The organism is Roseinatronobacter thiooxidans (genome assembly GCF_001870675.1).
GTDB classification, from domain to species: Bacteria; Pseudomonadota; Alphaproteobacteria; order Rhodobacterales; family Rhodobacteraceae; genus Roseinatronobacter; species Roseinatronobacter thiooxidans.
Genome location: NZ_MEHT01000018.1, coordinates 1 through 57,671, shown reverse-complemented (window position 1 = coordinate 57,671; position 57,671 = coordinate 1). Strand labels below are relative to the sequence as shown.

Sequence of the window (57,671 nt, the reverse complement as noted above, 5' to 3'; positions counted from 1 at the left end):
ATGACTGGCTGGCCGCGATTGGCGAGACATTCAATGTGGCACCGGCCCAAATTGCTGCCGCGCAAAACGCTTTTGTGCCAGCAGTGAAAGCGGCCCTTGCCAAGGCCCCTATCAAGGGACGGATCACGCTGTCGGGCTATGAAGGCTCGGAATTGCTGGTGGCGCGTCTGCTGATCGAAAGTGGCGCGGATGTGGCCTATGTGGGCACGGCATGCGCTGCGTCGAAATGGTCTGCCGCTGACCGCGACTGGCTGGAAGCGCGCGGCGTGGTGGTGAAATTCCGCGCCTCATTGGCTGATGATCTGGCCGCCGCCGATGGTCTGAACCCCGATTTGGTCATTGGCACCACACCAGTGGTGCAGCATGCGAAACAACGCGGCACGCCGTCGCTGTATTTCACCAACCTGATTTCCGCGCGCCCGATGATGGGGCCAGCCGGTGCCGGGTCCTTGGGCGAGGTTGTCAATGCCGCGATTGCGGGCAAGGAGCGCATGGACAAGATGCGCGACTTCTTCGAGGGCGTGGGCGAGGGCGACACCGCAGGCATCTGGGAAGGCAGCCCCAATCTGCGCCCCGATTTCCGCGAGGCGCATCAGAAAAAACTCGACAAGGCCGCACGCGCCGCCAAAGCGCAGGAGATGATCTGATGCTTATTCAAGATCATGATCGCGCTGGCGGATATTGGGGGGCAGTCTATGCGTTCTGCGCCGTCAAGGGCCTGCAAGTGGTGATTGATGGGCCTGTGGGCTGCGAGAACCTGCCGGTCACCTCGGTGCTGCATTACACAGACGCGTTGCCGCCCCATGAATTGCCGATTGTCGTGACGGGCCTGGGCGAGGACGAGATGTCTTCGGGCACCGAAGAATCGATGGCCCGTGCATGGAAAGTGCTGGACCCGGCCTTGCCTGCTGTGGTCGTCACAGGGTCCATTGCCGAGATGATCGGCGGCGGCGTCACGCCTATGGGTACGAATATCCAGCGCTTTTTGCCGCGCACCATTGATGAGGATCAGTGGCAGGCCGCTGACCGCGCGATGACATGGATTTTCACCGAATTTGGCATGACCAAGGGGCGCATGCCCCCCGAGAAGAAGCGCGAAGAGGGGGCCGCCCCCCGCGTCAATATCCTTGGGCCGATGTATGGCACCTTCAACATGCCAAGCGATCTGGCCGAGATCCGCCGTCTGGTGGAAGGTATCGGGGCCGAGGTCAATATGGTCATGCCGCTGGGTGCCCATCTGGCCGAGATGCGCAATCTGGTGAATGCAGACGTCAATATCGTGATGTACCGCGAATTCGGGCGCGGGCTGGCGGAATGCCTTGGCAAACCCTATCTGCAAGCGCCCATCGGCATGGACAGCACAACGCTGTTCCTGCGCCAGCTGGGCGAGATGCTGGGGCTGGACCCAGAGCCGTTCATCACCCGCGAAAAGCATTCGACACTGAAGCCGATGTGGGATTTGTGGCGTTCTGTCACGCAGGATTTCTATGCAACCGCCAGTTTCGCGGTGGTGGCAAATGAAACCTATGCGCGCGGCATTCGCAACTATCTGGAAAACGATCTGGGCATGCCCTGCGCCTTTGCGGTGGCCCGCACACGCGGCCAGAAAACCGACAATGACCGTGTGCGCACGCTGCTGGCCGAAAAGCGCCCGCTGATCGTGTTCGGGTCTATCAATGAGAAAATGTATCTGGCCGAGTTGAAGGCCGGGCACGGGCCTGCGCCTGCGTTCATACCGGCCAGTTTTCCGGGGGCGGCCATCCGGCGCCATACCGGCACGCCGATGATGGGCTATGCGGGGGCCACCTATCTGCTGCAAGAAGTCTGCAACGGGTTGTTTGACGCGCTGTTCCACATTCTGCCTTTGGGCAGCCAGATGGACGCGGCCGATGCAACGCCTGCAACGCTGAAACGGGATCTGCCCTGGTCCGAGGCCGCAAAGGCAGAGTTGGACCGCATCGTGGCCCAGCACCCCATTCTGACCCGTATTTCCGCTGCGCGCACCATGCGCGATGCGATCGAGAAGGCCGCGCTAGAACGCGGCGCTGATGAAGTTGATTCCGATCTTGTTACGGCGCTGCGCCGTGACCTGACACGCGCCTGATTTAAAGGAGGACGCACCATGGCTGACTATACTGTCAATGCCCCCCGCCCCCGCGCGGAACGCGCACGGGAATGGGAATACAAACTTTATTTCAGTGTGATCTTTCTGCTCGCACTTGCGACGGGCCTGATCACCTGGTCGTGGCGGATCGCTACAACGGGCAAATTGCCTGACCTTGGCCCCGTGGGCCGCGCATTGAATGATGCGAGTGTCATCGCACCGATTATTTTCCGCAGCTGACAGCTCGCGTGAACAAAGATTCCCGTAGGCAAAGTCTGCGGGTGCGGTTGTCCTGACTTTTCGGAGAAGGGGCGGCCATCCTCGCCGCAGGGTGTGCGGCGCAGTCTGATTATCCGGAGGATACTATGGCTGAAAACACTGATCTGTCTTTCACAGGTCTCACTGACGAGCAAGCTCAAGAGCTGCACTCAGTCTATATGAGCGGTCTTACGCTCTTTGTTGGCGTTGCTGTAGTTGCGCATATCGCAACATACATCTGGCGTCCTTGGTTCTGAGGAAGGAACAAAAATGTCCAAATTCTACAAGATATGGCTCATCTTCGACCCGCGCCGCGTATTCGTGGCACAGGGCGTCTTCCTCTTTTTGCTTGCTGCAATGATCCATCTGGTTGTGCTGTCCAACGGCATCAACTGGTTCGCTGCCGCAGCAGCCCGCGCAGCAGGAAGCTGAGCCGGCTCGGGGACTGTAAATGTCGCGGGCGGTGGGCGAGTTGTGTATCGCCCGCGACAATCTTCAAAAGGGTATTTCCCGACGCGGCCCGCCTGAACACGGCGTGACCGCCTGAGAGTGGAGAGGGAAGCATGGCACTGCTCAGCTTCGAACGAAAATACCGCGTGCCAGGAGGCACGCTGGTCGGCGGAAATCTGTTCGACTTTTGGGTTGGGCCATTTTACGTCGGCTTCTTCGGGGTCACGACGATATTCTTCGCCGTCCTCGGAACCTTACTGATTTTCTGGGGGGCCGTGCTGCAAGGCACTTGGAACCCTTGGCTGATTTCAATCAATCCCCCACCCCTGTCCTATGGGTTGGGTCCGGCACCGCTGCTTGAAGGCGGGCTATGGCAGATCGTGACCATCTGCGCCATCGGGGCCTTTGTGTCCTGGGCGCTGCGCGAAGTTGAAATTGCGCGCAAGCTGGGCATGGGTATGCATGTGCCGTTTGCCTTTGGTGTGGCGATTTTTGCCTATCTTACACTGGTTGTCTTTCGTCCCATCCTGATGGGTGCATGGGGACATGCATTCCCTTATGGCATCTGGACGCACCTCGATTGGGTGTCCAATGTGGGCTACACCTACGGCAACTTCCACTATAATCCGGCGCATATGATCGCGGTGACCTTCTTCTTCACCACGACACTGGCGCTGGCGCTGCATGGCGCGCTGGTTCTGTCAGCAGCCAACCCCAAGAAGGGCGAAGAGATGAAGACGCCCGACCACGAAGACACGTTCTTCCGGGACCTTATCGGGTATTCCGTAGGCACGCTGGGCATTCACCGCGTCGGTCTGTTGCTTGCGCTGAATGCCGGGTTCTGGTCGGCAGTCTGTATCGTGATCTCGGGTACCATCTGGTTTGACCAGTGGGTCTTCTGGTGGGATTGGTGGCTGGATCTGCCCTGGTGGCGCGATGTCGCAGGAGGCGTCAATGGCTGAGTATCAGAATATCTTTACACAGGTGCAGGTGCGCGCCGCCCCGGAAATGGGCCTGGTTGAAGGCGTAGAGCTGGGAAACCGCACCAAAGGCGCCAGCTTCTCTAACCTTCTGGGCTGGATAGGCAACGCGCAACTCGGGCCGATCTATCTGGGCACGATGGGCTTCATCTCGCTTGTAACCGGCACGATCTGGTTTGTGATGGTGGGCCTTTGGTTCTGGGATCAGGCGGGGTACAACCCGGCTGTGTTCCTGCGCGATCTGTTCTGGTTGTCGCTTGATCCACCCGCGCCCGAATACGGGCTAAGCATACCGCCGATGCGCGAAGGGGGCTATTTCCTGATTGCCTCGTTCTTCCTGCTGATCTCGGTTATGACGTGGTGGGTCCGGACATATCTTCGTGCAGAGGCGCTTGGCATGGGCAAACATGTGGCCTGGGCGTTCGCCTCTGCCATCTGGCTGTTCCTTGTTCTGGGCCTGTTCCGTCCGATGCTGATGGGGTCGTGGTCCGAAGCTGTGCCTTATGGGATTTTCACCCATCTGGACTGGACCAACCTGTTCTCGCTGCGCTACGGAAACCTGTTCTATAACCCGTTCCACGCACTCTCGATCGTGTTCCTGTATGGCTCTGCCTTGTTGTTTGCCATGCATGGGGCGACCATCCTTGCAGTCTCTCGCTTTGGCGGTGACCGTGAATTGGAACAGATCGTAGACCGCGGCACGGCATCGGAACGCGCTGCCCTGTTCTGGCGCTGGACGATGGGCTTCAATGCCACGATGGAAGGGATTCACCGTTGGGCCTGGTGGTTTGCCGTTCTCACCACACTAACTGGTGGTATCGGTATCCTGCTGACTGGAACTGTTGTCGATAACTGGGCCATCTGGGCCGAGGAACGCGGCTTCCGTCCGACCTATGACTAAGGAGCGACTTACCATGGTTGAACATGACTACATCCAGGAGACACCCACCGCGCGGTTGCGCAACTGGGTCTTGTCCGAGATGCTGCGCGGTGCCGGATATGCAGCCTTGTTGCTGCTGGTTATCGGGGTCAGCTACGGGGTGATCTGGGGGATCGGGCAACTCTTGCCAAGCGAGAGCAAGAACGCGCCCCCACCCATGCCCTATAGCGCGCTGCATGCGCCGCTGGTGACAGCAAAAGCGTAAATGAATCGGGGCAGGCCCGCAAAAGCTGGCCTGCCCCCACCAAGGTTTGGACCAAATAGCCGGTCCGAACGCGGGCTCGTGACGCCCGGTTCCCTTTCCTGTTGGCGACAGGAAACTGGTGCCGTGTGGGGCAGCCCCACGGCACCTCTTTTTTCAAATAATACCGAAAAAACGAAAGGGAACCCCATGTCACCAAAGCCGCATCTTGATCGTGTCGCAGGCCCTGCCGATCTGCGTGATTTCACCGATGATGAATTGGCCCTGCTGGCGCAGGAATTGCGCACCGAAACAATCGAGACTGTCAGCCGTACCGGCGGGCATCTGGGGTCGTCGCTGGGTGTCGTGGAACTGACAGTGGCCCTGCATGCAGTATTCCGCACCCCGTTTGACAAGCTGATCTGGGATGTCAGCCATCAATGCTATCCCCATAAAATTCTGACAGGCCGCCGCCACCAGATGGGCACCTTGCGCCAGAAAGACGGGCTGTCCGGCTTTACCAAGCGCAGTGAATCGGTGTTTGACCCGTTCGGCGCGGCGCACAGCTCTACCAGTATTTCCGCAGCCCTTGGTTTCACCATTGGCCGCGACATGGGCCAGCCCACGGGCGATGCGATTGCCGTTATTGGTGACGGATCGATCACCGCTGGCATGGCCTATGAGGCGCTGAACAATGCAGGCAGCGAAGGGCGGCGGCTGTTCGTCATCCTGAATGACAATGACATGTCGATTGCGCCGCCAGTGGGCGCGATGAACGGCTATCTGAACCGGCTGAACATGCCGCATGCGTCCTTGGGCGAAATTGCGCAGGGCTTTATGGCGGCATTGCCCGCATCCTTGCGCGAACAGGCGCTGGCCGCGCGTGCCCGCGCCTGCGGCGGCCCGCCAGACGCCACCATGTTCGAGCATTTGGGCTTTACCTATATCGGCCCGATAGATGGCCATTCCATGCCTGATCTGCTGGCAACCTTGCGCATTGCCCATGCCCGCGCCGAAGGGCCTGTGCTGATCCATGTGCGCACAGTCAAAGGCAAGGGCTATGCGCCCGCCGAAGCCGCAGATTGCAAGTATCATGGCGTGTCGAAATTCGATGTGGCCTCTGGCACCCAATCCAAGGGCCGCGCGAACGCGCCCAGCTATACGGCTGTGTTTGGCAATGCCCTGACGGATGAGGCATCGCGCGACCCCACCATCGTGGCCGTGTCTGCCGCCATGCCCAATGGCACGGGGCTTGATATTATGGGCGCGCGTTTCGCGCGCCGTGTGTTCGATGTGGGCATCGCCGAGCAGCACGCGGTCACCTTTGCGGCCGGTATGGCGGCCTCTGGCCTCAAGCCCTTCTGCGCGATTTATTCCACATTCTTGCAACGCGGCTATGACCAGATCGTGCATGATGTCGCGCTGCAAAAACTGCCTGTTCGCTTCGCCATCGACCGTGCGGGGCTGGTGGGTGCCGATGGCGCGACCCATGCAGGCAGTTTTGATGTGGCCTTCATGGCCAATCTGCCTGACATGGTGGTGATGGCCGCAGGGGATGAGGCCGAGTTGGTCCATATGGTGGCGACCGCTGCCGCCTATGACGAAGGCCCGATCGCCTTTCGCTATCCGCGTGGCGAAGGGTCTGGTGTGGAATTGCCCGCGCGCGGCCAGGTGCTGGAAATAGGCCGTGGCCGTGTGCTGCGCGAAGGCAGCAAATTGGCCTTCCTGTCTTTCGGCGCGCATCTGCCAGAGGTGATGCTGGCGGTCGAGGCATTGGAGGCGCGCGGCATCAGCTGCACTGTCGCCGATGCCCGCTTTGCCAAGCCGCTGGATCATGACCTGATCACCCAACTGGCCCGCCACCACCAAGCCCTGATTACGGTTGAACAGGGGGCCGAAGGTGGGTTTGGCGCGCATGTGCTGCACTATATGGCCAATAATGGCTTGCTGGAACGCGGCCTTGCCGTGCGTACCATGACCCTGCCTGACCGCTTCATTGAACAGGCCAGCCCCGCCGAGATGTACCGCGACGCCTGTCTGACCGCCGAGGATATTTCGCGCAAGGCGTTGCAGGCTTTGGGCGTTGAAGTTCTTTCCCGTGGACAGATCAGGGCTAGTCTTGTTTAAATAAGGTTCTTCTGAAATTCACCTTTCGCAACCAAAAGGAGCTTACAGAATGCCACATTCAGAAATCCAGAATGCCCCGCCCTTATATGGCTGGTCGATTGCCATTGCCGCCGGTGCCATCGCAACAGGCGTGTCATTTGTTGCAGTTGGCATCGAAGGAAATGGCTCTGTTGCGATTGGTGCGGTGATTGCGCTGGTGGTGGGGGTGATTTTCACCATTGCGGAAACGCCCCCTGCGCAGAACAAGGCCCGGCCAACCCAGCAGGTGACCGCGAAAACTGCCGCGCCACCTGCCGCAGCACCAGCGGCAGCGCAAGATGCGCCAGCAGTGGCCGAGGATGCAGGCATACAGCCGCAAAAGCTGGATGCGCCGGTTGGCACGGCTGATGACCTGAAGCAAATTTCGGGCGTCGGCCCTGTGCTGGAACGCAAACTGAACGAATTGGGCATCTATCATTTCTGGCAGATCGCGGGCTGGAGCGAGGATGAAATCACTTGGGTTGACGGATTCCTGAATTTCAAAGGCCGCATCCAGCGCGATGAATGGATCACGCAGGCCAGTAAGCTGGCAGCTACCAGCCCCTCGACGCGCCCCGCCTAAGCCATGATTCTGGACGGCGGCACTGGTCCCGGCCTTCGGGCCGAGAACGGCCAGATGTGGCGCTGTATTTGTGACAGCGTCATGGGCGGTGTCAGTTCCGCCACGCTGGAGCGCGCACAGATTGACGGTGTCAGCGCGCTTCACCTGATCGGCGATGTCAGGCTGGAAAATAACGGCGGCTTCGTGCAGATGTCGCTTGATCTGGCCGCGCCGGGTGCAGTGCTGGACGCATCGGGCTTTTCCGGCATCTCGCTTTGGGTGCTGGGGAATGACGCGCGCTACAATATCCACCTGCGCAGCCCCGATATGACCCGTGTGTGGCAAAGCTGGCGGGCAGAGTTTCACGCCCCCGCATCATGGACGCGGCTGGATATTCCCTTTTCCAGCTTTCACCCGCATCGCACCGATCTGCCCGTCAATCCCGCGCGGCTGGGCCGTATAGGTCTGGTCGCCATCGGGCGCGAAATGCGCGCCGATCTGGCGCTTGCGCGGCTGGAACTGACCGCGCAGGGCTGAACTGGTGGGTGCCATATGGCGCATGGTTCCAGCTATCTGTGTCGGCTTGCGCCTGTGGGGAGGAGGTGTTCAGGTCGGCTGGGGGGGCTTTATCCCATTATCCCATTGTCGCCAGAGCCGTCATTGGGTGCCTGCAGTCTTGTGGCCAACTCTGGCGGTCTTGCCGAAAATCGCCTCTGCCTCGGCGGTGCCTTTGGGGCGCAGGGTCAAAAGGCCCGCGCGCCGTTCTATCAGGTCGCGGTCATGCGCGCGCAGGATGGCGGCGCGGGCGCGCGGCTCTGCCCATCGCAGGTGATCGACCAGCGCGCGCAGGGTGTTTTCTTCCGCCATGGCGGGGGTGTTCTGATGGGTGAACAGATGCGCCACAAGCGCGCGGCAATCATGATCCAGCCGTTTGCTGCGCCAGCTGAAGGCTTGCGCGACCAATCCATGCCCCGGCGCGAATAGCAGCGCCAAGGCGAACCACACGCCGGTCATGCTGGCCATCATGCCCGCAATGGACACGTTCCAGCGCATTGCCAGCGCATAGCCCACCACACAGGCCGCGACAGCCAGCGCCACCGCCAGCACCACCATCAGCCACAAGCGCCGCGTCAGCAGATAGGCCGTTGAAGGGGGCACGATGACAAAGGCGATGAACAAGATTGCACCAACCGCGTCAAACGCTGCCACGGCTGTCACGCTGGTCAGGCTTAGCACGGCATAATGTAAAACCCCCGGCAAAAACCCGAGTGCCGCCGCAAGACCGGGGTCAAAAGTAGTCAGTTTCAACTCTTTCCACAGCACCAGCACAAAGGCGAGGTTGACCACCAGCACCGCGCCCAGCGTCACCACTGCCACGGGCACTGGCACACCCCAGAGTGTCAGCGTGTTCAGCCAGACAAAGCCAATTTCGCCCAAAAGCACGGTTTCGACATGAATATGCACATCGCGCGCATAGATCGAGATCAGTAGCACACCGGCCGCGAACAGTGCGGGAAACACAAGCCCGATGGCTGCGTCCATCTTGACCAGCCGCGAGCGTGCCAGCAATTCGGACAGCACCACTGTCAGCACCCCTGTCAGCGCCGCCCCCAACACCTGCACCGGCCCCGAGACTTGCCGTGTCAGCAGCCAGACCACGATTATGCCGAACACAATGGAATGGCTGATGGCATCGGTCAGCATTGCATTGCCCCGCAGCACCAGAAACGACCCCAAAAGCGCGCCGGACACGCCCACCAGAATGCCTGTCAGCAAGATCATTGCGGGGATTGATCCGAAAAAGGAAGCGATCATGCCGCGCCCCCGTCTTTGGGGCCTGCGGGTTTGCCGGACAGGGCCGCCGCCTCGGCATGGCCTGCGGTGGTCAGTTCCCAATGCGGTGTCGTCTCGGGCGGGTGGGTGACAGGATGGATCAGCCCGCGCCGTTCCAACGCGGCAATGCGGGCAGAGGGGGCGCGCGCGCCAAGGGCGGTTTCCAGCATTCCACGCTCGGCCGGATAGCTTGCATCGCGGTGCGCATTTGCCAGCCCTTGCAGCGTTGTCAGCACGCGACCGTCACTGATGCGCGCGCGGGCGCGCCGCGCGGCCAAAGCCTGCCACAACAAGCCCCGCTGTGGCGCGACAAACAGCGAAATCACGACCACCCCTGTTGCGATCAGCACCACCACTGGCCCTGTGGCAAGCCCGCGTGTCGTGGCGCTGACCAATGCACCCGCCGCGCCAGAGGCCGCGCCAAATGCCGCCGACAGTGCCACCATCGGCCCCAAGGTTGTGGTCCATTGTCGCGCGGCAGCCGCGGGCGCGATCAGCAGCGCCACCATCAGCACCACCCCCACCAGTTGCAGCCCCACCACAATGGCCAGCGCGACCATGACCGTCAGCGCCACTTCCAACAGCGTGACGGGAAAGCCTTGGGCGCGGGCGAAATCGGCATCGAAACTGACCAGCTTGAATTCTTTCCACAGCGCCAGCACCAGCGCCAGCGCCACCAGCCCGATGCCGCCCATGATCCATAGATCACTGCGCAAGATCGCGGCGGCCTGACCGAACAGGAAACTGGCAAGCCCCGCACTGGCCGCGCCCCCATGGCCCTGCACCCAGCTTAGCAAGACGACACCCACAGCGAAGAACACACTCAGCACGATCCCCAGGGCTGCGTCTGTCTTTAGCGTGGTGCGGCGCACGATCAGCATCATCGCAAGTGCGGCCAAAGCGCCGGTGACAAACGCGCCCAGCAGAATACTGCCCAGATCGCGCGTGCCAGCAAGGATGAAGCCAAGGCACACTCCGGGCAGGGCAGCATGGGACAGCGCATCGCCCAGCAGGCTTTGGCGGCGCAGAACCGCAAACGCGCCCAGCATCCCGCTGATAGCCCCCAGCATGGCCGCCCCGATCAGAACGGTCTGGACAATGCCACTGGACAGAAGGTCGGCCAAGCCACTCACATCGCGCGCCCTTCGGTTGGGGTGGCGATCATGGCAAGCTGGCGGCCATAGGCGGCGCGCAGGTTTTCGGGGGTGTAAACCTGCGCCATCGGGCCTTGGGCAATGATGCGGACATTCAGCATAACCAGCCAGTCGAAATAGCTTTGCACGGTTGTCAGGTCATGATGCACAACAATGATCGTGCGCCCCTCATTGCGCAGGCGTTGCAAAAGCGCAATGATCACCGCCTCGGTCGCGGCATCCACACCTGCAAGCGGTTCATCAAGTATCAGGATCGGCGCATCCTGCACCAATGCGCGCGCGATGAACACGCGCTGTTGCTGCCCGCCAGAGAGCTGGCTGATCTGGCGGCTTGCATAATCCTGCATGCCCACCTCTGCCAATGCCGCCTGCGCCTTGGTGCGCGCCTGCGCGTCGGGCCTGCGGAACCAGCCAAGCTGGTGATACAGCCCCATTTCCACGACATCGCGCACAGTGGTGGGGAAATCCCAATCCACGCTATGGCGCTGCGGCACATAGCCGATTTTGCCGCGCATCTGTGCGACGGGTCGGCCCAGAAAGCGCACATGCCCCGCCACAGGCCGCACCAGCCCCAGTGCGGTTTTGATGAGCGTGGATTTGCCCGCCCCGTTCGGCCCGACAATGGCACACATCACGCCGGGCGGAATATCCAGATCTATATCCCACAGCGCCGGATTTGCGCCATAGCTGACGGTAATATCCTCGATATGCAGCGCCTGTCCGGGTTCGTGCAGGGTATCGTCACGCATATGTCGCACCTCCAAGGCTGCGGGCGGTTCGGCTGTGTCTTACATCACTTAGTCGGAAATGTCCCATTCCTGCGCCCAGTCCTGCAACACCTCTGGCCAATCGGGCAGGGTGCCGCCAAGGGCCGTTGTCACTGTGGCTGTATTGGCGCGGATCATGCCGATATAGGTGCCTTCCGCCGTGCCAGTATCGCCCATCGCATCCGAGAACAGCGCGCCACCGATGACAACATCATGGCCTTGCGCCTGTACTTCCGCGACAAGCGCTTCAATCGTGCGGGGGTTGATGGTGGTTTCTACGAATACAGCAGGCACGCCGCGTTCAATGACAAAACCAGCAACCTCGCGGATATCGCCGATGCTGGCTTCAGAGGCGGTGGAAATCCCTTCAATCGCCTCGGACGCTTCGATCCCATAGGCATCGGCGAAATAGTAGAAGGCGTCATGCGCGGTGACCAGCATGCGCTGGCCTTCGGGGATGGTGGCGATGGCATCGCCGACCCAGCGATGCAGGGCGTCCAGTTGCGCGGTATAGTCCGCGACATTTCTGGCCAGGTCCGCAGCACAGTCGGGGCGCAGTTGCGCGATATTCTCGGCAATAACGGGCGCAATTTGTGCCCAGCGGCTGACATCCATCCATAAATGCGGGTCCAGCGCGCCGTCTGCATCCGGGTCTTGCAACAGTGCGTCTGTGTCGAAACTGGCCCCCGCCAGCCCCACAGTTGGCGTGCGGTTGCGGAAATTATCCAGCACATCGGCAAGCCGTTCTTCTAGGGCGCGGTCCACATAAAAGATCAGCTCTGCCTGTGCGAGTGCATCGACATCGCGCGGGGTGGCAGAGAAATAATGCGGGTCGGTGCCTGCGCCGATCAGGGTGGTCACATTGGCACATGCGCCCGCCACATTTTGCGCAACATCTGCAACCATGCCGACAGTTGCCAGCACATTCAGCGGGCCATCTTGCGCATTGGCAGGGGCGGCGAAGGCCGCACAGCTTGCGATTATGGCTACCTTGGTTCGTATCATCGGGAGTCTCCCCTTTCGGCTGTGTACTCTCTGGCCCCTATATATGCTAATGATAATCGTTTGCAACAAGAGTGTATGATAAACCAGAACCTTTCCACCGTTGCTGATACAGGATGCGGCGGGAACGGGTTTTGCCCTGTGGCAGAGACTAAAAAACCGCGCATCAGATGTGACGCGCGGCTGGTTGATTTGGGATGTGCCACTGGCAGATGCGTGGCGTCAATCGGCAGCGTGCTGCAAGGCGCGCACGCCGATTTCTCCCTCTTCGCGTGCCTTGATCGCCATGACAGCGGCATGGCTGCCTGCGGCGGTCGTGTAATAGGGGATCTTGTCATATAGCGCGACCGCGCGAATTTCGCGACTGTCTTCAATGGCCTGCGCGCCTTCGGTGGTGTTCAGCACCATGACAATCTCGCCGCTTTTCAGCAGATCAACGATGTTTGGCCGCCCTTCATACACTTTATTGACAATCTCGCAGCTGACACCCTGCGCGCCCAGCCAATCCGCCGTGCCGCGTGTGGCAACGATGGAGAAGCCCAACTCGTTCAGCGTTTGCGCGGCTTCCACCATCAGGGGGCCTTTGTCGTAATCCTTGATCGACAGGAACACGCGGCCCGATTCCGGCAGGGTGACGCCCGCGCCAAGCTGTGCCTTGTAGAAGGCACGCGCGAAGTTGCGCGCCCAGCCCATCACCTCGCCGGTCGAACGCATCTCGGGTCCAAGCAATGTATCCACGCCGGGGAAGCGTGCAAAGGGCAGCACCGCTTCCTTGACCGAGAACCAGGGGGTTTGCGGGTCGGCCAGTGTCATCGGGTCGCCCATCGGCATCGGTTCTGAGGGGGCGACATTGGCGACAATAGGCGCGCGCAGCGGGAAGTTCGACAAAGGCTCTCCCGCCATCAGGCGTGCGGCGATCGACGCGATTGCGCTGTCTGTCGCCTTGGCCACAAAGGGCACCGTGCGGCTGGCGCGCGGGTTCACCTCTAGCACATAGATGACATCATCCTTGATGGCGAATTGCACATTCATCAGGCCCACAACATTCAGGCCAAGCGCCATCGCTTCGGTCTGGACGCGCAATTCTGCAATAATTTCAGGACTTAGGGAATAGGGTGGCAGTGAACAGGCGCTGTCACCGGAATGCACGCCCGCTTCCTCGATATGTTGCATGATGCCTGCGACATGCACATTTCTGCCATCACACAAGGCATCCACATCCACCTCGACCGCGCCGACAAGGTAGCTGTCCAGCAGCACAGGGTTCTTGCCCGACACCACCACAGCCTCGCGGATATAGCGTTCCAGATGCGCGTCATCGCGCACAATCTCCATCGCGCGCCCGCCCAGAACATAGGAAGGGCGGATCACCAGCGGATAGCCCACGCGCTGCGCAATCTCGAACGCCTGTTCAGGGGTCGAGGCAATACCGTTGACGGGCTGTTTCAGGCCCAGCTTGTTCAGAAGTTCCTGAAAACGCTCGCGGTCCTCGGCCAGATCAATCGCGTCGGGGCTGGTGCCAAGGATCGGGATGCCTTCTTCTTCCAGCGCATTGGCCAGTTTCAGGGGCGTCTGGCCACCAAACTGTACAATCACGCCGTGCAAGGTGCCGTTTTCCTGCTCGACCCGCAGAATTTCCAGAACATGCTCCAGCGTCAGGGGTTCAAAATACAGCCGGTCCGAGGTGTCGTAATCGGTCGAAACCGTCTCGGGGTTGCAGTTGATCATGATTGTCTCGTAGCCCACATCGGTCAGCGCGAAACAGGCATGGCAGCAGCAATAATCAAACTCGATCCCTTGGCCGATCCGGTTGGGACCACCGCCCAAGATAACGACCTTTTTGCGGTCCGATGGGCGCGCCTCGCATTCCACATCGCCCATGACGGGCGATTCATAGGTGGAATACATATAAGGGGTCTGCGCCTCGAACTCGGCGGCGCAGGTGTCGATGCGCTTGAACACGGCGTTCACGCCCAGATTGCGGCGCGCGCGGCGCACTTGCCCTTCGTCGCGCCCTGTCAGCATGGCAAGGCGCGCATCGGTGAAGCCCAGCATTTTCAATTCGCGCAGGCCCGCTGCAGTGACGGGCAGGCCGTTGCGGCGAATTTCTGCCTCGGCGTCGATGATCTCGCGGATGCGGGCAAGGAACCACGGGTCAAAGGCGGTTGCGGCCTGAATCTCGTCATCTGACAGCCCTTCGCGCATGGCTTGCGCGATCAGGCGGATTCGGTCGGGGGTTTGGGCAGAGATGGCCTTGATGATGGCGGCACGGTCCGGCGCGCCGGGAATGGCGATTTCGTCAAACCCGCTCAGGCCGGTTTCCATGCTGGCCAGCGCCTTTTGCATCGATTCGTGGAAGGTGCGGCCAATCGCCATCGCCTCGCCCACCGATTTCATGGCGGTTGTCAGTTCGGGCTTTGATCCGGGGAACTTTTCAAAAGCGAACCTTGGGATTTTGGTGACGACATAATCTATTGTGGGTTCAAACGATGCCGGTGTCACTTTTGTGATGTCATTGTCCAACTCGTCCAGCGTGTAGCCAATGGCCAGCTTCGCCGCGATTTTCGCAATCGGAAAGCCTGTCGCCTTGGAGGCCAGCGCGGATGAGCGCGACACGCGCGGGTTCATTTCAATCACCACCATGCGCCCGTCGGCAGGGTTGATCGCCCATTGCACGTTGGACCCGCCGGTTTCCACACCAATCTCGCGCAGCACAGCGATAGAGCCGTTGCGCATGATCTGGTATTCCTTGTCGGTCAGCGTCAGGGCAGGGGCCACAGTGATGGAATCGCCTGTATGCACGCCCATCGGGTCCACGTTTTCAATGGCACAGACGATGATCGCATTGTCGGCGCGGTCGCGCACGACTTCCATTTCAAACTCTTTCCAGCCCAGCAGCGATTCATCGACCAGAATCTGCGCCACAGGCGAGGCGTCTAGGCCAGAGCGGCAGATGCGTTCATAATCATCGCGGTTATAGGCCACGCCGCCGCCCGTACCGCCAAGGGTAAAGGCAGGGCGGATGATGGCAGGCAAGCCCACATATTCGATCGCTTCAATCGCGGCGGCCACACCAGCGTTGATGTCATATTTGCCATTGTCCAGCTTGGGGGCGGCAATGATCGTGGCCTTGGGGTTTTCCAGCCCGATCCGGTCCATCGCTTCGCGGAACAGTTTACGGTCTTCTGCCATCTCGATGGCCTGACGGTTCGCGCCAATCAACTCGACCCCGAACTTGTCCAGCACGCCCATATCGGCCAGCGCCAGCGAGGTGTTCAGCCCTGTTTGCCCGCCCATTGTGGGCAGCAGCGCATCGGGGCGTTCCTTTTCGATGATCTTGGCCACAATCTCTGGCGTGATCGGTTCGATATAGGTCGCGTCGGCAAGGCCGGGGTCCGTCATGATCGTGGCGGGGTTCGAGTTGACCAGAATCACCCGATACCCTTCTTCGCGCAACGCTTTGCACGCCTGCGCCCCCGAATAGTCGAATTCGCAGGCTTGGCCGATCACAATCGGCCCTGCGCCAATGATCATGATGGATTGGATGTCGGTTCTTTTTGGCATGACGGACCCCTGACTGACCTGCGCGCGCATTCGCCCCAGTGCCGGAAGGGCTGGGGCGTAAATTGTGGGCGTTATAGTCAAGGGCAGTCTCGACGCAAGGGCTGATGCGGGAAGTTCGGCACAGATATCGCAGCAACTTGCCCGAATGGCACAGGCTTAGGGCTGCGCGGGAAGTGTCACGGATCGCGCGTTGCATCCGCGTGACAAAAGCCCGTCATCGCAGCGGCGCGGTTGCAGGTCGTGGGTCAGGCACAGACGGATTTCCTGCGCCAGTCCCGCGCGGCAGGTCAGCGTCACCATATCGGGGCCGAATTGCGGGTTGGCTGCGCGAAACTCTGCCAGCAGTGCATCAGGCCCGAGTCGTTGGGGGTGCGCATCGGCCCGGATGGCCTGCGGAAAGGCCAGCCCGCTGAACGCCGCGCGGGTCTGCGCGAAATATGCGGCCGCATCCCAGCCAGAGCAGCTGCCATGCTTTGCCCATTGGTGCCGCGCCAAACCGGCCGAGCCGATGATATCCACCATCCCTTGCAAGGCGGCGCGTGTCGGTGCGGGATGGGCTGTGTCGCAAAATTCCGGCCAGCCGCCGCTGCTATGCTGCGGCCATAACCCATGCACCAGCCAGCCCGCACCAGAGCCTGTCTCGCAACGCGCATCGCCCCGCGCGGCCCCTTCTGCGGCGCACCAACTGGGTGTCCAGCTTAGCGCCAGAACCAGATAACCGTCAGGCGAAGTCACATCTTCGCGCGGCTGCACCAAAAGCCAGCCCGAAAGGGCGATAATTGCCAATACAGCCAACAGGATTTTGCGCATTTCGTCTTTCCCTCTACTCATACACGCGTTATAAGGACACCATTCCAGAAATCGTGGAAACGCAGGTTCGCCCTGTAGCCGAGGTTCCGGCATCCGATGAAGCATGCGCATTGCCCGCGCTCGTATGACAGGAGTTGATGTCATGTCAAAACCATTAATGCCCAAGGCGACCGCCGTCTGGCTGGTCGATAACACGACTCTCACCTTCAAGCAGGTTGCAGATTTTTGCGGCCTGCATGAATTGGAAGTGCAGGGCATTGCCGATGGTGATGTCGCAGGCGGTGTCAAAGGGTTTGACCCTGTGGCCAATAACCAGCTTGACCCGATCGAGATCGAGCGTGGCGAAAAAGACCCGCGCTATGCGTTGCGGCTGAAATACAACCCCGCCGCCGAGGGCGAGGAAAAACGCCGTGGCCCGCGCTACACGCCTTTGTCCAAGCGGCAGGATCGTCCGGCCTCGATTTTGTGGTTGGTCAAGTTCCATCCCGAACTGGCAGATGCGCAAATCCGGCGTCTGGTTGGCACGACAAATTCCACGATCGAGGCGATCCGCGAGCGCACGCATTGGAACATCTCGAACCTGCAACCCATCGACCCTGTCGCGCTGGGCCTGTGCCGCCAGTCGGAGCTGGACAAGGAAGTTCAGAAAGCCGCCGCCAAGCGCGCTGCGGAAGGTGGCGTCATGAGCGATGACGAGCGCCGCAAGCTGGTCTCGACCGAGCAGTCGCTGGAAGCGGATGCCGAGCCGAAAATGCCCGCAGGCATTGCAGGTCTGGAGAATTTCACCATCAGCGATCTGAATGCTGAAACTGAGCGCACCAGCACAGCCGCCGATTACAGCGATGCAGACAGCTTCTTCAACCTGCCCGATGATGACGAGGACGAAGACGAGGATGATGACAGCATCGATGCCCGCAATCGCTAAGCGGGCATAGAATGCGGCAGGTTGGGCAAGCGGCTTTTCAAGGCTGAATTTATCGGCTAGGCCGCTGCCTGACCGCTTTGCAGGCGAATTCGGGGAAGAGACATGAAATTCACGCTGTCCTGGCTTAAGGATCATCTGGAAACTGACGCAACGCTGGACCAGATCGGCGATGCGCTGACGGATCTGGGGTTGGAAGTCGAAGAGATTATCGACCCCGCCAACAGCCTTGGGGTCTTTCGTATCGCCCGCGTGATCGAGGCTGCGCCCCACCCCGATGCAGACCGTCTGCGCCTGTGCCGTGTTGAAACATGGCCCAATGGGCCAGAGGGGGCCAGCGAAGAAGTGCAGGTCGTGTGCGGCGCGCCGAATGCGCGCACGGGCATGCGCGCTGTCTTTGCCCCTGTCGGCACACATGTGCCCGGCACCGGGGTGGACCTGAAACCCGGTGTGATCCGTGGTCAGGCCAGCAACGGCATGCTGTGCTCCGAGCGTGAATTGATGCTCTCGGACGCCCATGACGGCATCATTGATCTGCCCGAAGATGCGCCGCTGGGGGCGTGGTTTATCGATTATGCAGGGCTGAACGACCCGGTGATCGATATTGCCATCACCCCCAACCGCCCCGATGCGCTTGGCGTGCGCGGCATTGCGCGCGATCTGGCCGCGCGCGGGCTTGGCACGCTGAAACCGCTGGATGCAGCGCCGGTTGCAGGCAGTTTTGCCAGCCCCGTTTCGGTGACCATTGCGCCAGAGTTGAAAGAAAACGGCTGCCCGCTATTTGCAGGCCGCGTTATTCGCGGGGTCAAAAACGGCCCATCGCCCGACTGGCTGCAAAAGCGGCTGCGCGCCATCGGGTTGCGCCCGATCTCGGCGCTGGTGGATATTACAAATTTCTTCACCTTCGACCAGAACCGCCCCTTGCATGTGTTTGATGCCGACAAGGTTGCGGGCGGCTTGCGCATCCATCCGGCGCAGGGCGGCGAAGAGGTGCTGGCGCTGGACGACAAAACCTACAGGCTGGACGCCGGGCAAATGGTCATCTCTGACGATGCGGGGATCGAGAGCATTGCAGGCATCATGGGCGGCGCGCATTCGGGCTGCACTGATGAGACGGTAAATGTCTTTCTGGAATCCGCCTATTGGGACCCGATCACCATCGCCGCCACAGGCCGCGCGCTGAAGATCAATTCCGATGCCCGCTACAGGTTTGAACGCGGGGTTGATCCGGCTTTCACGCTGGACGGGTTGGAACTGGCAACCCGCATGGTGCTGGAGTTGTGCGGCGGCGAGGCGTCAGAGGTGGTGCTGGATGGCGCTGTGCCGGACACCGCGCGCAGCTATCGCTTCGATCCGACCCGCGTGCATTCGCTTGTGGGCATGGACATCCCCGAGGCAGAGCAGCGCGAGACTTTGGCCGCACTTGGGTTTACGCTGACAGACGATCAGGCCAGCCCGCCCACTTGGCGCCCCGATATTCTGGGCGCGGCGGATTTGATCGAGGAAATTGCCCGCATCGCGTCGCTTAGCAAATTGCAGGGCAAGCCATTGGCCCGCCCGCAAGCGGGGGTTGCTCGCCCGATCCTGACACCAATGCAGCTGCGCGAACGCGCGGCGCGGCGGGTTCTGGCAGGGCAGGGCTATAATGAATGCGTCAGCTACAGCTTTATCGACGCAAGCTCTGCTGCGGCCTTTGGCGGCGGAACGGATGCTGTGCGGCTGGAAAACCCGATTTCCTCGGAAATGACGCATATGCGCCCGGATTTGTTGCCCGGCCTGTTGCAGGCGGCGGCGCGCAATCAGGCGCGCGGTGCCACAGACCTTGCCTTGTTCGAGGTTGGCCCCGTCTTCACCGGCGGCGAGCCGGGCGAACAGCATGTTCAGGCCGCTGGTATTCTGGTGGGTGCAACTGCCCCGCGCGACCCCTTCGGCAGCCGCCGCATGGTTGATCTGTATGATGCCAAGGCCGATGCCGAAGCCGTGCTGGCTGCTATCGGCGCGCCTGCAAAGTTCCAGATCCACCGCAAATTGCCTGACTGGTTCCATCCGGGGCGGGCAGGGGTGATCAGCCTTGGGCCGAAACTGCCCTTGGCAGTGTTCGGCGAAGTGCACCCAAAGGTGATCAAGGCGTTTGATCTGAAAGGGCCGGTTGTCGCTTTCACGGTTTATGTCGAAAACCCGCCCCTGCCCAAAGCGCGCAAAACCACCCGTCAATCGCTTAGCATCAGCACATTGCAACCGCTGGAACGCGATTATGCCTTTGTGCTGGATGCCAAGGTAGAGGCGATCAATGTGGTGAATGCCGCCGCAGGTGCCGATAAGGCACTGATCACGGGTGTAAGCGTGTTTGACGAATTCACAGGCCCCAAGGCCGAGGCGCAGTTTGGCGAGGGCCGCAAATCGCTGGCCATATCCGTGCGGTTGCAACCTGTAGAGCGCACCTTGACCGATGAAGATATCGAACTGCTTGGCCGCAAGATTATCGAGAAGGTGACAAAGGCCACAGGCGGCACGCTGCGCGCTTAACGCGCGGCGCATCTGACCCAAGCCCAACAGGGCTTGGGCGCAAAGCATCTATTTGTGTTTGTCGGCTTTACTGCTCTGCGGCAGGCAGCCCAGAGCCGCTCTGGCCAGAGAAGGCATCTGGCCCGTCTATGAGCCTGTCAAGCTGTGCCAAAGCTGTCAGCTTTTCGCGGTCGGTGATGATAACGCGCGCACCGTCCATCTTGATTCCATCTGCTTCCAGCGTGCGCAATGTGCGCGACAGGTTTTCGGACGTCATTCCGAGATAAGAGGCAAGCAGGCGTTTCTCGACCGGCAAAGTGTAAGACGTGGCCCCGCCAGACAGCAACGACTGGCGCAACAGATAGGATGCAACCCGTTCGCGCGAATTGCGCAGTTTCAGGGTTTTGGCACTGCGCACAACCGAACGGTAACAGGCGGCCAATTCGTTGATCACAGATACCGCAAATTCCGTGTCGCGCCGGAACATGGCGCGCAGGTCGGGCGCGGGCACCAGAATGATGCGTGTGCGCTCTAATGTGCGGGCGGACATCAGATAGGGGGCGTCACGAATGCTGGCCGCCAGAATGAAGGTGGACACGGGCCGGACCACAGCCATGGTGCATTCGCGCCCCGCCCCTTGCGCGAATAATTCGACCGACCCTTCCAGCACGATATGCAGAAAATCGGCTGGGTCACCCTGCCGGATAATCTCCAGCCCTTGGGGAAAATTCTGTGCGTAAGAACTGGCCATCAGAGTTTCAAAGCTGGCCTGCGTCATATCGCGGAACAGATGCAGATGGCGAATCTCTGGTAATTCTTCGGGTCGCAAGATGCTGCCTGACATTTTTGGGGTTGCAGCTTGACTAACATCAAGCGGGCTGCGCAGCAAGATCAAGTCCCGCCAAAACATATTTCGCATGTGCAGATATAAAAATTCTGTGCGAAAATTGACAGATTCCAAATCCGATACGAATGTCAAAATTCGGGTCCGGCACTTTGATCTCGATCAAGTTTTCTTGCGCGGGGCTATGACTGGGTGCTTGCGAACGGATGCCAAAGCGCATCTGCACCGCAAGGAGAAGCCCATGCATGTAATGCTGGCATATGATAATTCCCGTAATGCCCGGATTGCACTGGATGCAGTGCGCGGCCTGCTTTCAGCCCTTAACCCCAGCATCACGCTGATCTCGGTGGTGGAGGATGTGGGCAGCACAACTGCCGGCGCAGATGCGCTGTTCACAGAACAATATGCCGAACAAAAGGCCGGAACCGAATCCGCTGCCGCAGAACTTGCAGCGGCAGGGTTCAACGCCTCTGTGCTGATCGCGGAAGGGGACGCGCGCAAGATGATCTTGCGCGCCGTGGAAGACCGCAAGCCAGACCTGCTGGTTATGGCGCGCCACAGCCACAAGCCCGACCCCGGCCCGCTGAACTTCATCACCCGCAAGATTGATGCGCTGGTCGAGGAATTCGACCACATGACCTTCGGGTCTACCAGCGCCTTTCTTGCGCGCCGGGCACCCTGCCCGCTGCTGATCATCCCCACGCATGCCGAGTGACCTTGGCAAAACGCGCGTGACCCCATTGCAAGAATTCGAGGTCTGACATGCAAGTCAGCGATATTTTCCGCTTCAAGAACGCCGAGATCAAGGCCCTCCATCTGACATGGATCGCCTTTTTCATCAGCTTTTATGTCTGGTTCAACATGGCGCCGCTGGCGTCATCCATGCTGCGTTCGGTCGATTGGCTGACGCGCGATGATATTCGCCTGTTCGCCATTGCCAACGTCGCGCTGACCATCCCTGCGCGCATTATCGTGGGCATGGCGCTGGACCGTTATGGCCCGCGCCGCGTGTTTTCCGTGCTGATGGTGCTGATGGCCATCCCTACATTCGTGTTTGCCTTTGGTGACACGCGCGAAGTGCTGTTCATGTCGCGTCTGGTGCTGTCGTCCATTGGCGCGAGCTTCGTGGTGGGCATCCATATGACAGCGCTGTGGTTCAAGCCGCGCGACATTGGCTTTGCCGAAGGGTTCTATGCGGGCTGGGGCAATTTCGGGTCTGCGGCGGCGGCGATCACGCTGCCCACCATCGCGCTGACCATGTATGGTGGCGATGACGGCTGGCGCTATGCGATTGCCACATCGGGCGTGGTTATGGCGGTCTATGGCGTGTTCTACTGGTTTGCCATCACCGATGGCCCCACCGCTGACACCCACAAGAAACCGCGCAAGGCGTCCGCCTTGGAAGTGTCTAGCTGGAAAGACCTTGTCCTGCTGTGCATCTTCACTGTGCCGATGGTGGGTATTCTGTCGATCCTTGTCTACCGCGTGCAGATCATGGGCTATATCGACCCGATGACCGCTGTGTTCATCTATGCGGCGATTGCGATTGTTGTGACCTATCAGGTCTGGCAGGCGATCAAGGTTAACGTGCCGATCCTGAAAAAGGGCGTGCCGGAAGATGACAAATACCCTTTCAGTTCGGTTGCGGCGCTGAATGCCACTTACTTTGCCAACTTTGGCGCGGAACTGGCGGTTGTGTCCATGCTGCCCATGTTCTTTGAAGAAACATGGGGCCTGACAGCGGCTGCCGCTGGCCTGATTGCTGCCAGTTTCGCCTTCGTCAACCTGTTCGCGCGGCCTATGGGCGGGCTGGTCTCCGACCGTTTCGGCAACCGCCGCTTTGTGATGCTGGCCTATATGTTCGGCATTGCGATTGGCTTTGTGCTGATGGGGCTGCTGAATTCCAACTGGCCGCTGATCATTGCGATTGCGATCACCATCATGTGCTCGTTCTTTGTGCAGGGCGCAGAGGGGGCCACCTTCGGGATCATCCCCTCGATCAAGCGGCGCGTCACGGGCCAGATTTCGGGCATGGCAGGGGCCTACGGCAATGTTGGCGCCGTGTTCTACCTGTTCGTGTTCATGTTCGTCACTCCGCAGCAGTTCTTCTTCATCATTGCGGCAGGCGCGCTGATTTCGTGGGTAATCTGCTATTTCTGGCTGGTCGAGCCGGAAGGCGGGTTCGGGGATGAATACATCATCTCATCTGTCGACCGCGAGATTGCCCAAGAGGCATCGGTCAAGAAACAGCTTGAAGCGGATCTGGCAACCCTGCTGGACGGATCGGAAAAGATCGAACTGACCGAACGCAGCAGCGGGGCCGTCCAGTTGAATGCACGCTTTGCCACCATCGCGGACCTGCGCGCAGCCCTTGACCGGCTGGGTGCGAAAACCCGACCTGCTGAATGATTTGTTGCAGGCCCGCAAGCCGGGTCTGCCCCCCCCCTACACCCATAAGGAAAAGGCACATGTCCATGACAGCCACACAAAATTCCAAAGGGCCGGTTCTGACCGATTGGCGACCAGAAGACAGTGACTTCTGGCAGAAGACCGGCAAACGCATTGCCAATCGCAACCTGATGATCTCTGTCCCCTGCCTGCTTCTGGCTTTTGCTGTGTGGATGGTCTGGTCGGTCGTGGTGGCGCGCCTGCCCGCCATCGGGTTTGCGTTCACAACCGATCAGTTGTTTTTGCTGGCGGCCCTGCCGGGGCTGTCGGGCGCGACATTGCGCATCTTCTACAGTTTCGTCATTCCCATCTTCGGGGGGCGGCGCTGGACGGCGATTTCCACAGCCTCGCTTCTGTTGCCCGCGCTGGGCATCGGCTTTGCGGTGCAAAACCCCGAAACGCCCTATGCGATCTTTGTGATCCTTGCACTTTTGTGCGGCTTTGGGGGCGGAAACTTCGCCTCATCCATGTCGAACATCAACTACTTCTTCCCCAAGGCGCAGAAGGGCAACGCGCTGGCTGTCAATGCCGGTCTGGGCAATCTGGGTGTGTCGGTGGTGCAGTTCGTGGTGCCTGTCGTCATCACCATGGGTGTGTTCGGGGCCATGGGCGGGCAGTCGCAAACCATTTCCGGCGGGGGGGAATTGTGGCTGCAAAACGCGGGCTTTGTCTGGGTGCCGTTTCTGGTGATCTTCACCCTGGCCGCATGGTTCGGGATGAATGATCTGGCAGATGCGAAAGCCAACCTGTCCGACCAGCTGACGATCCTGAAGCGCAAGCATAACTGGATCATGTCTTTCCTGTATATCGGGACATTCGGCAGTTTCATCGGCTATTCCGCGGGCTTTCCGCTGCTGATGCGCACGCAGTTTCCTGCCGTGGACGCGCTGCAATTCGCTTTTCTTGGGCCGCTGGTTGGCGCGCTGTCGCGGGTGTTTACCGGCTGGATTTCCGACAAGTTCGGCGGCGGGCGCGTCACGCTGTGGGTGTTCATTGCGATGATCTTCACTGTTGCGGGCGTGATCTGGTTCCTGCCGCTTGCAGGCAGCGAGGGGAACTTCTGGGGCTTCTTCGCCTGCTTCATGGCGCTGTTCTTCCTGACAGGCGTGGGCAATGCATCCACCTTCCAGATGATCCCTGTGATCATGCGCAAGGAAATTCCGCTGCTGATGCCGCAACTGGACAAGGCGGCGGCGCTGAAAACTGCCGAGCGTGAAGCGGGCGCGATTATCGCTTTCACCTCTGCGATGGCGGCATATGGCGCGTTCTTCATCCCCAAATCCTACGGCACCTCGATTGCGATGACCGGCGGCCCTGCGGGCGCGCTGTGGGCCTTCGCGGGCTTCTATGTCCTGTGCGTGCTGGTGACGTGGTTCTTCTACACCCGCAAGGGCGCGGCAACGCCCTGCTGATACATGCGCGGGCGCAAACGCGCGCCCGCCCCACCCAAACTTTGAACGGAGACAGCTATGAGCCATCTTCTTGACCGGCTGAACTTTCTGAAACCCAACCGCAAGGATACGTTTTCAGACGGCCACGGCCAGACCACAACCGAAAACCGCGACTGGGAAGACGTGTATCGTGACCGCTGGCGGCATGACAAGATCGTGCGCTCTACCCATGGGGTGAATTGCACAGGGTCATGTTCGTGGAAAATCTATGTCAAATCAGGCATCGTGACTTGGGAAACCCAACAAACCGATTACCCGCGCACGCGCCCCGATCTGCCCAACCACGAACCGCGCGGGTGCGCGCGGGGGGCAAGCTATAGCTGGTATCTGTATTCCGCCAACCGCGTGAAAACCCCGCTTGTGCGCGGCGCGCTGATGCGGCTGTGGCGCGAAAAGCGCAAGCATATGACACCTGTGCAGGCATGGACGGCCATCCAGAACGATCCAAGCGCCCGCGCCAGCTATACCCGCACACGCGGCACAGGCGGGTTTGTGCGCGCCACTTGGGACGAAGTGACCGAGATTACCGCCGCCGCCAATGCCTATACCGCCAAGGAATACGGGCCTGACCGCGTGTTCGGCTTCTCGCCCATTCCTGCAATGTCGATGGTCAGCTATGCCGCCGGTTCGCGCTATCTGTCGCTTCTGGGCGGCACTTGTATGAGCTTTTACGACTGGTATTGCGACCTGCCGCCCGCCAGCCCCATGACATGGGGCGAGCAGACAGATGTTCCCGAAAGTGCCGATTGGTACAATGCGGGCTATCTGCTTCTATGGGGGTCGAACGTGCCGCAAACCCGCACGCCCGACGCCCATTTCTACACCGAAGCGCGCTATCGCGGCACCAAATCCGCCGTGATCTGCCCCGACTATTCGGAAGCCGCGAAATTCGGCGATGTCTGGCTGAATGCCAAACAGGGCACTGATGCCGCACTGGGTATGGCCTTCGGCCATGTCATCCTGCGCGAGTTCCATCTGGACCGCCAGACCCCCTATTTCGAGGAATATTGCCGCAAATATTCCGACATGCCCATGCTGGTGCAACTGGAGAAGAAGGGCGACAGCTATCTGCCGGGCCGCCAACTGCGCGCGTCTGATCTGGCCGATAATCTGGGCGAGGCGAATAACGCGGAATGGAAAACCATCTGCATTGATGAAAATTCGGGCCAGATGGTTGCGCCCAATGGCTCTATCGGGTTTCGCTGGGGCGAGCAGGGCAAGTGGAATCTGGAAGAAAAGGCCAGGGGTGCTGCGGTCAAGCCCAAGCTGTCGCTGATCCTTGATGAGGACCGTGACGATGTTGTGGGCGTTGATTTCCCCTATTTCGGCGGCATGGCCTCGGGCCAGTGGGAAAATGACGCACGCGGCGATATTCTGACCCGCAATGTGCCGGTCAAGGTGATCACGCTGGCCGATGGGTCAGAAGTGCTGGTCACGACTGTGTTCGACCTGTTCTGCGCGAATTACTCGCTCGATCGTGGCCTTGGTGGCGACCATGTGACCGATGATTACAATGCTGATGTGCCGTTCACGCCTGCTTGGGCAGAACGGATCACAGGGGTCAGCCGCGACAAGATCATCCATGTGGCCCGCGAATTCGCCAGCAATGCCGAAAAGACGGGTGGCAAATCCATGGTCATCATCGGCGCTGCGATGAACCACTGGTACCACATGGACATGAACTACCGCGCGGTCATTAACATGTTGGTGATGTGCGGGTGTGTGGGCCAGTCGGGCGGCGGCTGGGCGCATTATGTGGGGCAGGAAAAGCTGCGCCCGCAAACCGGCTGGACGGCGCTTGCCTTCGCGCTGGACTGGGCGCGCCCGCCACGGCACATGAATTCAACCAGCGCGTGGTATGCCCATACCGACCAGTGGCGGTATGAAACTGTCACTGCAAAAGACATCCTGTCGCCCACAGCGCCCGCAGGCGATTGGGAAAGCCTAAGCCTGATCGACTATAACATCCGGTCCGAACGCATGGGCTGGTTGCCATCCGCGCCGCAACTGAAAACCAACCCGTTGAAAGTTGGCGCGGCAGCGAAAGCGGCAGGCAAGGACATTCCCGCCTATGTGGCTGAGCAGTTGAAGGCCGGCACGCTGGAAATGTCCTGTGAAGACCCCGACGCCCCCGAAAACTGGCCGCGCAACCTGTTTGTGTGGCGCTCCAACCTGTTGGGGTCGTCCGGCAAGGGGCATGAGTATTTCCTGAAACACCTGCTGGGCACCAGCCACGGTGTGCAGGGCAAGGATTTGGGGCAGGAAGGCCGCCAAAAGCCTGTGGAGGCGAAATGGCATGACGAAGCGCCCGAAGGCAAACTTGACCTGCTGGTAACCATCGACTTCCGCATGTCCACCACTGCTGTCTATGCTGACATCGTCATGCCAACGGCAAGCTGGTATGAAAAGGACGATCTGAACACTTCGGACATGCACCCGTTCATCCACCCGCTGCAAGCCGCCGTGGACCCGGCGTATGAGAGCAAGACCGACTGGGAAATCTTCAAGGCGATTGCAAAGAAATTCTCCGAAGTCGCGCCCGAAATTCTGGGTGTGGAAACCGACATCGTGCAACTGCCCTTGCAGCATGACAGCCCCGGCGAGCTTGCACAGCCTTTTGTGCAGGACTGGAAAAAGGGTGAATGCGACCTGATTCCCGGTAAAACCGCACCGGCCTATATCGCGGTTGAACGCGACTACCCGAACTTGCACGCCCGCTTTACTGCCCTTGGCCCGTTGATGGAAAAGGTTGGCAATGGCGGCAAGGGCATCGCGTGGGATACGAAAACCGAAGTCCACCACCTGAAGGCGCTGAATGGCACCCACACAGACGGCCCAACCAAGGGTATGGCCAAGATCGAGTCCGCCATCGACGCTTGCGAAGTCGTCCTGATGCTTGCGCCCGAAACCAATGGCGAAGTTGCAGTCAAGGCGTGGAATGCGCTGGAAAAGGCAACCGGGCGCGAACATGCCCATCTGGCCGATGTCAAGAAAGACGAGAAGATCCGCTTCCGCGACATCGCAGCCCAACCGCGCAAGATCATTTCATCCCCCACTTGGTCGGGCATCGAGTCCGAGGAAGTCTGCTATAACGCAGGCTGGACCAATGTGAACGAGTTGATCCCGTGGCGCACGGTGACGGGGCGCCAGCAGCTGTATCAGGACCATGAATGGATGCGTGCCTTTGGCGAGTTCTTCGTCACTTGGCGCCCGCCGGTGGACCTGAAAACCATCACGCATGACGCCACCAAATCGCTGAAATCGGCAGAAAAGCATGTGGTGCTGAACTTCATCACCCCGCACCAGAAATGGGGCATCCATTCCACCTATTCCGACAACCTGCTGATGCTGACGCTGAACCGTGGCGGGCCGGTTGTCTGGATCTCGGAAGTGGACGCCGCAAAAGCGGGCATCGTCGATAATGACTGGGTCGAGGTGTTCAATTCCAACGGTGTGATTGCGGCGCGCGCCGTGGTCAGCCAGCGCATGAAGGATGGCACCCTGTTCATGTATCACGCGCAGGAAAAGATCGTGAATACACCGGGCAGCCAGATCACCGGCCAGCGCGGGGGCATTCACAACTCGGTCACGCGCACGGTGCCCAAGCCTACGCATATGATCGGGGGCTATGCGCAACTGTCCTACGGGTTCAACTATTACGGAACTGTGGGTGCGAACCGCGATGAAATGGTCATCGTTCGGAAAATGGAAAACGTGGATTGGCTGGATCAGCCCGCAAAAGTGGAGGCAGCGGAATGAAAGTACGTGCCCAAATCGGTATGGTGCTGAACCTCGATAAATGTATCGGGTGTCACACCTGCTCTGTCACCTGCAAGAACGTCTGGACCTCGCGCGAGGGTGTTGAATATGCATGGTTCAACAATGTCGAAACCAAACCCGGTATCGGCTATCCCAAAGATTGGGAAAACCAGAAACGCTGGAATGGCGGCTGGAAGCGCGACCCGTCGGGCCAGTTGGTGCCCAAACAGGGCGGCAAATGGCGGATTCTGGCAAATATCTTCGCCAATCCCGACCTGCCCGAAATCGACGATTTCTATGAACCGTTCGATTTCGACTATGACCACCTGAAATCCGCGCCCCAAATGCAGGCCTTCCCCACTGCGCGCCCGCGTTCCAAAATCACCGGCGAGCGGATGGAGAAAATCGAATGGGGGCCAAACTGGGAGGAAATTCTGGGCGGCGAATTCGCCAAGCGGTCCAAGGATTACAACTTCGAGGGCATCCAGAAAGACATCTATGGAGAGTATGAAAACACCTTCATGATGTATCTGCCCCGCCTGTGCGAGCATTGCCTGAACCCCGCTTGCGTGGCGTCCTGCCCGTCAGGCGCGATCTATAAGCGCGAAGATGATGGCGTTGTCCTGATCGATCAGGAAAAATGCCGCGGCTGGCGCATGTGCGTGTCGGGCTGCCCTTACAAGAAGATCTATTACAACTGGTCTTCTGGCAAATCCGAGAAATGCACGCTGTGCTATCCGCGTCTGGAATCCGGCCAGCCCACGGTGTGTTCGGAAACCTGCGTGGGGCGCATCCGGTATTTGGGTGTGATGCTCTATGACGCCGACAAGATCAGCCAGGCCGCCAGCGTGGCGGATGAAAAGCAGCTCTATGACGCGCAATTGGATGTGTTCCTTGACCCCAATGACCCTGCGGTGATCGAGGCGGCCCGTGCCGAAGGCGTGCCAGAAGACTGGATCATTGGTGCGCAGAAATCGCCCATCTGGAAAATGGCGATGGAATGGAAAATCGCCTTCCCGCTGCACCCCGAATACCGCACCCTGCCGATGGTGTGGTATATCCCGCCGCTTTCACCCATCCAGAACGCGGCAGAGGCAGGCAAGATCAGCGCGCAGGATGATATGCCCGATGTCGCATCCTTGCGTATTCCGGTGCGCTATCTGGCCAATATGCTGACAGCAGGCGATGAAGCCCCTGTTGTCAGCGCGCTGGAACGGATGCTGGCGATGCGGTCCTATATGCGGTCGAAAACTGTGGACGGAGTCATCAATATTGGCGTGGCCAAGCGCGTGGGCATGACGCCCCAGCAGATCGACGAGATGTACCAGCTGATGGCAATCGCCAATTACGAGGATCGTTTCGTCATCCCGACCACGCACCGCGAATTGGTGGAAGATGCCTATGACCTGAAGGGGGGCTGCGGCTTTACCGATGGCAATGGCTGTTCCACCGGCAGCAGCGGCAATTCACTGTTTTCGGGCGGTAAGAAGTTCCGCAGCCCGCAGGAGTTCATCCAGCCATGAAAACCTATCACGCCCTATCCGCCTTGCTGACCTATCCAACACCCGAGTTGCAGGCGGCAGTTCCCGAAATCGCGCAGATCCTCTTGCAAGAGGGTCTGTTGAAACCAGACCATTTCGCCAAGCTGGAACCGCTTTTGACCGAGTTGGAAACCGGCGATATCTACGACTTGCAGGAACGCTATGTCTTGCAATTCGACCGTGCGCGCACGCTGTCGCTTAATCTGTTCGAGCATATTCACGGCGAAAGCCGCGACCGTGGCGGCGCGATGGTGGACCTGCTGGAAACCTACCGCGCAGGCGGCTTCGATCTGGTTGGCCCGGAATTGCCCGACCACCTGCCGGTTTTGCTGGAATTCCTGTCCACGCAAAGCCTTGATCAGGCGCGCGCCATTCTGGCCGATGCGGGCCATATCATCGTGGCCTTGGCCGAACGGCTGGCGCGGCGTGAAAGCGTCTATGCGCCGGTCATGGCCGCCATCGTGACACTGGCGCAGGTCGAAACCTCGCCAGAGGCCGAGGCGCTTTTGTCCGAGAAAGACGATGACCCCGAAGACCTGGAGGCCCTCGATGCCGTCTGGGAAGAAGCGATGGTCACCTTCGGCCCTGACCCGAATGCCGGTTGCCCGATCAGCCGCGATATTCTTGCAAAAATGGATATGCCCGCCGCCCCGCGCCCTGCCGCGCCGGGCCAGATGTAGGAGCAACGAGCAATGTTTGGCAATTTCGATCTCGACTATCTGATTTTCGGCATCCTGCCCTATGCGGTGCTGGCTGTCGCCCTGATTGGCACAATCGCACGGTATGAACGTGACCCCTTCACATGGAAATCCTCGTCCAGCCAGTTGTTGCGCCGCAAGCAACTGGTCTGGGGGTCGGTGCTGTTCCATGTGGGTATCATCGTGCTGTTCTTCGGCCACCTTGTCGGGCTGTTCACGCCGATCTGGCTGCTGGATGCGCTAGGCATCAGCTACGGGCTGAAACAGTGGATGGCGGTCATTATCGGCGGGGCTGCGGGCGCGGCGGCGTTCATCGGCTGCACTATGCTGTTGCACCGGCGGTTGACTGACCCGCGCATCCGTAACAATTCCACCTTTGCCGATATCGGTATTCTGGCGATCCTGTGGCTGCAAATCGTGGTCGGCATGGGCACCATCATCCTGACGCTGGGCCATATGGACGGGTCCAAGATGATACAGTTCATGACATGGTCGCAATCGGTCATGGGGTTGCAGATCAATGCGTGGCAAGAAGTGGTCAATGTGCATTGGCTGTACAAGTTCCACATCTTCCTTGGCATGGTGATTGTGGCGCTGTTCCCCTTCACCCGTCTGGTGCATATGCTGTCCGCGCCAATCCGCTTTCTGTGGCGGCCGGGCTATCAGATCGTGCGTTCGCGCGCTGGCGCGAAACCTGCGCGCACGGGCCTGAAACCCTTTGCCCGCGACAAGCGCGCGTCAACGGCCGCAGGCATGACGCCAAAGCCCACAGCGCCCACCTCCCCAACCCCTGCCGAATAAGGAAACCATCGCATGAAACCGCTTCTGCCGCCTGTTTTTGTAAACGGCATTGAAATTTCGGCCGAACGCATTGCGGCCGAAGCCCAGAACCACCCAGCCCCGAAAGAAAAACCGGGGCTGGCATGGAAAGCCGCCGCGCGCGCCTTGGCAATCCGCGAGATGATGCTGCAAGAGGCCCGCGCGCGTGGCCTGACCCCTGACCCGGCCGAAGTGTCGCCGGGGCAGGTGGAAACCGAAGATGAAGCGCTGATCCGCCAGTTGAGCGAGTTGGCCATTCAACCCGCCCCGGCGGACGAGCTGGCCTTGCGCGCGGTCTATGACGCGCAGCCAGACCGCTTTCGCGCGCCATCGCTATACGAAGCGGCGCATATCCTGTTCCCCCGTCAGGACGATATGGCCGCTGTGCGCGCGCATGCGGACGGCGTGCTGGCGCAGTTGCGCGAAAACCCCCGCCGCTTTGGCGAACTGGCGCGCACCCATTCCGCCTGTTCCTCCAAGGATAATGGCGGGCTGCTGGGCCAGTTGGCACAGGGCGACACGGTGCCCGAGTTCGAGGCGGCAATGGATGCGCTGGAAGAGGGGCAGATCAGCGATGCTGTGGAAACCCGCTTTGGCCTGCATGTGATCCGCCTTGATGCCCGCGCGCGCGGCGAGGTGCTGCCCTTTGACGCGATCCTGCCACGCCTGCGCGATGCCCATGCGAAAGCTGCATGGGCGCGGGCGGCGGCACAGTTTACCGCAGACCTGGTGGCAAAAACCAATATCGAAGGCGTGCAGCTACAAGCTGCATGACCCGTCACTTACTGCTTGGAGAGCCGATATGACATTGCATCAGCCCCTGCACCACCCGGACCCCGCCGCATGTGGTTGTGACAGCGCGGCGGGCCTTGTGCCCGTCGATCAGGCCATCGCGCGCGGGCTGGCACTGGTTTCACGGTTGCAAGTGGTGGAAATGCTGCCGCTTGGCGCGGCCACCGGGCGGGTCTTGGCGCAAGATATCGCCGCGCCGGTGGCGTTGCCGCTATTTGATAATGCCGCGATGGATGGCTATGCCCTGCGGCTGTCAGACCTGACGGGGCAGGGGCCGTGGTGCCTGCCTGTGGCTGGGCGCATCTGCGCAGGGGGCGCGCCCGCAGCCCTGCCCAAGGGGGCCGCGCTGCGCATCCTGACTGGCGCGCCTGTCCCGCTGGGTGCAGATGCCGTGATTGCGCAAGAGAATGTCACGCGCCTTGGTGATATGATTTCAATTTCGGCCCGCCCGCAGGGTGGCCAGCATATCCGCCGCTGTGGAGAGGATCTGGCCCTTGGCGCGCCCTTGCTGCCCGCAGGGCGCATTCTTGGGGCGAAAGAAGCCGCAGCGCTTGCGGGTGCAGGTGTCGGGCATGTGCCTGTCATCCGCCGCTTGCGCGTGGCGATCCTGTGTTCGGGCAGCGAATTGGTTGAACCGGGCACCCCCCTTGCCCTCGGCCAGATTTGGGACGCCAATCATGCCATGCTGGCGGCGGCCTTGGATCAGCGCTGGATCACCCGGATCGCCTTTCCCGCATGTGCTGATAACCCAGAGGCGCTATGCGATGCACTTGCCCGTGCGTCCGCGCAGGCAGATGTGATCCTGACCACAGGCGGCGTCTCGGTCGGGGATGAAGACCATATGGCGCGCGTGATAAGGCGCCTTGGGGGCCGGATCGAGGTGATGAACCTTGCCATGAAGCCGGGCAAACCGCTGTCAATCGGGCAGGTCAACGGCGCGCTATGGTTGGGGCTGCCCGGCAATCCGGTGGCCGCTTTTGTGACATGGCATAGTGTCGGGCAAGTTCTGGCGGGCCATGTGGCGGGGCTTGCCGAAACCGGCCCTGTCAAAAGGCTGGCCGCGCTTGGCGCGTCGCTTCGGCACAAGCCGGGGCGCTGCGAATACAGGCCCGCGCGTATTTTGGGCCATGATGCGCGCGGTGTCTTGCAGGTGATCTGTCTGGAAGGGGCAGGCTCTCACCGGATAGGGCAGCTTGCACAAGCCGATGCGCTGGTGTTGATCCCCTCTGACGAGGAAGAGATGACGCGCGGCGATCTGGTCGAGGTGCTGCCGCTATGACCCACGCAGGCCAGATGCGGATGATTGCCGCCATATTTTCGGAAATCTGATGCAGGGGATGTTTTGGTAGATAATTATCAAATTAAATCTGTCTGGGTAATTTCATTATTTATTATAGTATTTGGAATATCTCCCGCAGAGATGGGCTTATAATTGATATATATCAAGAATAATTTTGGGGGTTGGGTTAGTCTGGATCGTGCAATGACAGAAAGGGCGCGCGTCATGAGATTGGGATATATCAGCTTACCGGGGCAGGGCGCCAGCGATGCGTTCCTGTCTGCGGTTGCGCGCGCCTTGCAGGGGCATTTACGGCTTTGTGGAACAGTGCAGACCAATACTGCCCGCGCCGACCGGACCAAATGCGATATGGATTTGCAACTTCTCGGCTCGGATACAGTGTTGCGCATCAGCGAAGATCGGGGGGCCTTTGCGCGGGGCTGCACCTTGGATACAAGCGTTCTGGCGCAAGCGGTTGCGGCCACCGAGGCGGCCTTGCAAGGTGCTGATCTGCTGATCGTCAACAAGTTCGGCAAGACAGAAGCTGCCGGCCATGGCTTTGCCCCTGTCATTGGCGAGGCGCTGTGTCGTGATGTGCCGGTCTTGGTCGGGGTGAATGGCCTGAACCTGCCTGCCTTCACCGCCTATGCGGATGGGCTGGCCGAGGGGTTGCCCGCGGATATGGCCTTGGTCACCGAATGGTGCCTGCGCGCGGGTCTGCGCACTGCCGCCTGACGCCTGAACCCGCACGCGCCGGGGCAGGGTGGTTGCCATAGGGTGCAAGGGGGTGGGCCTGTCCGCTATAATGGCGTGAAGACCTGTCGCAGGCCCGTGGCGCGACGCGGTGCGGTTTTCAAACGGGGTAATCATGCACTGTTCCTTGACCTGTGATTCCGCTTGGGATTTCAAAGGTTTTCTCATGAATACGCTGAAAACCGGTTAAAAAACCGTGCGCTGCTGCGCAGTGTCACTAGGCCCCCGAGTGGGGCTGGCAGGGCCTACATAGATGCGCACTTCGGGGCACTATTCTTTGCGCTGTTTGTATTCGTAGCGATACCCGTACCCATACCCATACCCATAGCCGTATCGGCCACCGGCCTTCTTTGGGTCAAACCCGTTCAGAATTGCACCGGAAAATTTCAGCCCCGCGCTGGCAAGCGTCTTTTGCGCGGCTTCCGCCTCGCCCTTCGGGGTTACGTCATGCCTTGCAACGAAGATGGTTGCACCTGTGTGGCGCGCCAGAATAACCGGGTCTGTTACGGCAAGAACTGGCGGGGCGTCAAAGATCGTCAGGTCAAAAATCTGGGCGCATGTCTCGATCAATCTGGGCAGTTCGGCGCGCATCAGCAGTTCTGACGGGTTTGGCGGGTAGCGCCCTGTTGGCAGAATAAACAGGTTTTCATGTGGTCCCTGAAGCACGGCATCTTCAAAGGATATATCGCCTGCCAAAACCTCTGCCAGTCCGGGGGCGTTGCGGGGAAGGTTGAAATAGCGGCGCAATTGCCCGCGGCGCAGGTCAGCATCTATCACGCAGACCCGTTGTCCGGCCTGCGCCGCCACCGCCGCCAGATTTACCGACAAAAAGCTTTTGCCCGCGTCAGGATGGGAAGAGGTCAGGGTCAGACTTGGGGTTCCCGCATCGAGCATGCCAAAATGCAAACTGGTGCGCAGCGACCGCAAGGCCTCGACTGTCAGATCGGCAGAGCGTTCAAAGGCCAGTATCGGCAAATTGCCTTCGCGGCGCCCTTCTGTATCGGCGTCTTTGCTGTAATTGATCGTCGCAAAAACCGGCATGCCAAGGGCCTCCAGCTCGGACGGGTCTTGAATGCCGCGGCGCATCCAGTTGCGAACAAGCACAAAGCCAATCCCTGCCATGCCCCCCAGAGCCATGCCAAGCGCCAGAATCATTGCTTTGCGCGGGGCCACAGGCGATGGCCCGGCACCCGCACCATCGACAATGCGCACATTGCCAATGGTGCTGGCGCGCAAGACCTCCACTTCTTGCGCGCGGGTCAGCAATTCTGTGTAAATCCTTTGTGCCAGTTCAACCTCGCGGCTGAGATTCAGGATTTGCCGCTGTGTTTCGGGAAGCGTTCCAACCTGATCGCGCAGGTTCTCCAGACGTGCTTCCAGCCGCGCGCGTTCATCCAGCAATTGCCGATATGTCGGATGCGACGGGGTAAAGCGCTGGGCCAATTCGTCTTCGCGGCGTTGCAGGTCTGCCAGCTCGCTTTCAGTGCGCGTCACCTGGCCAAGTATTGTTTGCGTTTCCAGCGACAGGTCAATGGTGACCTGTTCTTGCCGGAATGCGTTAAGGGCTGCTTCTGCAATCCGCAATGTCTGCTCTGCCAAAGGCAGTTGTTCGCGGATGAATGTCAGGCTGCTTTCTGCCTCTGCCGCACTGCGAGAGATGTTCTGGCTGAGATATGCCTGAATGACGGCCCCCAGGGCGCGCGTGTTTTCATGCGGGTTGTCGCCCGTCAACCGCACTTCCAGAATACCAGAGGCGCGGCCCCGTTCGCTGACCGAAAGCCTGCCGCGCAGGTCATTGATTGCACGCCGTTCATCCACCTGCCGGATATGAAAGCGCCGTCCCGCAGGGGCCTGACTGCGCGCAAGCGTGAGCGAAAATCCGGTTTCCGCATGGGTTGTGGGCTGTCCGACGCGCCCCTCCAGTTGCAAATCGTCCGGCAGCAAAAGGCGGTACTCTGTCTCGCTGGTGAGAATAAGCGTGAAGCTTTCATTCAGCATGCTTGGGGGGACAACAAGATTGTCCAGTTCGATCCCGTCGCCGGGGCGCACAAATCTGGCTGGGATGACCGCGTCAAGCAGGGGGAAGCGGTAGCGCGAAAACATTGTCCCGACCAGCGGCATGGTATCTGGCGTGACACGCCAATCAAGGTTCTGGTCTGCAATGGCGCGGCCCAGAACCATGCGCGAGCGCAGAATTTCAATTTCCGTCACGCTGCGGGGGTCATTATCCACCATGGCCGACAAGCTGCTGGGCAGCGCGAGTGAGCCGGTTCTTTCTTCCAGTTGCAGCAGGGCGTCGGCCTGAAATGTGGGGTTGGTGTTTGCAATATGGAAGGCGGCAATTGCAACACCGGCCACTGTCGCCGCGACAATCGCCAAGCGGCCACGCCACAGGGTGGACACCAGTTGGCCCAGATCGATTTCATCCTCGGCGATATTTTGCAGATTTTGCATTATGACGGGTTTTCCTGTAGGGGACTGGGGCGGAAAATCGGGGGCCGATGGCCTGCTGTCTTTCATCCGATTCCGTCCCTTGACTTACTTATGCAACTTTTCCGCCCATGCAGAAGCGGCGGCTTCTATCTGTGCGAACACCTCTTCGTGAAACAGTCTGGAACGGCGGTAAGGATCGGCAATTCCTTTGCCACCTGTCCAGTGGTCAAACAGCATGACCCTGCCAGACAGGTCGGGGGCGGCTTTCACAATCTCGCGTTTGTGGCCCGGTTCCATGACAAGGATCAGCGCATGTGCAGCCCCAAGCTCATGTGAGAACTGCCGCGCGACATGCCCCGCCACAGACAGGCCCTGCGAATGCGCGACCGACGCGGCATCGTCATCTGCGGCATGGCCTTCGAGGGCAGCAATTCCCGCCGAGGACACCGTGATTTCCGAGCCAAGCTCTGCCAGCTTGCGCGCCAACAAACGCTCTGCCACTGGCGAGCGGCAGATATTCCCGACACAGACGACCAGAATAGATTTGAATACCGCCTTCATCATGCATCAATTCACGACATCATCGACCGCGCGTATGGCTTGCACACTGGGCAAAAGGCGGACAATCGTGTCATTCCACCGCTGCAAGGGTGAACGCAGCACATAGACAACATCGCCCGGTTCCAGCACAAACCGCGTGCCCAGCAGCAAGCCCGCAGGCGAGGTTGTATCAAGCTGGAAAACCCGTGTCACATCGCTGCCGAAGGCCCGAAATACCAGAACCCCGCGTGCATTGGCGCGCGGTTGTTGCAGCCCCCCGCGACGTGTGATTGCCTGCGTCAGCGTGATCGGCTCGCGCGACAGATCGACCACATCCGGGCGCGCAACTTCGCCCAGCAAATAGGCTTCTTCGGCGCGGCGGCGCGGCACATTCACAACATCGCCGTTGCGCAGAACCGGGTTGTTCTGGGCGATGCCCTTTTCAAGAAACCCCTGCACATCGACATAGTGCACCTGCCCCCCCCGTTGAACCGAGACGATCCGATGATCGGCCGACTCTGTGAACCCACCGGCGGCATTGATCGCTTCGATCAGGCTAAGTTGCACCGAGGTAAGCGATTGGCGGTTCGGGGCCTTCACCTCGCCCGAGACGACGACCGATTGCGAATTATAGGCCGCGATGCGCACTTCAACCTGCGGGTCGGGTATGAAGCTGCCAAGGCGTTGCGAAATATCGCTTCGGATTTGCCCGACAGACCGACCACTTGCACGAACGCTGCCGATATAGGGGTAGGTGATGGTGCCGTCGCTGGCAACCTGAAAGCCGCTTTCTGCCGCGCTGCGCTGGGGGCCGGCGGGCAATGTCAACTCTGGGTGATCGAACACAATGACAGACAGAATGTCACCGGCCCCAACCGCATAAGTTCAGTTCCGCCCGCTGGGCATTTGGGTCACTTGGTGCCCCCGTGCGGGACGAGAGAAATCGCCGATATTGTCGGATGACAGGACAATCACCTCCACATCGTCCCCAAGTGCGCGCTGGCCTTCTGGTGAGGTGGGAAATTGCACATAGCCATCGCTGCATGCCGTTATCGCCATAACCAACATTACCATGGCAAAAACAGGTATCTTCGTCAGCATCGTTACCCTCTCCGCTTTCCAGAAGCTTTGGTTCATTATCATTCTCTCCGGATTACTGCGGGGGTATGGCCTGTCGGCATGGTCGGCTTGGTGTAAAGGGGTTCAGCATAGCAGCTACAATGCCTGACGCGCAACAGGCCCCACATGCGGGCAGGCTGCCGCTGGGAAGGCAGGCAGAATCTCCACCAAGACTGGTTACGCCAGAAGCAGGTTGGACATTCTCGCCATGAAACGCCCGATAAACGGACGAAATACCATGGCCTTTGTGAATTTTATTCAGTTGCGGTGGGTATTCGTTGCGACACGCCAATGCGGCGGGCGCAAATGCTGCAAAATTCCCCAGAATCACGGATGCGGTCGCACTTGTCCCAAAGGTGACAGAAATGTAATTCATTGTTATATATATTTTTTTCCACAAAGGACAAAAACGCCGCAAATTGTATAAATACCTTTGCGTCAATACCGCAGTCTGACGTCGATCTCAATGTGAGATTGTATAAACAGCACCAAGCTTGCGTGTAAAGGGCGTGAAGCGTGGCGCAGTGGCGTGATTTCGACGCAGTGTTCAGGGAATTTTAAGAAATCCCTGTCATCTGTAGTGAAAGCAGGCTGCGGGGGCAAATGTGATTGTCCCAAATGAAAGCTGCGCAGAATGCTACATGTTATCAGGTACCAATAGGGGGCGGCATGTCTGGAACCCAGCTGACATTTCACCCCCTCAATACGCTGTCAGGGCGGGTGGGGAACCAGCGCGCGCCGATCCATGATTGCGGTGCAATCATGCAACACCTGTGGTGCATGGTCCGGGCCTATGCCGCATGCCTTTCTCGAATAGCTCTGTTTCAGACAGGCGTCATGCGCGCGGCGTTATTTGCGCCCGCGTCGCTTGACCCCGCCGCGCTGGCCCGGTCGTCCGGCGGTCGAGCGTGGCTTGACGGCATGATCCACGGCCTCATCCACGGCGGATTGCCGCGCAAGGGGGTCGTCTGCGATGGCCAGTTCCACCGCTTCCAAGCGCTTGACCTCATCGCGCAGGCGCGCGGCTTCTTCAAATTCAAGGTTCTCGGCAGCCTTGCGCATATCGGTGCGCAGCCCTTCCAGATGCGCTTGCAGGTTCGCGCCGGGCTTCACTTTGTCAACCTGCGCGGTCACGCGGGCCATATCTGTATCGCCCTGCCACAGGCCGGACAGCACATCTTCCACATTCTTGCGCACTGTCTGCGGCGTGATCCCGTGTTCAATATTATAGGCCACCTGCTTTTCACGGCGGCGGTTCGTCTCACCCAGCGCGCGTTCCATGCTGCCGGTAATGCGGTCGGCATACATGATCACGCGGCCATCGGCATTGCGCGCGGCCCGCCCGATAGTCTGGATCAGCGAGGTTTCAGACCGCAAGAACCCTTCCTTATCGGCATCCAGAATCGCCACCAGCCCGCATTCGGGAATATCCAGCCCCTCGCGCAGCAGGTTAATGCCGATCAGCACATCGAATGCGCCCAGCCGCAGGTCGCGCAAAATCTCGATCCGCTCGATCGTGTCGATATCGCTATGCATGTAGCGCACACGAATGCCCTGCTCATGCAGGTATTCTGTCAGATCTTCGGCCATGCGCTTGGTCAATACGGTACACAACACGCGCAGATCGCGCGCGGCAACTTTGCGGATTTCATCCAGCAGATCATCGACCTGCATCTGAACAGGGCGAATTTCAACTTCCGGGTCCACAAGGCCGGTGGGGCGGATCACCTGTTCGGTAAAGACCCCGCCAGACTGTTCCAACTCCCACGCTGAAGGGGTGGCGGACACAAACACCGATTGCGGGCGCATCGCGTCCCATTCCTCGAATTTCAGGGGGCGGTTGTCCATGCAGCTTGGCAGGCGGAATCCGTGTTCGGCCAGCGTGAATTTGCGCCGGTAGTCGCCCTTGTACATACCGCCGATTTGCGGCACGCTGACATGGCTTTCATCGGCAAAGACAATCGCATTGTCGGGGATGAATTCAAACAAAGTGGGCGGCGGCTCTCCGGGTGCGCGCCCTGTCAGATAGCGCGAATAATTCTCGATCCCGTTGCACACGCCGGTGGCTTCCAGCATTTCCAGATCGAATTTGGTGCGCTGTTCCAGCCGCTGCGCCTCCAGCAGTTTATTTTCGGCGATCAATTGGTCCAGCCGTGTCTGCAATTCCCATTTGATGCCCTTGATGGCCTGCTGCATGGTCGGGCGCGGGGTCACATAGTGGCTGTTGGCGTATAGCCTGATCTGCGCGAACGTGTCCGTTTTCGCCCCTGTCAGCGGGTCAAATTCGGTAATCGCTTCCAGCTCCTCGCCAAAGAATGACAATCGCCATGCGCGGTCGTCAAGGTGGGCGGGCCATAACTCGATCACATCGCCGCGCACGCGGAACGATCCGCGCTGGAACGCGGCGTCATTGCGGCGGTATTGCTGCGCCACCAGATCGGCCAGAACCTGCCGCTGGTTATAGCTCTCGCCAGCCTTGAAATCCTGCGTCATGGCCGAATAAGTCTCGACCGAGCCGATACCATAGATGCACGACACCGAAGCGACAATAATCACATCATCGCGTTCCAGAAGCGCGCGCGTGGCCGAGTGGCGCATCCGGTCGATCTGTTCGTTGATCTGGCTTTCCTTCTCGATATAGGTGTCGGACCGCGCGACATAGGCTTCGGGCTGGTAATAGTCATAATAGCTGACGAAATATTCGACCGCGTTATCGGGGAAGAAACCCTTGAACTCGCCATATAGCTGCGCGGCCAGCGTCTTGTTGGGCGCAAGGATTATGGCAGGGCGCTGCGTTTCCTCGATGATCTTGGCCATGGTGTAGGTCTTGCCGGTGCCGGTGGCCCCAAGCAGCACCTGATTCTGCTCGCCCGTCCGCACCCCTTCGACCAGTTCTGCAATGGCCTTGGGCTGGTCGCCTGCGGGCAAAAAGGGGCTGGCCATGCGAAACCGCTTGCCGCCTTCCAGCTTGGGGCGGGTCAGGACATCGGGGCGCGGGGCGGGCTGGCTCAGGTTGTTATGGGGCATGGACTCACCAATCAGGACATTGCGCATACTTGGCCTTTCATGGCGGGGGTTCAAGGCGTAAACCGGCATGAGGGGGAGTGTCACCGCGAGGGGGCGTGCAACGTGAACCCCGGACTTGATCCGGGGTCTCCGGGCTTGGCGCTGCGGGTTGCGTGGCGGCTTAGCCGTCACCGGCCCCTGTTATACGGCACAGGATCAGGGGGCGCGCGGGTGGCGCGGCCCCGATCTGGCACGCGGCCGTGAACGCCTTGGCCCCGCGTTGCGCGGCCTGCGTATCCGCCGCATGAACCCGCGCGATCACAGTGCCGCGCGCAACTTTCGTGCCTTGGGGCAGAATCTCTGCGAAGCCCACGCGCGGGTCAATCCTGTCAGTGGGCTGCCGCCGCCCGCCGCCCAACTCGATCACGGCCAGCCCGATGGCGCGGGTGTCATACCCGCAGATCACGCCATCCTCTAGCGCCACGCAATCGGCAGTGACCGGCGCTTGCGGCAAATGCTTGTGGGGCGCGTCCAGCAGATCATGCGGCCCGCCAAGGGCGGCCACCATCTGCCCGAAGCGCTCTGCCGCGCGGCCAGAGTGAAAGGCATCTTCCACCATCGCGCGCCCTTGGCGGGCATCCGTGGCAAGCCCCGCAAGAGCCAGCCCTTCCGCGCCCAAGGTGCAGGTCACCTCCCACAGACGCGCAGGCATGTCGCGCCCGGTCAGGAAATCCAGCGCAACGCGGACTTCCAGCGCATTGCCCGCTGCCGGTGCAAGGGGCGCGTTCATGTCGGTGATCACCGCAGAGGTGCGGCACCCCGCGCCATTGGCCACCGCGACCAGCGCCTGCGCCAGCGCCTTGGCCTGCGCCAGATCGGCCATGAACGCGCCATTGCCGCATTTGACATCCAGCACCAGCGCATCCAGCCCCGCCGCCAGCTTCTTCGACAGGATCGAGGCGGTGATCAGGTCCAGCGATTCCACAGTCGCTGTGACATCGCGCACCGCGTAGAACCGCTTGTCAGCAGGGGCAAGCTGGCATGTTTGTCCGATAATCGCGCAGCCCACATCGCCCACCACCTTGCGCAGCAGCGTCAGGTCGGGGGCCGTCGTATAGCCCGGTATCGCCTCCAGCTTGTCGAGCGTGCCACCCGTATGCCCCAGCCCGCGCCCCGAGATCATGGGCACCACAGCCCCGCAGGCCGCCAGTGCAGGCGCCAGCATCAGCGAGACTGTGTCGCCAATCCCGCCGGTCGCGTGTTTGTCCAGAACCGGCCCGTTGTCCCAGTGCAGCACATCGCCGGAATCGCGCATCGCTTCGGTCAGGGCCACACGTTCGGCCAGGTCCATGCCATTCAGCACCACCGCCATTGCCAGCGCGCCCAGTTGCGCATCGCCCAAATCGCCGCTGGTCATGCCCTGGACCAGCGCCTCAATCTCTGCGCGCGTCAGGGGCTGGCCGTCGCGCTTGCGCCTGATAAGTTCCTGATACAGCATAGCGGCTTTCATTCGTCGCGGCGTATGGCTGTAAGCCTTGCTTTTTCCGACTGAAAACGCAAGATTATTTCCAGATCGGAGATGCCATGATAGACCCGCGCCTTGCCGACAGCTTCGCCCGCCAGTCGATGATGACCAGCCTGCATGCACAGCTGGTCGAAGGGGCGGCGGGGCGCGCTGTGATTCATGCGCCGATACTCAAGGCGTTTCAGCAACAGCACGGGGCGGCGCATGCGGGCGTGGCTTTCGCGCTAGGCGACTCGGCGGCGGGGTATGCCGCACTCAGCCTGCTGCCCGAGGGGCAGGAGGTGATGACCGTCGAGATGAAGATCAACCTGCTTTCGCCCGCGATCGGGGACAGTTTGCATGCCGTGGGCGAAGTTGTGCGCGCAGGCCGGCGTTTAAGTGTGGTCCGCGCCGAGGTCGTGGCGGTTTCCGGCGATGCGCGCAAGACGGTTGCCGTGTTGCAGGGCACGATGATCGGGGTTGCATAGCCCCTCTGGACAAGTGCCGCATGCCTAATTATTACACATGTTTATCATATCTGCGGCCTTTTGCGGCAGTTTGAAAGGTGTCACCATGCCCACCAGCCCCACCCTAGGCAATTGGATCGGTCTGATCGCGCTGGGCCTGATCTGGGGCGCGTCATTTCTGGGTGTCGCAATCGCGCTAGAGGGGTTCTCGCCCCTCTGGGTGGCGGCAGGGCGCATCGTGATCGGGGCCATCACCCTGACCGTCATTGCTGTGGTCATGGGGGTCCGGCTGCAAGCCTCGCCCGCAATTCTGGCCTTTGCCGCCGGAATGGGTGTTTTGTCCAATGCGCTGCCCTTCTTCCTGCTAAGTTGGTCGCAGCAACATGTCACATCGGGTTTTGCGGGCATTACGATGGCGTCCATCCCGCTATTCGTCATCGGATTTGCGCATTTCCTTGTCTTGGGTGAAGGGCTGACGCGGCAAAAGGCGATGGGCTTTTTGCTGGGCCTTGTGGGGGTGGGCGTGCTGATCGGGCCGGGGGTTTTCGCGGCCTCTGGTTCAGAGTTCGAGGCTGCGGCGCGGCTGGGCTGCCTTGCTGCCGCGTTAAGCTATGCCATCGGCTCTATCATAACGCGGCGCTGCCCCGAGGTGCACCCTGTGGGCTTTGGCGTGCTGGCCCTGTGGGTGGCAACTGCAATCATGCTGCCTGCCGCCTTGATCACCGAAGGCCTGCCCCCGATGGCAGAGGCCCGCCCGTTTCTGGCGCTGCTCTATCTGGGGCTTTTGCCCACAGGGTTTGCAACGCTGCTGTTGGTGGGGATCATCCGCAGCGCAGGCCCAAGTTTTCTGTCGCAGGTCAATTACCATGTTCCTGTCTGGTCTGTGCTGCTTGGCGTTGTTGTTCTGGCCGAGGAATTGCCGGGCCGCTTTATACTGGCGCTGGGCATCATCATTGCAGGGCAGATGCTGGCGCGGCGCAAAGGGCTTCAAGCACGCGCGCCTGCCTGATATGATGCGCCAATGTGCGGACGCTTTGCCATTACCCTGCCCGATGACGCGATGGCCCGCGCCTTTCAGGCGCAGCCCGCGAACAATTTGCCGCCCGTGCCGCGCTTCAACATCTGCCCCACGCAGCCGGTGGCAACCATCATCAGCCGCGAGGGCGCGCGGCATATGGGGCCAATGCGCTGGGGCTTTGTGCCGCATTGGTATAAACGAGAGAATGACGGCCCCTTGCTGATCAATGTGCGCGCCGAGACGATTGCGGCCAAACCCGCCTTTGCCGATGCCGCGCGCAAGCGGCGCTGCCTGATCCCGGCCTGTGGGTTTTATGAATGGACCAAAGATGCGGCAGGCGCGCGGCTGCCTTGGTATATTCGCCCCACACAAGGCGAATTTCTGGCCTTTGCCGGTATCTGGCAGGTGTGGGAACAGGGCGACCAGCGGCTTGTCACCTGCGCGATTGTCACCTGCGCCGCCAATGCGCAGATGGCGCAGATCCATCACCGGATGCCGGTTATCGTGCCGCAAGACGATTGGGCGCTATGGCTGGGCGAGGTGGGGCAGGGGGCCGCAACGCTGATGCGCGCCGCACCAGAGGGGGCGTTGCAGATGCATCGCGTGTCACCAAAGGTGAATTCCAACCGCGCCGAGGGGGAAGAGCTGATCGACCCCATCGATTCCTAACAGCGGTGCAAAAGCAGTAGCTTTGCGCCCCGCTCTCGGGCTACATCTTGTTCAAGGCAGTGCCAGACAAAACACATGCCGACCGCGCCGGGACAGTCTGATCCATGACACGATATGCGCCACAGCTTCAGTTGGGTTTGATCCTTGCCACCTTGCTGCTGGCCTTTTGGCTAAGTGCCGATTTCCAGCACATAGCCGCCGGTGTGGCGATCTTTCTTCTGGGCATGGTCATGCTGGAAGACGGGTTCAAGGCGCTGGGCGGGTCGGTGCTGGAACGCATCTTGGCGCGTGCCACGGGCACTTTGCCGCGTGCGATGGGCTTTGGCGTGCTGGCAACCGCAGTCACGCAATCCAGCTCGCTTGTGTCGGTCATTTCAATCTCGTTCCTTAGCGCGGGGCTGATCACGCTACAGGCGGGGATGGGCATTATCTTCGGGGCCAATCTGGGCACGACGACAGGAGCGTGGCTGATCGCAGGGGTGGGGCTGAAGGTCGATATTGCGCGCTATGCCATGCCGATGCTGGCGATTGGCGCGGTGCTGATGTTCCAGCGCGCGCCAGCCATACGCGGGGCAGGGCAGGTGGTGCTGGGCATCGGGCTGATCTTTCTGGGGATCGCATTCATCAAGGACGGGTTCGACGCATTCAGCGCACGGTTCGACCTAAGCCAGCTGGCCCTGGCTGGGCTGGTCGGGCTGGCGGTGTATACGCTGCTGGGGGCGGCGGCCACAGTGGTCATGCAATCCAGCCATGCCACAATGCTGCTGGTCATCACGGCGCTGGCCTCGGGGCAGATTGGCTATGAAAACGCGCTGGCCGTGGCGATTGGTGCAAATATCGGCACCACTGTCACGGCGCTTATCGGGGCGGCTTCGGCCAATTATCAGGGCAAGCGGCTGGCGCTGGGCCATCTGATCTTCAACTTTGCCACGGCGATTGCGGCGCTGGTGCTGATTGTGCCCCTGCGCCATGCAGTGGATCTTATCAGCGACCTGCTGGGCATTCGGCCTGATGACTTTGCGCTGCGGCTGGCGGTGTTTCACACGCTGTTCAACCTGCTGGGGCTTGCCATTATGGTGCCGCTGATGGCGCGGCTGGTGCGGTTTCTGGAACGCCGCATTGCAGCGCCTGCGCCCAATATCAGCAAGCCGCGCTACATCAATGCCGATCTGGGCGCGTTTCCCGCCCCTATTCTGGCCGCGTTGGGCAATGAATTGCGCCACCTGCATGAAAACGCCGCGCGCCTGATCTGCGAAGGGCTGAACCTGCGGCTGGACGACCTGACCCAGTCCAAGGATATTGGCGTAACTGTTGCACGGTCGAACGACCCGATCCTGCTGGATTTCGAGCGGCGCTATGAAGACAAGGTCAAAAGCCTGCATGCCGCGATTGTCGAATTCAGTGCACAAAAGGCAACGCTGGAACTGCCTGCCACCACGGTAACGCGCTTGCAGGAATTGCGCGATGCGGCGGGCGCTGTGGTGCGCGCGGTCAAGGCCATCAAGCATATGCGCCGCAATACCCAGCGGTTTACCACGGTTCCCCATGGTGAGATAACGCAGCTTTACGACAATCTGCGCTGTGAAATCGCGCAAATACTGGTCGAGATCGAGCGGTTGGAGGGGATGGCACCCGAGGCGCGCAGCTCGTTATGGATCGAGGAAGAGCGCGCAGCCCTTGACCATGAAGCGCGCGCCGCTGTCCGGCAGGTTGAAGGGGCATTGCAAACGCGGCGGATTTCGGCAGCCGATGCGACATCTTTCCTGAACGATTCCGGCTATGCCTTTGAGGCGATGCGCGCCCTGTTGGATGCGGCGCAACTGATCTACCGGCCCCCCGACATGGCCGAGGCCGAGATCGAGCGTTTGCTGGAACTGGATGACGATGAACTGACGCAGAAATCCGCGCAGGATGTGTCATGAAACAGTCACATCTTTCGTGGTGCTATGGCTTGAAATCCGGCGGTTCAGGAGCGTGCGATGGGCTATGAGAAGTTATCAGCCAAGCTGGAAGACTATCTGGCGCGGATGCGCGCGGGCAAGGCCCACAAGATCAAGCCGCGCGATGTTGAGAAGGTGATTGCAAAGCTGCGCGCGCGGCGTGCGGCGCTGGTGGATGAGGGCGCAAAGACGCCTGACAAAGCGGAACGGCTGGCCCGCAAGCTGCATCTGGCAGATGATCTGATTGCCCGCGCCGAGTGGTTGCTGGCAGAGTTGGGAACGCACCCCCACAGCCCGATTGACGCCGATGCCCCACCCAGATAGCCAAGTGGTATAGGCGACACGAGAGGTTCCGGATGCATAACCCACCCAATGCAGACCGTCTGGCGCGGTGCAAGCACCTGCTGGCAGAGCTGGTTGCCTTTCCGACAGTCTCCTCCGACAGCAACCGCGCGCTTACCCTAGCGCTGGCAGAATATCTGGAAGACAGCGGCGCGCGTGTCTGGACGCAAGCAGATGCGACGGGTGAGAAGCTGAACCTGTTTGCCACAATCGGGCCGGAATGCGATGGCGGCGTGATCCTGTCTGGCCATACAGATGTGGTGCCTGTGGCCGAGCAACCCTGGAGCAGCGACCCTTTCGTTATGACCCAGCGCGACGGCAGGTTATACGGGCGCGGCACATGCGACATGAAAGGTTTTGTCGCCGCCTGTGTGACGATGGCCCCCGAATTTGCCCGCCGCAATCTGGCCGTGCCGGTTCATTTCGCCTTTACCTATGATGAGGAAGTCGGGTGTTTTGGTGCGCAAGCCCTGACCGCGTCGTTGCAAAAGCGCGGCATCCGGCCCGCTGCCGCGATCATTGGCGAGCCGTCACAGATGCAGGTGATCGACGGGCACAAGGGCTGTTTTGAATATACAACATGGTTCACCGGGCTGGAGGGGCATGGCTCTGCCCCCGATCTGGGGGTGAATGCTGTTGAATATGCGTCGCGCTTCGTGATGAAGCTGCTGGAGTTGCGCAAAGCCCTGCAAGCCCGCGCCCCTGCGGGTTGCCCGTTTGACCCGCCACATACGACCATCAATATGGGGCTGCTGGCAGGGGGGGTGGCGCATAATGTCATTCCCGGCAAGGCGCGGCTGGAATGGGAAATGCGCCCTGTGCAGCCATCCGACGCGGATTTCGTGAAAGACGCGCTGGAAAGGCTGGTGCAGGACGAATTGCTGCCCGAGATGCGCGCCATCCATCCGCAGGCCGATATTCACACCCAGATCGTGGCCGAAGTGGTTGGCTTGTTGCCCGAACCCCAGAACCCCGCGCGCGATCTGGTCATGGCGCTGACCGGCGCGAATGGCGCGGGGCTGGTGCCATTCGGGACCGAGGCGGGATTGTTCCAGACCATTGGCATTCCATCGGTCATCTGCGGGCCGGGGTCTATCGCGCAGGCCCATAAACCCGATGAATATCTGGATGAAACCCAGTTGGACCTGTGCCTGCACATGCTGGACCTGTTGGGCGACAGGCTGGAACGTGGCCCTGTCACCTGAAACAGGGGCGCGGTTTACAAATCCTCGATATTCAGGCGCCGCCCCAAGGCGCGACCGACCGCAACCGAAATATCACCGAACACCACCTCAAATGCCCGAAACATGGCACGGTTGAATGCCTGCGCCAAAGGCGTTGAGACATAATCAATCAGCGCCTGCAAATCTTCATCGCTGAGCGGTTGATAGGCCATCATGAAATAGGATTCGATCCAGTCTTCAACATCGATACGGATTTCAGGCTCTTGCGCCCAGACCAGAAATAAAAGCTGTTCACTGTCCAGCCCGTTGACCGCATTCTCGGACATCATGCTTTGATAATAGGCATAGCTGGTGTTCAGCCCCAAAGAGACATTCAATTCAACCAGATCATTCGCATCCACCCGCGCGCGGATCATGTCCAGTCGGTCTGCGGCGGGTGCACCCTGTTGCGCCGCCCGCGCATTTTGCAAAGCCATCCGCGCGATCTGGTCGACCTCATCATCAAGCAAGGCGTCACGGGCAGAGATTTCCAGACGCAGGACACGCTTGCCAAGGTCGGTCCGTGCAAATTCAAGCGCATCTTGCACCACGTCTGGCGTGGCCTCCATATCGGCGGTCAGGGTCGCGACAAAAGCCGCATGCATGCGCTCGGCATCGTAAATCCTTGAGACATCGCGTTCAAAATCTGCAAGGGCACGCCCCTGCAAGGGAATCGCCCCCTCGACCAGCACAGAGCTGCGCCCTTCCGCCGCCATGATGCCGAACAGTTCCGGCAGCAGATAGGCGCGCGACAGATCATCGGCCGCCGCCATTCGCAAGGAAGAGATTACAACGAAAAACCCTGTCATCAAAACAAGGGCGGTGCGCAGCAGGGCAGGGGGCATGGTCAAATCCGGTGTTATGCAGGTTGTGCCAGCATAGGGAAATCCATGCCCCAACACCAAACACTTTCGCGCGCGGGGCATATGAAAGACGACGGCCCTTCTGGAAACGACGCGCGCCACTCACTCCGGTGCACGGGGAATGACGATATGAACAATTTCCCCTTGCACGCCCATGCGCAAGCCAGTATCGAGACGCCGATCGGAGAGGTGCCGGAGTGGTCGATCGGGGCGGTCTCGAAAACCGTTGTCCCTTCACGGGGACCCAGGGTTCGAATCCCTGTCTCTCCGCCACAGCCTAGCGTTGTTGTCAGAATTTTATGAATAGCTCTCAACGGGTTAACGTCCTTTTTAAGCTTTCTCCGCACAGCGCTTTCCTTGAATACTCGATTTCCTGCTACACATCTTGCTACACAGGTGCTTATGTGGGGTGGCGATATGCAGCTGATGATGCGTGGGAAGACATGGCATTTGCGGCGGCGCGTTCCGGCGAAATTTGCGGGAATCGAGCCGCGGCGTGAGGTGTGGGTATCCTTGCAGACCGACTCGCGCCAGCTTGCGGCCCAAAAGGCGCCGGGCGTGTGGGAAAGTCTGGTCTCGGGCTGGGAGGCCCAGCTGGCGGGCAGGTCCGACGACGGGGCCGCGCGGTTTGAGGCCGCGCGCGCGATCGCTGGCAGCCATGGCGTGAGCTACATGCCGATCCGCGATATTGAACAGCTGCCGCTGGAGGCGCTGCTGGCGCGCATTGAGGTTTTGCAACGCCGTGACGGATCGGCGAACCTTGCTGCGGCCCCTGCGGTGCTGGGGGCTGTGGAGGTGCCGTCGATCACCGTGTCGCAGGCGCTTGAGGAATATTGGAAACTGACGCCCGACCGGACCCGTGGCAAAAGCGAGGATCAGAAGCGGCGTTGGGTCAATCCCCGCAAGAAAGCTGTCCGCAATTTCATTGATGTGGTGGGCGACCTGCCGCTGGCGCAGATGAAACGCGCGGATTTCCTCGACTTCCGGTCCTGGTGGCTGGAACGCATCGCGGAGGAGGATCTGACGCCCAATTCGGCCAACAAGGACCTGATCCACCTTGCGGATGTGCTGAAGACTGTAAACGAGCTGAAAGGGTTCGATTTCGACCTGCCGCTGCATAAGCTGACGCTGAAAGACGGCGACAAGAAAGAACGGCTGCCCTTCTCGGATATCTGGATCCGCGATCGGCTGCTGGCCCCGGGCGTGTTGTCCGGCCTGAACCCGGAGGCGCGGGCGATCTTTTTGGGCATGATCAACACGGGCTACCGTCCGTCGGAAGCGGCGGGATTGACTGCCGAACGTATTCGGCTGGACCACGATGTGCCCCATATTGTGATCGCTGCAGACGAAACACGCCAGATCAAGAACAAGACCTCGCGGCGCGAGATCCCGCTGACCGGCGTCAGCCTTGAGGTCTTTCGCGCGTTTCCCAAAGGGTTCCCGCAATATCGGGCGAAGCCCGCGACCTTGTCGGCCACTGTGAACAAGTTCCTGCGCGAGAATGGGCTGATGGAGAGTGATGACCATGTAATGTATAGCTTGCGGCATAATTTTGAGGACCGGATGCTGCGGGGCCGGATTGACGAGCGTGTCCGGCGCGAATTGATGGGCCATTCATTGGGTCGGCAGAAATACGGTCAGGCGGGTGGGCTTGCCTTCAAGGCGGGCGAGCTGGCGCGCATCGCCCTCTAATGGCGGGTCTGTAGCAAGGATTTCGCGCGCTCCAGCGCCGCGCGGCGGGCATGTGCCTGTTGCAGTTCCGCTTCCAGCCGCAGAAAGACCGGCAGATAGGTTTCGTCATGCTGGAGCAGTTCGGCGACCAGGCGCAGCGCGTTTGCGATGCGTTCCTCGACAGGCTGTGGGGGAAGTGTCCTGCGCGCGGTGGCAGGCGTGATCCCTTGTGCCTGAGGGCGTTGGGTGCGCGCGGGGTCGTTCTGGAGGTCATGCAGGGGGACGATCTGGTTGTCTGCTTCCGCCGTCCTGCAATCCTCGTGCACAACACGGGTCTGGTGCGCAGATGCGCACGGCGTGCCCGCGTCCCCAATGGCCAAGACTGGCGCCGACACGGGCCGCGTTTCAGGTGGTACGGCGGCCGGACGGGGCGGTTTTACAAGTGTGAGCGACATGTCACCCCCCTGCGCCGGACGGGACGGTGCGCGGTCAGGTACTGTCTGATGCTGGTCTGCGTCACACCTTTTGCCTTTGCATTCGTGTCCCTGCCCTACTCGCGCTCGCACCGAGTTGCTGCCCGGCAAAGAAGACCGGGCGGGCAACGGGTCGGAGCGTCAGGGTCAAGATACATCATAGGGGGCAAAAGAGCAGCCCCCCGGAAGGCGGAAGATGTGCATTAGAAATTCTTTAACGCATTGATGTTGAACGTCACTTTGACGTTCCGGTGCACGTCTGACCGCGCGTAGGCATAGCGATCAAAGGCGGTTGGCGGCGGGGTCTGCCGCCAGCCCTGCCCTGCAATCGCCGTACATATCAGCGACGATGATCACGCGTGGAACCTCAGATACCCGCCGTCTTCATGTGCGCTGATCTTAACATGGTTTCCAGATACCCCCACCCAGTTTCGCGCTTGCGGTGCCCGCGCGGGGTGCCTGCGGCGCTTTTGTTTGGTTTGTAAGGTTGGGATTGGTTTTGGAGCCTGGGGGTGGTTGGGTTTTAGGGACCTTGGGACGCAAAGAGCGGGGGAGCCGCCCCTTGGGCGGAGAGGAAGTGGCGCGCGCTCCGGCGCGCGTGGTGGAAGCAGGTGTTTGGGTTTGGAGGGTGTAGGCGTAGGATCGGGATCAAGGTCCGGACAGGGATTATGTGCCGCATGCGATTCATCGGGGGTGGGCGGGGTGTTGGTTCCAGCTGCATGTGATGGAAAAATGCGCGGTAGGTGGGCTGCGGAAAATCGGTGATGGGGGCATCCCTCCGGGCCACAGGTTGTCTGAACTCCGGACAAGATTGAGCTGTCCTCCGGACAAAAGGGACGGGCGCAACTGTCAGACCGCACGCCACGCGCAAACTGTCTCAAGCTGCGCCTGACAGCGGCAATCCTGTCCGGACCGGGTCCGCCCATGTCACACCAAAACTACCCGCTTGGGCGCGCGGGCTGGCCGCACGCGCTTTGGGGTGGAAGTCCGGACAGCGCGATCGCGGGCCCCCTCAGGCGGCGAACGGCCGGACGATGTCCGGGTCGGGCGGGGTGTTGGTATTGTCGGCCCGGTCCGGCCCTGTCCGGACCTCGTGCGCTGTCCACGCGTTCCCCTGTTCCGGAGTGATTGTCAGCAGGCGTGCTTCAGGGTGTCCGGCCTGACCATCGGAGGGGCTGACCACATCGCCCGTTGCGCGGGAATCCTCCTCCACAGGGGCCGGGGGGATGGGCGCGCTAGTGGTCTGTGCGAGAGGGGTCTGTCCGGGCACTGGCCCGGCCGCTGCATCCGGCACGACCTTCGCGACCAGCGCCTCCAGCTCGGGGCCGGCCAGCAATCCGGTCCGGACCAGTGCCGCGGCCATCTCCTCCAGCACGGGGCGGTTGGCTTCCACAATCCGCAGGGCACGAGCCTGCGCCGCCTGCAGCCGGGCCTCGACCCGCGCGCGCAGGACCGGCTCGGCGCGCAGCCGGGCCAGCACCACCTCCGGATCGCCCAGCCAGATCAGATCGTGGCCCAGTCCCCATGACAGCTCCAGCGCGGCCGCCGTCTGCGTGGCGCGCGCGAGATCGCTATTGGCGTCGCCACCCGCCCCGCCGGAGGGTTCCCCGAAGATGAGGATTTCTGCACCGCGCCCGCCGAGATCATTGGCCAGCGTATCGGCGATCTCATTGCGGCGCTGGCTGCGGCGCAGAAGTGCTTGCTGCGTCACTCCGCCGCCGCCCTGAAGCGCCAGCATCTGCGGATGCGCGATACCGGTCGCAGCTCCGGTGATGGCATGACCCGCCTCGTGAACAGCGACCTGCCAGCGGATCTCCTCCGGAACTGGCGGCCGCAGGTCCCGCAGCGTGGCGCTCAGGTCGTCGCACGTGAGCGGGCGCTTCGCGCGCCGCGCCCGCGCGCGGGCGGTCCGGACAAGGCCTGCAATGTCAGCCCCCGACATGCCGGATGCCTGCGCGGCAATGCCGGTCAGGTCCGCATCCGCCAGATCCGGCCAGGCCTGCCAGCGGATCGCGGCGGGGATCAGATCATGCGTCGGGTAGCCCAGATGCAGCACCCGGTCGAAACGCCCGGGCCTGCGGATGGCTTTGTCGATCCGGTCCGGATGATTGGTCGCGCCCATAATGACCACGCCCTCATGCCCCTCATAGCCGTCCATGGCGGCCAAAAGGCCCGTCACCACATACTCGGTCCAGGTTGAGTTGGTGTCATGGGGCCGGTCGCGGTCCCCGACAGCGTCCAGTTCGTCGATGAACAGGATTGCGGGCGCAGCGGCCGCAGCACGGGCGAAACACTCCCGCATCGCCTTGATCACCTCACTCCCGCGGCTTCCCTCCGAGGACCAGTCGGCGATCGAGCCCGTGATCACGTTGATCCCCGCCGATCTGGCGATAAGGCGGGGAACTTCGGTTTTGCCGCTCCCCGGCGGGCCGGAGAGGAGGATGCCGCGGGTGACGTCTTTCCACGCGATCTCGCCCGCCTGCCACGCAAGCAGGTCAGTGACCATCTGCTCCAGGGGTTCGCGTACCTCTTGCGGAAGCGGGAAATCGGCCAGCCCCGGTTCATCAGCGGCATCTGGTGCCGCAGCCAGCATCAGGGCTGCGATGGCACCCTCCAGCGTCGGGTTGCGCAAGGCCAGCACCAGATCGTCCGGCCCGAGGCCCTTGTAGCGGGCGTCCTCCGGCAGGCGGGCGAGGGCGGCCACGGCGCTCGGGTCGCCTTCATTCCGGTCCTCCGTATCGGGGTAAGCATCGGTCAGGATCGTGGCCAGCATGGCCCGGTCGAGGGGTGCAAGGTGGATCACCTGCGGCTTCAGCGCGCGCAGGGCCGTGGGCAGGGTACCGGCCGCCAGCGCCACCGCGACAATCGCGCGCCGCGTTTCCAGCGCCGTGCGGACCGTGGGCACCAGCTGGCCGATCGGGCCTGCGCCTGTTTTGCGGTTGTCCTTCGACAGCATCGCTTCCTCGGCCCGGATCGCCTTGGGCAGCGGCGCATCCTCCGGCCAGAAGGGCGCGCGGCTCAGGATATGGTCCAGAACCTTGTACAGGGGCTCATCCAGACCAAGGGTGCCCGCCGAAAGCACTGTCAGCGATCCGGGCGCGCTCAGAGCATTATACATCGCGGCCGGGCTGCCGAAAGTAGCGGCCAGCCGGTTCACGGTAAGCGCCACGGCAGGCCGCAGGCTGTAGACCGCCGCCTCCTTGCCCGACCCGTCGGGGACAGGCGGCAGGGCGTCCGCCATCAGCGCAGCGGCCGCTTCTGCTTCTGCCTCGACGAAATCCAGAATATCGTCGAGTTCGGTCCGGGGCAGCGTACTGGCGGTCGTTGGCGGGTGGGCCGGGGTGGAGGACGTGGCAGCGTTCGCCTGCCGCAGCGGCGCAACCGCAGAAACTGGCGCATCGGTCGGCGCCGCATAAGGCGGGTGTGTGGTGATGACACCGCTGATCGTCGCCCATCCGGATTGCTCGAAAAGCAGGCTATCGCGGATCGCTGCGGCGAAAACGCGCCAGTCAGCGGGAGCTGCCGCGCCGCTGGTCGTGGACGTGAGGGTCGGGGTGGTGGGCTGCGTCATGGGAAGCCTCCGTCAGGAATAAGGAACGGGGAAATGGTTCGCCCCAAGGGCGGGCCGGGCACGGGATATTGCTGCGATGTTTTGGTGTCGCGGGTGTGCCCAGTCGGGCGGTTCCGATTTAGGCCGACCGGATCAAGCGGTTCCGGTCAGCCAGCCCCGATCTAGGCGGAGCCGGGTACTAGGCGGCGAGGTCGAGATCGTGGTCCCACCCGCCCGGGATGGCATCGGTGTGGCCAAGCCGTGCCAGCGCGGCGTCCAGGGACGCCCGCGGGTTGCGGCGCAGGTGCGTGATCTCGGAGACGTGGACGACATGACGACTGTGCCAGTCGGCGGTGAAACGCACCACTCCCTCCGCAAGAATGGCCATCGCAAGGATGTCGAAATCGGTGGCCGCATAGGGGCCGCGCCCGGTCGAGCCGCGTTCGCTGCGCTGCCTCAGGTTGAAGACATAGTCCCCATTTGCGTTCACCGAATGCCGGGTTTTGACCTGAACACGCACCGGGGTGTCATCCGGCAGAATGAGCACGCGGTCGTGACGTTCATGCTCGGGCATGGGGTAGACCCGCTCCCCAAGGCGCATGAAAATGGAATCCACCAGCAGTTCAGCGGCGCTGCCAAGATATTTGGCGTAACGGCAAAGATCGGGTGTCGACATCTTCGGATACATGGCCAGCGCCTCGCGGGCGTCACGGATCTCCATGGGTCGGGAAGGCATGACCATGTTCGGCAGAAAAAGTTGTTGCATGGGGTAACTCCATGGCTGGGAAATGTGAGGATGCAAGGGCGGTGGCGTGAGGGGCGGGGTCTGTGAGGCACAAAGCCTCCGCCCGCCCCCCCCACGCACGCCTCAAAGATCGCAGGCCCGTGTCGCAGGCCCGTGTTGCAGGCCCGCGCCGCAAGGTCCGGGTCGGCTCAGGCCGCCTGCACCTGCCCGAAGGCGCCCGACCCGTCCGGGCCGTCGCCGCCGAAATCCTCCAAATCCATCAGACGCGCACAGAGCTGGAAAAACACCGACTGTACCGGGCGCATCTGGCAGGCCACCGCATGCGTGCCCTGCGCTTCAAACAGGCTGAAATTGGCCTGAACGACGTCAAACAACGCACGCCGCTCCATGTCATCTTCCGTGCCAAACAGGCTATAGAGGAAGAACCCCATATCCCACAGCGTCCGATCCTCCGCGCGGCGCGGGGTCATGGCCAGCAGCGTATCAAGTTCGCGATGGGTGCGGGCTTGCGCGGCTTCCCCCTCGCACAGCGCGGCACCGAAACGCGCGCTCAGAACATCGCCCGCCACAGAGCGTTGCAAAGGGGCTTCAGCCTGCAGGAAAACCGTGAGCGCGCGCAACAGCGCGGTGAATTGCGCCGACATCGGCGTATGCGCCTGGTAATGGCTGGCAAGACGGCGCGTCGCACCGGTGGACGTAGGGCCAGCAGCCGCAACAGCCGCATCCCGCCCTCCCTCCAGCAGATCAGGCAGATCAATATAGGTCACCAGCGCGTCAAGGGCGCAGGTCGCCAGGGCAGTGTACGGGGCGTCATCCTCGTTATGCCCATGGTTCTGCCCCTCGACCCGGGGCGGGCTGCGAAATGCCCAACGCCTCATGGTGATGGCGTCGCGGATGCGCGCAACCTCGGTGGCGTCGTCCGAAAGCACGACGGTCCGGACCAATGCCGCCACGCGCCGCAGCGTGTGATCGCGCGGATCCGTGACAGGTGTAGCTGCAAGCGCCCGCCCGTGCGACAGAAGCACGGCGCGCGCTTCATCCACCGCATCGGTGAACATCTGGAGCGCGGGGTCCTGACCGGCATAGCCGTCAAGGGCGCGCTCTGCCTCGACCAGCGCAGGCAGCGCGGCGCGCAGCAAGGCGAACCGGGACAAAACCGGGGAATGCGTGGCATTGAAACCGCCCACGCGGCGGGATACGATTGAGTTAGCCATGGCGTGTCTCCCAAAAGACGCGTTGTGGTCAGGGCGGGGGCAGAGGTACGAACTCTGGTCTCGCCCGACTTATTCGGACGTCCGCTGACCATAAAACGTATTTGGGGCGTAGCGAAGGGGCCTTCAAGGGCCAGATATGTATTTTATTGGCACAGGTCGATATTTTTATCCTGTGCCTACCAAACCCCACATTACAGTGCATCATCAAGAGCAATACGCCGCATCTTCAGCGCTTTCAGCGTTGTCCAGTCGACATATGTAACATACTATACCATAGTACATTATGAGATTTTGAGGATCGCGTCTATGCCACGCTCGCCATTGATTACCCCG

General features: G+C 60.9%; 48 protein-coding genes, 1 tRNA gene and 1 pseudogene (1 of these 50 running past the window's edge). 31 read left to right on the top strand and 19 right to left on the bottom strand.

The genetic code is table 11. The features are described 5' to 3' along the window. From bchY to BG455_RS09655, 11 genes are all read left to right on the top strand, one after another. Positions 1-647, top strand: partial view of a chlorophyllide a reductase subunit Y gene (bchY, locus tag BG455_RS09700; protein ID WP_071469936.1) — the 3' portion only. 823 nt of this gene lie to the left of the window's left edge; 647 of the gene's 1,470 nt are visible here — the last part of the coding sequence; its start codon lies off the left edge, out of view; it ends in the stop codon at positions 645-647. Continuing rightward, positions 647-2,104, top strand: coding sequence for a chlorophyllide a reductase subunit Z (gene bchZ / locus BG455_RS09695; protein WP_071469795.1), 1,458 nt, complete (start codon positions 647-649; stop codon positions 2,102-2,104). The genes bchY and bchZ overlap by 1 nt, the downstream gene beginning before the upstream one ends. Positions 2,105-2,122: 18 nt before the next feature. Beyond that, the gene (gene pufQ / locus BG455_RS09690) at positions 2,123-2,344 is read left to right on the top strand and encodes a cytochrome PufQ (protein ID WP_071469794.1); all 222 of its coding nucleotides are present in this window, start codon (positions 2,123-2,125) and stop codon (positions 2,342-2,344) included. 125 nt (positions 2,345-2,469) lie between these two features. Next, on the top strand, positions 2,470-2,619 hold the full coding sequence (gene pufB, locus BG455_RS16875; protein ID WP_071481891.1) for a light-harvesting antenna LH1, beta subunit: 150 nt from the start codon (positions 2,470-2,472) through the stop codon (positions 2,617-2,619). A 13-nt stretch (positions 2,620-2,632) separates the two neighbouring features. Further along, on the top strand, positions 2,633-2,794 hold the full coding sequence (pufA, locus tag BG455_RS09685; RefSeq protein ID WP_071469793.1) for a light-harvesting antenna LH1, alpha subunit: 162 nt from the start codon (positions 2,633-2,635) through the stop codon (positions 2,792-2,794). A 131-nt stretch (positions 2,795-2,925) separates the two neighbouring features. Beyond that, the gene (gene pufL, locus BG455_RS09680; protein WP_071469792.1) at positions 2,926-3,774 is read left to right on the top strand and encodes a photosynthetic reaction center subunit L; all 849 of its coding nucleotides are present in this window, start codon (positions 2,926-2,928) and stop codon (positions 3,772-3,774) included. Further along, positions 3,767-4,693 carry a photosynthetic reaction center subunit M gene (pufM, locus tag BG455_RS09675; RefSeq protein WP_071469791.1) on the top strand — a complete coding sequence of 309 codons (927 nt, stop codon included), beginning with the start codon at positions 3,767-3,769 and terminating at the stop codon, positions 4,691-4,693. Before pufL ends, pufM begins: the two co-directional genes overlap by 8 nt. 13 nt (positions 4,694-4,706) lie before the next feature. Further along, positions 4,707-4,937 carry an RC-LH1 core complex protein PufX gene (gene pufX, locus BG455_RS09670; protein WP_071469790.1) on the top strand — a complete coding sequence of 77 codons (231 nt, stop codon included), beginning with the start codon at positions 4,707-4,709 and terminating at the stop codon, positions 4,935-4,937. A 186-nt stretch (positions 4,938-5,123) separates the two neighbouring features. Next, positions 5,124-7,040 (top strand): 1-deoxy-D-xylulose-5-phosphate synthase, encoded by a 1,917-nt coding sequence (gene dxs, locus BG455_RS09665; RefSeq protein ID WP_071469789.1) that lies wholly within the window; start codon positions 5,124-5,126, stop codon positions 7,038-7,040. A gap of 49 nt (positions 7,041-7,089) precedes the next feature. Further along, the gene (locus tag BG455_RS09660; protein WP_084386231.1) at positions 7,090-7,641 is read left to right on the top strand and encodes a hypothetical protein; all 552 of its coding nucleotides are present in this window, start codon (positions 7,090-7,092) and stop codon (positions 7,639-7,641) included. Between the two features lie 3 nt (positions 7,642-7,644). After that, positions 7,645-8,157, top strand: coding sequence for a CIA30 family protein (locus BG455_RS09655; RefSeq protein ID WP_071469788.1), 513 nt, complete (start codon positions 7,645-7,647; stop codon positions 8,155-8,157). A gap of 120 nt (positions 8,158-8,277) precedes the next feature. Here the strand turns inward: BG455_RS09655 and BG455_RS09650 are convergent, their stop codons facing one another. The 6 genes from BG455_RS09650 to BG455_RS09625 all read right to left on the bottom strand — a co-directional run bounded on the left by BG455_RS09650 (position 8,278) and on the right by BG455_RS09625 (position 16,771). Then, positions 8,278-9,435 (bottom strand): metal ABC transporter permease, encoded by a 1,158-nt coding sequence (locus BG455_RS09650; RefSeq protein ID WP_071469787.1) that lies wholly within the window; start codon positions 9,433-9,435, stop codon positions 8,278-8,280. Further along, positions 9,432-10,586: a metal ABC transporter permease gene (locus tag BG455_RS09645; protein ID WP_071469786.1), complete on the bottom strand. Its 1,155-nt coding sequence runs from the start codon at positions 10,584-10,586 to the stop codon at positions 9,432-9,434. Before BG455_RS09645 ends, BG455_RS09650 begins: the two co-directional genes overlap by 4 nt. Continuing rightward, a complete protein-coding gene (locus BG455_RS09640) occupies positions 10,583-11,356 on the bottom strand; it encodes a metal ABC transporter ATP-binding protein (protein WP_071469785.1) in 774 nt (257 codons plus the stop codon). Before BG455_RS09640 ends, BG455_RS09645 begins: the two co-directional genes overlap by 4 nt. A gap of 48 nt (positions 11,357-11,404) precedes the next feature. Beyond that, positions 11,405-12,379 carry a metal ABC transporter solute-binding protein, Zn/Mn family gene (locus BG455_RS09635; RefSeq protein WP_071469784.1) on the bottom strand — a complete coding sequence of 325 codons (975 nt, stop codon included), beginning with the start codon at positions 12,377-12,379 and terminating at the stop codon, positions 11,405-11,407. Positions 12,380-12,598: 219 nt separating this feature from the next. Then, the gene (carB, locus tag BG455_RS09630) at positions 12,599-15,940 is read right to left on the bottom strand and encodes a carbamoyl-phosphate synthase large subunit (protein WP_071469783.1); all 3,342 of its coding nucleotides are present in this window, start codon (positions 15,938-15,940) and stop codon (positions 12,599-12,601) included. Positions 15,941-16,096: 156 nt separating this feature from the next. Next, positions 16,097-16,771 (bottom strand): ribonuclease T2 family protein, encoded by a 675-nt coding sequence (locus BG455_RS09625; RefSeq protein ID WP_170124734.1) that lies wholly within the window; start codon positions 16,769-16,771, stop codon positions 16,097-16,099. Between the two features lie 121 nt (positions 16,772-16,892). Here BG455_RS09625 and BG455_RS09620 point away from each other — a divergent pair, with 121 nt between their 5' ends. Both BG455_RS09620 and pheT read left to right on the top strand, forming a co-directional pair. Further along, complete coding sequence (locus BG455_RS09620; protein ID WP_071469781.1) at positions 16,893-17,675, top strand: DUF1013 domain-containing protein; 783 nt, start codon at positions 16,893-16,895, stop codon at positions 17,673-17,675. Positions 17,676-17,777: 102 nt separating this feature from the next. Continuing rightward, the gene (gene pheT, locus BG455_RS09615; RefSeq protein WP_071469780.1) at positions 17,778-20,198 is read left to right on the top strand and encodes a phenylalanine--tRNA ligase subunit beta; all 2,421 of its coding nucleotides are present in this window, start codon (positions 17,778-17,780) and stop codon (positions 20,196-20,198) included. Positions 20,199-20,265: 67 nt separating this feature from the next. Here the strand turns inward: pheT and BG455_RS09610 are convergent, their stop codons facing one another. Continuing rightward, positions 20,266-21,021: a cyclic nucleotide-binding domain-containing protein gene (locus BG455_RS09610; RefSeq protein WP_245735516.1), complete on the bottom strand. Its 756-nt coding sequence runs from the start codon at positions 21,019-21,021 to the stop codon at positions 20,266-20,268. Positions 21,022-21,262: 241 nt separating this feature from the next. Between BG455_RS09610 and BG455_RS09605 the strand changes: the two genes are divergently transcribed. The 10 genes from BG455_RS09605 to BG455_RS09560 all read left to right on the top strand — a co-directional run bounded on the left by BG455_RS09605 (position 21,263) and on the right by BG455_RS09560 (position 34,543). Continuing rightward, positions 21,263-21,736: a universal stress protein gene (locus tag BG455_RS09605; protein WP_071469933.1), complete on the top strand. Its 474-nt coding sequence runs from the start codon at positions 21,263-21,265 to the stop codon at positions 21,734-21,736. Positions 21,737-21,783: 47 nt separating this feature from the next. Then, on the top strand, positions 21,784-23,430 hold the full coding sequence (locus BG455_RS09600) for an MFS transporter (RefSeq protein ID WP_071469779.1): 1,647 nt from the start codon (positions 21,784-21,786) through the stop codon (positions 23,428-23,430). Between the two features lie 59 nt (positions 23,431-23,489). After that, complete coding sequence (locus BG455_RS09595; protein WP_111361235.1) at positions 23,490-24,881, top strand: NarK family nitrate/nitrite MFS transporter; 1,392 nt, start codon at positions 23,490-23,492, stop codon at positions 24,879-24,881. A 57-nt stretch (positions 24,882-24,938) separates the two neighbouring features. Then, positions 24,939-28,679, top strand: a complete 3,741-nt coding sequence (locus BG455_RS09590) for a nitrate reductase subunit alpha (protein WP_071469777.1) — start codon at positions 24,939-24,941, stop codon at positions 28,677-28,679. After that, positions 28,676-30,202, top strand: coding sequence for a nitrate reductase subunit beta (gene narH, locus BG455_RS09585; protein WP_071469776.1), 1,527 nt, complete (start codon positions 28,676-28,678; stop codon positions 30,200-30,202). Before BG455_RS09590 ends, narH begins: the two co-directional genes overlap by 4 nt. After that, the gene (gene narJ, locus BG455_RS09580) at positions 30,199-30,900 is read left to right on the top strand and encodes a nitrate reductase molybdenum cofactor assembly chaperone (RefSeq protein WP_071469775.1); all 702 of its coding nucleotides are present in this window, start codon (positions 30,199-30,201) and stop codon (positions 30,898-30,900) included. Before narH ends, narJ begins: the two co-directional genes overlap by 4 nt. A gap of 12 nt (positions 30,901-30,912) precedes the next feature. Next, positions 30,913-31,719 carry a respiratory nitrate reductase subunit gamma gene (gene narI / locus BG455_RS09575; protein WP_071469774.1) on the top strand — a complete coding sequence of 269 codons (807 nt, stop codon included), beginning with the start codon at positions 30,913-30,915 and terminating at the stop codon, positions 31,717-31,719. A 12-nt stretch (positions 31,720-31,731) separates the two neighbouring features. Further along, the gene (locus BG455_RS09570; protein WP_071469773.1) at positions 31,732-32,511 is read left to right on the top strand and encodes a peptidylprolyl isomerase; all 780 of its coding nucleotides are present in this window, start codon (positions 31,732-31,734) and stop codon (positions 32,509-32,511) included. A 28-nt stretch (positions 32,512-32,539) separates the two neighbouring features. Then, positions 32,540-33,808 carry a molybdopterin molybdotransferase MoeA gene (locus tag BG455_RS09565; RefSeq protein ID WP_071469772.1) on the top strand — a complete coding sequence of 423 codons (1,269 nt, stop codon included), beginning with the start codon at positions 32,540-32,542 and terminating at the stop codon, positions 33,806-33,808. 225 nt (positions 33,809-34,033) lie between these two features. Beyond that, positions 34,034-34,543, top strand: coding sequence for a DUF2478 domain-containing protein (locus BG455_RS09560; RefSeq protein ID WP_071469771.1), 510 nt, complete (start codon positions 34,034-34,036; stop codon positions 34,541-34,543). 288 nt (positions 34,544-34,831) lie between these two features. Here BG455_RS09560 and BG455_RS09555 read toward each other — a convergent pair whose 3' ends face one another. The 7 genes and pseudogenes from BG455_RS09555 to deoA all read right to left on the bottom strand — a co-directional run bounded on the left by BG455_RS09555 (position 34,832) and on the right by deoA (position 43,157). After that, a complete protein-coding gene (locus tag BG455_RS09555) occupies positions 34,832-37,015 on the bottom strand; it encodes a polysaccharide biosynthesis tyrosine autokinase (RefSeq protein WP_071469770.1) in 2,184 nt (727 codons plus the stop codon). An 84-nt stretch (positions 37,016-37,099) separates the two neighbouring features. After that, a complete protein-coding gene (locus BG455_RS09550) occupies positions 37,100-37,558 on the bottom strand; it encodes a low molecular weight protein-tyrosine-phosphatase (RefSeq protein WP_245735515.1) in 459 nt (152 codons plus the stop codon). A 3-nt stretch (positions 37,559-37,561) separates the two neighbouring features. After that, complete coding sequence (locus BG455_RS17700) at positions 37,562-38,182, bottom strand: SLBB domain-containing protein (RefSeq protein ID WP_425438735.1); 621 nt, start codon at positions 38,180-38,182, stop codon at positions 37,562-37,564. Positions 38,183-38,185: 3 nt separating this feature from the next. Next, positions 38,186-38,404, bottom strand: a pseudogene (locus tag BG455_RS17695) (polysaccharide biosynthesis/export family protein); the annotation flags it as partial. Positions 38,405-38,419: 15 nt separating this feature from the next. Then, positions 38,420-38,635 (bottom strand): hypothetical protein, encoded by a 216-nt coding sequence (locus tag BG455_RS17570; RefSeq protein ID WP_245735513.1) that lies wholly within the window; start codon positions 38,633-38,635, stop codon positions 38,420-38,422. A gap of 867 nt (positions 38,636-39,502) precedes the next feature. Further along, entirely contained in the window at positions 39,503-41,680 is a 2,178-nt protein-coding gene (uvrB, locus tag BG455_RS09540; RefSeq protein WP_071469931.1) for an excinuclease ABC subunit UvrB, read from the bottom strand. A 160-nt stretch (positions 41,681-41,840) separates the two neighbouring features. Continuing rightward, complete coding sequence (gene deoA / locus BG455_RS09535; RefSeq protein ID WP_071469930.1) at positions 41,841-43,157, bottom strand: thymidine phosphorylase; 1,317 nt, start codon at positions 43,155-43,157, stop codon at positions 41,841-41,843. An 86-nt stretch (positions 43,158-43,243) separates the two neighbouring features. Between deoA and BG455_RS09530 the strand changes: the two genes are divergently transcribed. From BG455_RS09530 to argE, 6 genes are all read left to right on the top strand, one after another. Further along, the gene (locus BG455_RS09530; protein WP_071469769.1) at positions 43,244-43,651 is read left to right on the top strand and encodes a PaaI family thioesterase; all 408 of its coding nucleotides are present in this window, start codon (positions 43,244-43,246) and stop codon (positions 43,649-43,651) included. A gap of 37 nt (positions 43,652-43,688) precedes the next feature. Then, positions 43,689-44,639, top strand: coding sequence for a DMT family transporter (locus tag BG455_RS09525; RefSeq protein WP_245735512.1), 951 nt, complete (start codon positions 43,689-43,691; stop codon positions 44,637-44,639). Positions 44,640-44,651: 12 nt separating this feature from the next. Next, complete coding sequence (locus BG455_RS09520) at positions 44,652-45,317, top strand: SOS response-associated peptidase (protein ID WP_071469768.1); 666 nt, start codon at positions 44,652-44,654, stop codon at positions 45,315-45,317. A 104-nt stretch (positions 45,318-45,421) separates the two neighbouring features. Next, the gene (locus tag BG455_RS09515; RefSeq protein ID WP_071469767.1) at positions 45,422-47,239 is read left to right on the top strand and encodes a Na/Pi cotransporter family protein; all 1,818 of its coding nucleotides are present in this window, start codon (positions 45,422-45,424) and stop codon (positions 47,237-47,239) included. Between the two features lie 57 nt (positions 47,240-47,296). Continuing rightward, positions 47,297-47,581: a hypothetical protein gene (locus tag BG455_RS09510; protein ID WP_071469766.1), complete on the top strand. Its 285-nt coding sequence runs from the start codon at positions 47,297-47,299 to the stop codon at positions 47,579-47,581. A 32-nt stretch (positions 47,582-47,613) separates the two neighbouring features. Further along, complete coding sequence (gene argE / locus BG455_RS09505; protein ID WP_071469765.1) at positions 47,614-48,804, top strand: acetylornithine deacetylase; 1,191 nt, start codon at positions 47,614-47,616, stop codon at positions 48,802-48,804. A gap of 14 nt (positions 48,805-48,818) precedes the next feature. Here argE and BG455_RS09500 read toward each other — a convergent pair whose 3' ends face one another. Further along, positions 48,819-49,667 (bottom strand): hypothetical protein, encoded by an 849-nt coding sequence (locus BG455_RS09500; RefSeq protein WP_143079906.1) that lies wholly within the window; start codon positions 49,665-49,667, stop codon positions 48,819-48,821. Between the two features lie 201 nt (positions 49,668-49,868). On the opposite strand from BG455_RS09500, the gene BG455_RS09495 reads away from it, so the two are divergent. Together BG455_RS09495 and BG455_RS09490 are read left to right on the top strand one after the other, a co-directional pair. Continuing rightward, a tRNA-Ser gene (locus BG455_RS09495) sits at positions 49,869-49,958 on the top strand. A gap of 156 nt (positions 49,959-50,114) precedes the next feature. After that, positions 50,115-51,377, top strand: a complete 1,263-nt coding sequence (locus BG455_RS09490) for a tyrosine-type recombinase/integrase (RefSeq protein ID WP_245735511.1) — start codon at positions 50,115-50,117, stop codon at positions 51,375-51,377. Here BG455_RS09490 and BG455_RS09485 read toward each other — a convergent pair. The 4 genes from BG455_RS09485 to BG455_RS09470 all read right to left on the bottom strand — a co-directional run bounded on the left by BG455_RS09485 (position 51,374) and on the right by BG455_RS09470 (position 57,338). Then, positions 51,374-51,811: a hypothetical protein gene (locus tag BG455_RS09485; protein WP_071469763.1), complete on the bottom strand. Its 438-nt coding sequence runs from the start codon at positions 51,809-51,811 to the stop codon at positions 51,374-51,376. The two genes, BG455_RS09490 and BG455_RS09485, sit on opposite strands and share 4 nt — an antisense overlap. A 1,030-nt stretch (positions 51,812-52,841) precedes the next feature. Next, complete coding sequence (locus tag BG455_RS09480; RefSeq protein WP_071469762.1) at positions 52,842-55,400, bottom strand: AAA family ATPase; 2,559 nt, start codon at positions 55,398-55,400, stop codon at positions 52,842-52,844. A 178-nt stretch (positions 55,401-55,578) separates the two neighbouring features. Then, positions 55,579-56,145, bottom strand: coding sequence for a PDDEXK-like family protein (locus BG455_RS09475; RefSeq protein ID WP_111361518.1), 567 nt, complete (start codon positions 56,143-56,145; stop codon positions 55,579-55,581). A 167-nt stretch (positions 56,146-56,312) separates the two neighbouring features. Continuing rightward, the gene (locus BG455_RS09470) at positions 56,313-57,338 is read right to left on the bottom strand and encodes a hypothetical protein (RefSeq protein WP_143079905.1); all 1,026 of its coding nucleotides are present in this window, start codon (positions 57,336-57,338) and stop codon (positions 56,313-56,315) included. Between the last annotated feature and the right edge of the window lie 333 nt (positions 57,339-57,671).

What these genes read in the sequence shown, in the direction of transcription:
- bchZ (WP_071469795.1), top strand. Translation starts at nt 647, where the DNA reads ATGCTTATTCAAGATCATGATCGCGCTGGCGGATATTGGGGGGCAGTC.
- pufQ (WP_071469794.1), top strand. Translation starts at nt 2,123, where the DNA reads ATGGCTGACTATACTGTCAATGCCCCCCGCCCCCGCGCGGAACGCGCA.
- pufB (WP_071481891.1), top strand. Translation starts at nt 2,470, where the DNA reads ATGGCTGAAAACACTGATCTGTCTTTCACAGGTCTCACTGACGAGCAA.
- pufA (WP_071469793.1), top strand. Translation starts at nt 2,633, where the DNA reads ATGTCCAAATTCTACAAGATATGGCTCATCTTCGACCCGCGCCGCGTA.
- pufL (WP_071469792.1), top strand. Translation starts at nt 2,926, where the DNA reads ATGGCACTGCTCAGCTTCGAACGAAAATACCGCGTGCCAGGAGGCACG.
- pufM (WP_071469791.1), top strand. Translation starts at nt 3,767, where the DNA reads ATGGCTGAGTATCAGAATATCTTTACACAGGTGCAGGTGCGCGCCGCC.
- pufX (WP_071469790.1), top strand. Translation starts at nt 4,707, where the DNA reads ATGGTTGAACATGACTACATCCAGGAGACACCCACCGCGCGGTTGCGC.
- dxs (WP_071469789.1), top strand. Translation starts at nt 5,124, where the DNA reads ATGTCACCAAAGCCGCATCTTGATCGTGTCGCAGGCCCTGCCGATCTG.
- BG455_RS09660 (WP_084386231.1), top strand. Translation starts at nt 7,090, where the DNA reads ATGCCACATTCAGAAATCCAGAATGCCCCGCCCTTATATGGCTGGTCG.
- BG455_RS09655 (WP_071469788.1), top strand. Translation starts at nt 7,645, where the DNA reads ATGATTCTGGACGGCGGCACTGGTCCCGGCCTTCGGGCCGAGAACGGC.
- BG455_RS09650 (WP_071469787.1), bottom strand. Translation starts at nt 9,435, where the DNA reads ATGATCGCTTCCTTTTTCGGATCAATCCCCGCAATGATCTTGCTGACA.
- BG455_RS09640 (WP_071469785.1), bottom strand. Translation starts at nt 11,356, where the DNA reads ATGCGTGACGATACCCTGCACGAACCCGGACAGGCGCTGCATATCGAG.
- BG455_RS09635 (WP_071469784.1), bottom strand. Translation starts at nt 12,379, where the DNA reads ATGATACGAACCAAGGTAGCCATAATCGCAAGCTGTGCGGCCTTCGCC.
- carB (WP_071469783.1), bottom strand. Translation starts at nt 15,940, where the DNA reads ATGCCAAAAAGAACCGACATCCAATCCATCATGATCATTGGCGCAGGG.
- BG455_RS09625 (WP_170124734.1), bottom strand. Translation starts at nt 16,771, where the DNA reads ATGAGTAGAGGGAAAGACGAAATGCGCAAAATCCTGTTGGCTGTATTG.
- BG455_RS09620 (WP_071469781.1), top strand. Translation starts at nt 16,893, where the DNA reads ATGTCAAAACCATTAATGCCCAAGGCGACCGCCGTCTGGCTGGTCGAT.
- pheT (WP_071469780.1), top strand. Translation starts at nt 17,778, where the DNA reads ATGAAATTCACGCTGTCCTGGCTTAAGGATCATCTGGAAACTGACGCA.
- BG455_RS09610 (WP_245735516.1), bottom strand. Translation starts at nt 21,021, where the DNA reads ATGTCAGGCAGCATCTTGCGACCCGAAGAATTACCAGAGATTCGCCAT.
- BG455_RS09605 (WP_071469933.1), top strand. Translation starts at nt 21,263, where the DNA reads ATGCATGTAATGCTGGCATATGATAATTCCCGTAATGCCCGGATTGCA.
- BG455_RS09600 (WP_071469779.1), top strand. Translation starts at nt 21,784, where the DNA reads ATGCAAGTCAGCGATATTTTCCGCTTCAAGAACGCCGAGATCAAGGCC.
- BG455_RS09595 (WP_111361235.1), top strand. Translation starts at nt 23,490, where the DNA reads ATGTCCATGACAGCCACACAAAATTCCAAAGGGCCGGTTCTGACCGAT.
- BG455_RS09590 (WP_071469777.1), top strand. Translation starts at nt 24,939, where the DNA reads ATGAGCCATCTTCTTGACCGGCTGAACTTTCTGAAACCCAACCGCAAG.
- narH (WP_071469776.1), top strand. Translation starts at nt 28,676, where the DNA reads ATGAAAGTACGTGCCCAAATCGGTATGGTGCTGAACCTCGATAAATGT.
- narJ (WP_071469775.1), top strand. Translation starts at nt 30,199, where the DNA reads ATGAAAACCTATCACGCCCTATCCGCCTTGCTGACCTATCCAACACCC.
- narI (WP_071469774.1), top strand. Translation starts at nt 30,913, where the DNA reads ATGTTTGGCAATTTCGATCTCGACTATCTGATTTTCGGCATCCTGCCC.
- BG455_RS09570 (WP_071469773.1), top strand. Translation starts at nt 31,732, where the DNA reads ATGAAACCGCTTCTGCCGCCTGTTTTTGTAAACGGCATTGAAATTTCG.
- BG455_RS09565 (WP_071469772.1), top strand. Translation starts at nt 32,540, where the DNA reads ATGACATTGCATCAGCCCCTGCACCACCCGGACCCCGCCGCATGTGGT.
- BG455_RS09560 (WP_071469771.1), top strand. Translation starts at nt 34,034, where the DNA reads ATGAGATTGGGATATATCAGCTTACCGGGGCAGGGCGCCAGCGATGCG.
- BG455_RS09555 (WP_071469770.1), bottom strand. Translation starts at nt 37,015, where the DNA reads ATGCAAAATCTGCAAAATATCGCCGAGGATGAAATCGATCTGGGCCAA.
- BG455_RS09550 (WP_245735515.1), bottom strand. Translation starts at nt 37,558, where the DNA reads ATGATGAAGGCGGTATTCAAATCTATTCTGGTCGTCTGTGTCGGGAAT.
- BG455_RS17570 (WP_245735513.1), bottom strand. Translation starts at nt 38,635, where the DNA reads ATGCTGACGAAGATACCTGTTTTTGCCATGGTAATGTTGGTTATGGCG.
- uvrB (WP_071469931.1), bottom strand. Translation starts at nt 41,680, where the DNA reads ATGCCCCATAACAACCTGAGCCAGCCCGCCCCGCGCCCCGATGTCCTG.
- deoA (WP_071469930.1), bottom strand. Translation starts at nt 43,157, where the DNA reads ATGCTGTATCAGGAACTTATCAGGCGCAAGCGCGACGGCCAGCCCCTG.
- BG455_RS09530 (WP_071469769.1), top strand. Translation starts at nt 43,244, where the DNA reads ATGATAGACCCGCGCCTTGCCGACAGCTTCGCCCGCCAGTCGATGATG.
- BG455_RS09525 (WP_245735512.1), top strand. Translation starts at nt 43,689, where the DNA reads ATGTTTATCATATCTGCGGCCTTTTGCGGCAGTTTGAAAGGTGTCACC.
- BG455_RS09520 (WP_071469768.1), top strand. Translation starts at nt 44,652, where the DNA reads ATGTGCGGACGCTTTGCCATTACCCTGCCCGATGACGCGATGGCCCGC.
- BG455_RS09515 (WP_071469767.1), top strand. Translation starts at nt 45,422, where the DNA reads ATGACACGATATGCGCCACAGCTTCAGTTGGGTTTGATCCTTGCCACC.
- BG455_RS09510 (WP_071469766.1), top strand. Translation starts at nt 47,297, where the DNA reads ATGGGCTATGAGAAGTTATCAGCCAAGCTGGAAGACTATCTGGCGCGG.
- argE (WP_071469765.1), top strand. Translation starts at nt 47,614, where the DNA reads ATGCATAACCCACCCAATGCAGACCGTCTGGCGCGGTGCAAGCACCTG.
- BG455_RS09500 (WP_143079906.1), bottom strand. Translation starts at nt 49,667, where the DNA reads ATGCCCCCTGCCCTGCTGCGCACCGCCCTTGTTTTGATGACAGGGTTT.
- BG455_RS09490 (WP_245735511.1), top strand. Translation starts at nt 50,115, where the DNA reads ATGCGTGGGAAGACATGGCATTTGCGGCGGCGCGTTCCGGCGAAATTT.
- BG455_RS09485 (WP_071469763.1), bottom strand. Translation starts at nt 51,811, where the DNA reads ATGTCGCTCACACTTGTAAAACCGCCCCGTCCGGCCGCCGTACCACCT.
- BG455_RS09480 (WP_071469762.1), bottom strand. Translation starts at nt 55,400, where the DNA reads ATGACGCAGCCCACCACCCCGACCCTCACGTCCACGACCAGCGGCGCG.
- BG455_RS09475 (WP_111361518.1), bottom strand. Translation starts at nt 56,145, where the DNA reads ATGCAACAACTTTTTCTGCCGAACATGGTCATGCCTTCCCGACCCATG.
- BG455_RS09470 (WP_143079905.1), bottom strand. Translation starts at nt 57,338, where the DNA reads ATGGCTAACTCAATCGTATCCCGCCGCGTGGGCGGTTTCAATGCCACG.